Source organism: Roseobacter sp. GAI101 (assembly GCF_000156335.1).
Classification (GTDB): Bacteria; Pseudomonadota; Alphaproteobacteria; order Rhodobacterales; family Rhodobacteraceae; genus Sulfitobacter.
The window spans coordinates 133,151-176,597 of record NZ_DS999215.1 but is presented as its reverse complement, the minus strand read 5'-3'; the positions used below and the strand labels follow the sequence as shown (position 1 = coordinate 176,597).

The window sequence follows — 43,447 nt, the reverse complement described above, 5'->3', positions numbered from 1 at the left end:
ATCAGATCGGGTACACGTCCAAAGTGACGTCCGACGTATCCTATTCGACCAGAAACGCGCCGCAAAAAGCTGCTGAAGAGCACCTGGAGATCTTTACGGATGGCCAAGCCCGCGCAGAAGACTTTACCGATGCGGAAGTGACCGTCTATCCGACGCAAAAGGAAGACCTCGACGACCGTAAATTCACACGCTGATAGGCCCGGTCTGAAAACCTGCACCTGCCCCTCGCGGGCGGGTGCCAAATACCAAGTCTGATCACACCGCATAGCGGACATGACTTGCCCCGCGTCTGGCTGACCTTACCTCGGGTGGGTAACGAGCGAGGCGGACCATGACCAAAAATAAGAAAATCACCCTTTGGATCATCGCGGCGCTCCAGTTCAACGCGACATTGTTTTTCGTTGCGGGAGTAGCGATCACGCTGTTCGATCTGAGGCTTGGCGTCTTGACCCCCGAATTTTTCGAGAACCAGTTTATTCCGCAAGCGATCGGACTGGTGCTGGGTGTTGTCATGGGATGGGTTGCCATCCGCATGAGCATCAGACGCGCAGATCGAGCCGAAGAAAAGCTACGGCATATTTCGACTGATTTTTCTGACCTTTTGAACGAATATTTCGACAAGTGGCACCTTACCGTCGCCGAACGAGATGTCGCCGTGTTTATGATCAAGGGCATGCGGGCCAAGAGCATCGCCCGACTGCGCGGCACCTCTGACGGGACCATCAAGGCGCAGACAAATGCCATCTACCGCAAAGCGGGCGTCACTGGACATACGGAGCTTTTGAGCCTGTTCATTGATGATTTGATGGGTGAAACGACGGTGTCGAGCGACAAAATCGCTGCTTGAGACGACGGACAGGCCAAATTAAGGTGACCATTCCTGCCAATGTGATGATGCTGGGTGCAGCGTAGCAGGTGAAACTGGACCGCTAACCAAGGCTGCAGCAAAGGGTCTGTTCAAGTTGATGCCGCACGAAGAACAGCTCGTAGATGGCCTACTGTTCCACTAGAACTATCTCCCGACTATCAAAGGTCTGCAAGTTTTCGCCTGTTTGATCCAGAGCGCGGCAAGTTCCTGCCATGCCCGGATTTTGGTTGGAACGTATCTGAATTTTCGGGGTTTGATTTCCAGGATGCACAGAACGTGTCTTGCAGTAAATCTAAGGAGAACTCAGATGAAACTTACAACAAAAACACTGATCGCCGGTCTTATGGCCACAGGTATTTCCACAGCAGCCTTCGCAGGCACCGATGTAGGTGTTGGCGCTGCCGCTGGAGCAAGTGCTGCCGCGGATTCGGGCGTAAGCGCGACTGCTGGCGCTGATGTGACGGGCGCGGCATCAACGTCGAAGTCTATGGACAAAGCCAACAAAGTCGAAAAGAAAACCACTGAATTGGCCAAAGAAAACTACGGCCAACTGATTTCCGAGCTGCGCTCGAATTCGTCTACGAGCGCCGATGTTGAAGCAGAAATCACTGATTTCAACGCCAACAGCGAGCTGCAAACAGTGACGGTGACAGAGCTCAAAGGCAATACTTCCGAAAATGCAGCGGCACTTGATGGAGCGCTGGAAGCACAAGAAGAGTCTGTGGCTGATATGCGTGCAGCCATTGAAGCTAACGCCGACCTGAAGGCTCAAGTCGAAGCCGAAGGCTTTACCCCCGAGCAAGTTGTCGCTGTCCGCACAAACGGCATGGGCGGTCTTACCTTGGTTGTCGACGACCGCGGCTAAGTTAATATTCTAACCGGACACTAGGTTAAGTGTCCCAAAGGTTTGCAGGGCCGGTGTTCAATCACCGGCCCTGCTTTTTTGTTGTCCTTACACCAAGACCTCTTGAGCTTCCGGCTTTTCAACACCGAAGACACGTTCAAAGCGTTCGATTTCAGCTTTCGGCCCCATAGCGACCCAGCTCGTTCTTCACCCCAGCTAAGACTTTGCGACAGAACCTGAACGAATGTTCAAAAAGGGATCATTCATATGAGTTCTAATGAGTTCTAATTCTTGACTTTCCGGTGCCGCGCTTTGATTGAGGCACCGTGGAAACACCAAACGAGAGGTTGAAATGCATTTTCTTGCCAAGATTGCCACAGTGATCTGTGCAGTCAACAATGTCATTGGTCGAACATTTTCCTGGCTATCTCTCGGGATTGTCGCCGTATGCTTTACTGTGGTGGTCCAACGTTATGTCTTTGCTGTCAGCTATGTTTGGATGCAGGATCTTTATATCTGGCTGAACGGAGCGATGTTTACAGCTGTTGCCGGCTTTGCGTTGATGCGTGATGATCACGTTCGAGTGGATATATTTTATCGTCCGGCAAAAATGCGTACACGCGCAATCACAGATCTTTTGGGCGTTTTCCTGTTTTTACTGCCGTTTACTTGGGTGGTTTACACATATTCGATGCCATTCGTGTTGCGGTCTTGGACCTATACAGAGGCGTCGGCGAATGTGGGCGGTATGCCGGGTCTTTTCATTCTGAAGTCCTTTATCGTGGCCTTTGCATTTCTGATCGCGCTTCAGGGTTTGGCAATGATCATCCGGTCAATTCTGGTCATAACAGGCAATCAACAGCTGGTCCCGAAGCGGATCCAGTACGGTGAAGACATGGTCACCTCTGATCAACCCAAAGGGGCCGTCTGATGGATCCTGTATTGATAGGCGAAATCCTTGCCGCGTTGATGTTTTTTGGCGTCATTGGCTTCTTGCTTTTAGGGTTTCCGGTGGCCTTTTCGCTGGCTGGCGTTTCCTTGTTGTTTGGTGCGGTTGGTCTGGCGCTTGACGTCTTCGATCCTTCGAATTTTGGCTCTCTGCCCAACCGATATATCGGATTCATGACGAACGAGGTTTTGGTCGCGGTACCGCTGTTTATCTTCATGGGTGTGATGCTGGAACGCAGCCAGATCGCCGAGCAGCTTTTGCTAACGATGGGCAAACTGTTCGGTAACCTGCGCGGCGGCCTTGGTATTTCAGTTGTTCTGGTGGGTGCCATGCTGGCGGCGTCGACCGGGGTGGTCGGTGCGACGGTCGTCACCATGGGCTTGATCTCGCTGCCTGCGATGTTGCGGGCGGGGTACGACCCCAAACTCGCCACGGGTGTAATCTGCGCAAGTGGTACACTGGGCCAGATCATACCGCCTTCAACCGTTCTGATCTTCATGGGTGACATGCTGTCTGGCATCAACAGCCAAGTGCAGATGGCAAAAGGCAACTTTGCGCCGGTGCCTGTATCGGTGGGCGACCTGTTCGCCGGAGCTTTGCTGCCTGGTATATTGCTGGTCTCGCTTTACTTGTCCTGGGTTGTTTTTAAAGCAATCACCGACCCTGAATCCTGCCCCGCAACGCCTGTGCCCGCGGATGAAAAAAGCGAACTGCTGCGTGAAGTATTCGTCGCGCTGGTCCCACCGCTTTTGCTCGTTCTGGCTGTCCTCGGCTCGATACTTGGCGGCATCGCAACGCCGACAGAGGCGGCGTCGGTGGGGGCCGTTGGAGCAATGATCCTTGCGACACTGCGCTGGCGTCTGTCCTTCAAGATCCTGAATGAGACGGTTATCGCGACAGCCACGATCACCAGTATGGTTTTTGTCATTCTACTGGGGGCTTCTGTCTTTTCGGTCGTCTTTCGAATGATGGGCGGCGACAATTTGGTACATGAATTCCTAAGCAATCTGCCGGGCGGCACGATGGCGGCTGTCGTAGTTGTTATGCTGATCATGTTCTTCTTGGGATTTATCCTTGATACGTTCGAGATCATCTTCATCGTGATCCCGATCACCGCACCGGTGTTGTTGGCACTGGATGTTGATCCGGTCTGGCTTGGCGTTCTCGTCGGCGTCAACTTGCAAACGTCGTTCCTGACCCCACCATTCGGCTTTGCGCTGTTCTATTTGCGGGGCGTGGCCCCGGCCAGCTTGCCGACAAGTGCGATTTACAAGGGTATCCTGCCTTTTGTCGGCTTGCAGATCGTAGCACTTGCGATCCTTTTTGCCTTCCCCGGTATCGTGACGTGGTTGCCGCGGCTGATCGCTAACTAATTGTTTATGAGGAAAAGAAAAAAGGCCCGGTGTTTTAACCGGGCCTTTTGCGTTTCAAGGTGATCAAGATCAGTACTTGAGGTACTTTTCGCGTGCCACGGTAAACGGCGCGTCGATGCCTTCTGTCCGCGTCCGCACGAGGTTCAGCGCCTCGATAAAGCTCTCGGTCGTCTTCTTGACCAAAGGATCATCGCTCGCGCGAAGCTCTTCAATCACTTCCACGGATGCCTTGGCACCGGCTTCCATGATGTCTTCGGGGAAGTCGCGTACAATCACACCGTGATCGTTCACCAGTGTTCTCAACGCACGTGGATCATTGGCGTAGAAGTCGGCCGATACCTGATCATATTCGGCTTGGCAGACGTCGCGGATGATTGCCTGAAGATCATCGGGCAGTTCCTGATACTTCTTCTTGTCAACAACCAGTTCGGTTGCAAGGCCAGGCTCAACAAAGGATGGCATATAGTAGTTCTTGGCCACTTGGTGGAAGCCAAGCGCGAGGTCGTTGTAGGGGCCAACAAATTCGGCAGCGTCAAGCGTACCTGATTGCAGCGCTTGGAAAATCTCGCCCGCTGCCATGTTGGTGACTGTTGCGCCCAGTTTCTCCCAAACGCGACCGCCAAGGCCAGGTGTCCGGAACCGGATGCCTTTTACATCTTCAACGCTTTTCAGTTCATTGCGGAACCAACCACCGGCTTGTGTGCCTGTGTTGCCCGACAAAAAGCCTTGGACGCCGAACTGGTCATAGATTTCATCCCAGATTTCCTGACCGCCGAGGAACCGGACCCAAGCCGTCAGCTCGGGCGTGGTCATGCCGTAGGGTACACCCGTAAAAAAGGACAGCGCAGGCGACTTGTTTTGCCAGTAGTAGGCAGCGCCGTGGCTCATCTCGGCGCTGCCGTCAATCACAGCATCCAGAGACTGAAGCGGCGGCACAAGCTCGCCAGCGGAATAGACCTGAACCGTCAGGCGCCCGCCCGAAGCAGCCGTAACGCGGTCCGCCAGACGCTGCGCGCCAACACCCAGACCCGGGAAGTTTTTCGGCCACGTTGTGACCATACGCCAAGTGATATTACCTTGGGCAACAGCCGGAGCAGCTAGAGTGCTCGCCGCAGCGCCAACACCAACTACACCCGCATTTCGAATAAAAGAACGACGATCCATAATGTATCCTCCCGATATCGATTAGACTCGTTTAAGCGAACCGGCAGAAAACCCGACCACTTGTTTGAAGACATAATCTGGAGGCAAACCGAATGTCCATGCCATGGAAACACAAAGCATTTTCAAACCTAAAACTGTTCATCGGTGGCTGATGAAAAGGCCTCGCCTAAGTGGGCCCATGTTGCAAGGATCGACAAAGCCTTTGAACGCGCCCTACGCGAGAGGGACGTCAAACGGCGCGTTTGAACGGGCAACGCCGTCGGAGGCAGTGTCGCAAATTTCTGGCTGGGTTAAGAAGGTGGGGTTTAGGACAGGGTTAGGCTGCGAGCGCTGCGAACGGTATTGCTGATATGCTGCCGGACTTTGGCACGTCTAGCGTTTTGTCATGTTCAAATTGATCCGACAGCCACAAAGGTTCCTCGCGTCCCACGATCAAATCAACGCAATGTTCAGACCCCGCTGCTACCGCCTCTCCACCGTCCCATATCGCCACGCAAGGTCAGATGCCTTCGACCTGTGACACGGTTTTTGCGCTCGAAATGACGACTGAAAAAATCATCCCTGGGACCGTTACAGGTCAGTGCAACAAAGTCCGTACGCATAAATGATGCACATGAATAACGCGCATTTCTCTGGGGTTTACTTTCTCGTAAGTAGGTGGACTCATGACTTTCCAACCCCTCTGGAAACGGCTACCTTCTGGACGTTCAAACGGATCTGTTGTGTGATCTGAACACACGCGTTGTTGTGCCTTTGCTGCCGTCATCAATCGCACCAAACCCGGCAACGACGCTCAACCCAATTTTCGAATTCAATGATGAGCCAGTCGTTATGGTAACGCAGTTTATGGCGGCGATACCCACCGACATTCTTAAGACTTCCGTTGGAAAACTCGCTGAAGAGTTTGAGAAGGTCACAACCGCGATCGACTTGCGTATACAGGGATTTTAGACAGCTCACGTCAATCCAGCCATGATAATTTTTGACATAATTGCAATTATAAAGCTGCCTTTAAAGTATTGATATTTAATTAGAAGTCTTTCTTCTGCCCATCCCTCGGGCGACTGCACTGCGTGCCGAGGCTTCAGCCTGAATCATGGCTATCGACTTGGCAGGCACCTCTGCTGGCCTTGTCGCAAACTTTTGGGGTTCCGACCGGGTCTGCAAGACTGCAGGGGATTTCCGCGACCGGGGTGAGCGGATGTGACCACCGGTATATCAAACGGATCATCCGTCCCAAGCTCGGCTTCAAGGCTTTCCATTCTGCTGCCGCAACCATCGCCAGGATCGAGGACACCCACATGATCCGAAAGCGTCAATTCGACGCCAATGGCCTGTTCTCATTCCAATAACCCGCCGTGCACGCAGCATATAATGTTCAAGGAGGACCGTTCTTCAGCCCAGCTAAAGCGTTGCGACAGAGCCGATAAATCCTGCCACGTAGTCATGCAGGCCCCTGGCGTTATGTCGCGTTCAGATAGGTCTATGTTCCCTCCCGAACATACATAGCCTGTTTACCCTTTGGTGGGTGTCGTCAAAAGACGGCCCTGGCCCAGCAATCAAAGACAATTGGCGACGGGTGCGCGGGGACACTACGGGGTGGCTGCCCATCCCCGGCCCGTTGAAACCTGAAGGTTTATCCAGCTGTTTGTCAGATTTTGCGCGTCACCGGCGACAGACAGTCGAACGGTTGACCTAGACATTTCGGCATCCAACAGATTGAGAAGGTCTGTTGTCCCGGCCGAATAGGTCGCGCGCGAAAGCTCAAGTGCGCGGGCATAAGACGCAGACGTCGACCGGAAGGTGGCAAGCGCGCGTTGGTTGCGCCGATAGGCGCTTTGCGCGGATTGTGTGTCTTCGACAGCATTCAGGATTTGCGCGCGCCAGTCCAGCTCTGCTTGCTTTGCCTGGCTGATGGCTTGGGCGCGGCTGGCGCGCAGACGGCTTTGGGAGGCAACCGGCAGCGACAGGGAGGGGCCGAAACCCCATGATCCGTTGCCCGCGGCAGTCACGGTGCCGGTCAGTGAAACCGAAGGATATAGATCGGCCTCGGCGATGCCGACATTTGCGACAGCCGCCGCCAATTTGCGTTCAGAGGCGCGCACATCCGACCGGTTGCGGAACAGATCAGCAGGCACGCCTGCGGCGCTGCCGCCCTTGGGATAGGGTTGCGGGGCACCCTTGCGCAGATCAGCCATCAGCGGTCCGGCAGGTTCGGCCAGCAAGGTTGCAATGCCATAGACCGCGTTTTCAAATCCGGTCTCAAGCGCGGGAAGCGAGGCGCGGGCTTCTTCCAGCAGGGCCTGCGCCTGCACACGGTCCAGCTCTGACGCGGCACCTGCGTTTTCCTGTGCGCGCACGCGCAGCATCCGTGCGCTTGATTCCGTCATGTCGATATAGATCGGGTCCAAGCGCGTGACCGTGGCCAAGGCGTCGGTCTGGTTGGCCGTGACCACCGCCCCGACCGAAATCGCGGCAACCGATGAAATGCCATCAATCGGGCTGCAAATTTCGGTGCCTGTAAGGTCAAGGTCAGCAACCGTAACGGCGGAATTGGCAGAACTGAGCGTGGCCTTTGCCTGCAATAGCGCCGCTTCGGCTGGATCAAGATCGGCCTGGGTGACGCCTGATCCCACCAGCTCGCGGTAGCGATCAACGGTTTTTTGTGCGGAATCGACAGCACCTTGTGCGCCTGCGGTTTCGGCCCGTGCTGCTGCCGCTGCTGCTGCGTATCTGTCTTTGCGCAAGGTGAACATCAGATCGCCCGCAGACACCCGCGCGCCCGGTTCGTAGTCAACGCTTTCAACGATACCTTCCACTGTGGGCCGGATCTTCGCGTCCTGAAAGGCCACCGCGCGGGCGGGTAAGGTGACGGTGAAAGGCACGTTTTGGGTTTCGGCGGTGATCACGCCGACGTTCACCGGCCCAGACATCACGCCGGCATCCCCTGCGCAGATGCAGCCCCTATCCCAAAAATGAATGCGCCCCACAGGGCTGCAGTTCGAAGGGCGTTGGCGACCATCGTTGATTTGATCATCGTAAAAATTTCCTTGCCGAAATGACACGCCACCGGGGGACGACTCATGTAGTTTCGTTCCTGATACGCAGAACTTGCCTACGGTGCAAACATGACATAGGATGCACCACAATATCGGGAGAATCCTTCATGACCACCACCCTCAGGGAACGTCGCAAGCAGCAAACCAGTCGTGAAATAAGGCTCGCGGCAATAGAACTTTGCTTTGAGGAAGGCTTTGAAAATGTCACGACGGAAGCGATCAGTGCACGCAGCGGCGTCAGCCAGCGGACCTTTTTCAACTATTTTCCGAACAAAGAAGCCGCGATAATCGCGCGTCCGCCGCCTTTCCCCGACGACGTGGTGGCTGATTTTGTGAACGGGTCAGGGACATTCCTTGAGGATCTTGAGGCACTGGTGATCGCCCATCTTGGCCAGTTGGAAGAAGACAGAGAAATCATTCGGACATTGCGCAACCTGATTGAAATGCATCCGGTCCTTCGCGCAGCCCATGACGCGTCGATGCGCCTGTTGCTCGCCGAACTTTCCGGATTTTTCGCCCGGCGGTCACCCGATACCGACCCCGTTGTCATGGAAATGCTTGCCAGTGCTGTCGTGATGGCCATCGGCGGGATCATCCGATCGATTGACCAGGATGAAACCCCGTTTGCCGCCCGTGTTGACGAAGTCTTCGTTCGGCTTCGGACAATGGTCGATGTGGTCAGTCAGCCACCAGTCGCCATGGGTTAGGTCCGCAGATCGTCCAACGAATTTTGTGCCTTCGACATTCGAAAGCAGACATGAATAGTCTGGCATCTGCCGAGTTAGAGACAAATAATAATTTGTATCTTCAGAAATGTAACGGTGTAGAAAAATTGAAGTCCGGTGCCTGCCCGGTTCCACTCAGGCTTTGACAGCACTTGGCAGGCGTATCGCGCGTCAGCCAATCCCGCGCAGTGTTTCCAGGTTCTATTGAAACGTACCGACAAAAGCAGCCTATTAGTTGAGTGCAAGAAAAAGCAGCGTCACGAAACGTGTCTGGGATCATCCTTCAATCGGATATTGGCACTTGCGTCAGACACTGGTCTAAGATCATCCGTGTGAATTCTTAACTTGCCCTGAACCGGTAGCCGTTCGGAAGACCTTGATCGAGCAATAGAGACGATTATGAAACTACGCGCATTTGCCGACAAAGCTTCGGGGCTTCTTCTTTGCGCGATGACGGTGCTTGTGATCTGCAATGAATGGGGCGTGGCCAAGTGGAGTGAACCTCTCAAACCGGTTCTCGTTCTGAGCCTGGTTGCGATCCTGACATCTCAGGTGCGATTGTCGCGCAAGGCTTTCGTTCTGGTGGGGCTGATTTTAAGTGTTGCGCTGGCGGTCAACAACCGTGACTGGCTTGATATTGTCATAAAGGGTTTGAGTACGGCGGCATTCATCGGAGCGTTCTTTTCGGCGCTGTCGACGCTCAGAACTGTGGCCCAGACGTCTCCTGCTATTCAACGCGCAGGAACCTTTCTGGCCGAGCAAAAGCCGGGTCGTCGCTATGCCGCTCTGACGCTTGGCGGGCAAGCATTCGCCTTGTTGCTGAACTATGGTTCCATTCAACTTCTGGGTACGCTGGCGATGACCAATGCGAAAACGGAACCCGATGCCGAAATTCGCGGACACCGTATCAGGCGCATGTTACTGGCCATCCAACGCGGCTTTGTCTCGTCTTTACCGTGGTCGCCGCTTTCGTTTGCGATGGCAATTTCCATAAGCGTCATTCCGAATACCACATGGACGCAGGTCTTGGTCCCGGGGCTCATGACGGCATTCATTCTGGCTGGCATCGGCTGGGGTCTGGATACTGTATTCAAACCGCATTTGACGGTAACGCCGGTCCGAACAGAGCCGACCGGAACCTGGTCCACGATGTTACCGTTGCTCGCGCTTTTGACGGTTCTGGTGGTCGGTGTTGTCAGTTTGCACGAAGTTTCGGATGCGCGGATTGTTGGTTTGGTGGCCGTTTTGGTACCCGCTATCGCCTTGGCCTGGATGCTGATCCAGCACTGGTCTGATGCCCCGTTTGCCAGCACTGGTGCCCAAATCAAAAGCTATGTTCTCGTGGAACTGCCCGGATATCGTGGTGAGCTGATTTTGCTGATGATGGCGGGTTATATTGGCACTGTTGGTTCGCAGTTGTTGGGGCCCTTGATGCTCAAAGCAGGGTTGGATCTTTCAACGGTGCCCCCTTGGATCATCTTGGTTGCCTTTGTTTGGATTATCCCGCTGGCGGGTCAGATTGGCATGAACCCGATCCTTGCCGTTACGCTGATCGCACCTTTGATACCTGACGCGGCCAGTCTGGGTGTGCAACCCACGGCGCTTGTGGTTGCACTGACGGCCGGGTGGGCGCTGAGCGGCGCAAGTTCGCCTTTTACGGCAACCACGCTTCTTATTGGCTCATTCGCTGGGATCAGTGCGCTTCGTGTGGGACTGCTGTGGAACGGTGCATATACGTTGATCTGTGGTGTCGCGTTGTCGGTGTGGGTATTGATCTACGCGTTTGTGATCTAGGTTCTACGTCCTCTTATCCTTGCGCGTTTTGTTGTAAGTCAGCCAAGGTACGGAAAGAGTCAGAGCCCTCAAGAACAGTGGTTCAACCAAGGGCCTGATTGCCACGCCCCGCTCGGCGATCAAATTGGCAACGCCTGAAAATGTGTTCCAAGCTGCATAGCACATCAACGTGGACAGTCTGCGCGTCAGAGGGATCATTGGAACTCTTGCTCAACAAAAAGCGAATTATCGGGGCAATACGGCAGAGCTGCGCGCAGTTTCGCCGAAAAAAAGCCTGTGCAGCATAAAATCGCCCAAGTTTGCAGCCATACGGGATTTAGCTGGAGCGCTGGTCGGACATCTGCACTCTACCCATATGGATTGTCCGCTATCGGATGAATTGAAACAGGGAGGTTTATTGTGAAAGAACTGAATATCTTACGTGCCGTTGGTGTCACTCTGATGTTGTCGGGAACACTGGGGTTAGGTTTGAACGCAATTACTGCGGGTTCTGCTTTTGCCAAAGGTGAAGGCGGCGGAAACGGTGGTGGCAACGGTGGCGGAAACGGTGGTGGCAACGGTGGTGGCAATGGTGGTGGAAACGGCGGCGGCGAAGGATCTGGCCAAAGTGCCGGTCGTGGTTCCGATGGCGCTGGCTCAGGCCACAGCAGTGCGGCACGGTCTGGCGGCGGCGGCGCAGGCAAGGCCAACGCGAAATCCGAAACTGTGGCTGCAAAAGGCCGGTCGACCTCGGTCAATGGCGGTGCAGCAAAGAGCCGTTCCCAAACAGCGACCACCACGTCATCACGCCCCTATTCGCGCCCTGGCCCATCGAAATCCAGCCAAGGGTCGCTGGCATCCGCTCTCAAGGGGTTGAACGCCGCACATGCAAGCCTGAACGGCCTGCAAAACGCTGCTCCAAACAGCATGCCTGGAATGCTGAATACTTACCGGGAATCTTCGATCGCAGTATCGTTGAGTGAAGAAGCGCTGGCAGAAGCACTTTTGGGTGTCGATGCGGTGCTGGCGGCGGAGGCACAGGCGATCAGTGATCTTGCCGATGCCGAAACAACGTTGAGCGAGGCCGAGCAAGCACTGGCCGAAGTAGAGGCAACTGCCGGCGCAACAGAAGAGGACATCGCTGCGGCGGAGCAGGATGTCACCGATGCAACCAACGAGGTGGAAGCAGCAGAGGCAACCGTTGAAGGAACCGCTGCGGCCGTGACAGAAGCCCGCGCCGAGGTGGAAGCTGCTGAAGAAGAGGTGGCCGAGGCACAGGTCATCGCAGAAGATAGCTTTGATGCGCTGCCCGGTGCCACTGATCTGTCAGTCGAAGCAAAGGCTGAACTTGATGATCTTCTAGGATTGAAGTGATATTGGGTGAGACGAACTGAAGCCTCTGCGGCTCTGGTGACAAACGTCCAAAGTAACTTCAGATTGTTGCTCGCGAAGGGGCTTTCAGAACTGACCCCCTCGTCAAAAATTTTGAGATTGGGCGTAGCGATGGCTGCGCCCTTTTTCTTTGGGGTCGATGCCAGTGAACAAACAATAAGAAGTTCCTGCAGGTGGTTTGCGACGGTCCCAACCTTCAGGGCTATGGCCTTGCGCCTGTGGGCTTTGCCTGTTCTGTTGGCGTTGGCACAGGGGTCGGTGGTCTGGCAGGACCCGGGGCTTGCTGACGAACTGTTTGGGATGAACGAATATGAAAATGACACGTCTTGGGGCTGATGGCCCCGAAGTTTCGCAATTTGGCATAGGGGCGATGTCCTTTGCGGGGATCTATGGCGACGCGACCGTTGGCGAAAGCCATGCCGTTCTTGATGCCTGCAGGGCCGCGGGTGTCACGCATATCGACACGGCGAATGTGTATGGCGGGGGCAAGTCGGAAGAGATCATCGGAAGCTGGTTTGCCAACACTCGTGGCGCACGGGAACAGATGGTGCTGGCCACGAAGGCCGGGATCACAGGCAATCCGGACCGGCCATTCAACAATGACCCCAAGCACCTGCAAGAGTCGTTGGATGCCAGCCTGAAACGGTTGGGCGTTGATCACGTCGATCTGTTTTATGTTCATCGGTACGACCGGGCGCACAGCCCCGAAGATGTTGCAGGGACCCTCAAACGGCTGATCGACAGTGGCAAGACGCGCGCGGTCGGGTTGTCAGAAATCGCGCCAACCACATTGCGCCGGGCATCTTTGGAATGCCCGATTGCGGCGGTTCAGTCTGAATATTCCTTGGCCACGCGGGCCCCCGAACTGGGATTGCTCCAGACCTGCGCCGAATTGGGGACGACCCTTGTCGCGTTCTCGCCCGTGGGGCGGGCGTTCCTGACCGATGCGCCTTTCAGCTATGATCGGGGGCAGGGCATGGCGTTCACCAAGAACAATCCGCGCTTCATGGCACCGAACTATGCCGCAAATATCGCCCAGACCGACAAGCTGCGCGCGCTGGCGGCGGAGATGGGCGAGCCGACTGCGGCGCTGGCCGTTGCGTGGGTGATGGCACAGGGCAAGAACGTCTTGCCCATTCCCGGCACTAAGAACGAAGCGCATCTGGCTGAGCTGCTGCGCGGCACCCAGATCAAGCTGAGCGCGGAGGATATTGCCCGGATCGAAGAAATTCTGCCTGTCGGTTGGGCGCATGGCGATCGCTATAATGCGGTGCAGTGGCTGGGGCCTGAGCGATACTGCTGAACTGAAGTGCCGACCCTAGGGGGCGGCGGGTGCCAAGACTGGTCGGGCAGGGGGCGCAGGCGGTGCGTAACGCCCGCTGCCCGATTGGCCCAGCCTGGCGTGCAACCCGTTCGACAACAGCCACGCGCCCAGCAAACCCGCCGATGCCGCAGCGAACACACCGGCCAGCGGAAACATCAGCAGAACAACCCATGCGACCCCCGGCGTCGCGATCCCGGATACGTCGCGATAGCTGGCATAGACAGCCGACATCTCTGTCCGTTCAGAGGGTTTGACGGCGAGAAGGAACGGCAGGCCTGCCGATACGTCCAGCAGGATCAGAAAGAACGATGCCACCATCAGCCCCAGCACGGACACCCACGGCAGACCTGACACGACTGCGGCAAGGCCAAAGAGCAGACCAGACGCGATGAACCCCGTCCGGACGGCGTGCCGGATCGATCGTCGCTGCATCCATCTGAGCATGAGCGGCGTCACGAAAAGCGCCGCGTTGGACGTCGAAAGCGCGATGCCGCCGACTTGATCGCCAAGCCCGGATTCGATTGCAAAGATCGGTAGATATACGACGTAAACCCACCATCCGCAGGATCGGATCACGGCGAACAACCACCCCGCCACCAGCCGGGGCTGTGCCGCAAACCGAGGTAGAAACGCCAGCGGATTTGTCGGTGTGGCACGGCTTTTGGTGATCAGCCGGCCATTGCCAAGCCGCATCACTAGGAAAATCGCGATCATCACGGTCGTTGCCAATGCGGCCACAAGAAACGGGGCCGGGGGCCACCATTTGTACAGGACAACCCCAGCGACCGGCCCCGCTGTCCATCCCAGTGCACTGTAGAACATGCGTGACGTTTCGCAGCGCCCCAGTTCGATCTTGGCGATGTAATCAAGCACGTAAGCATTGAAGCAGACAAAGGTGGTCACCGTGGCGATCGTGGTCAGCAACAGGCCGGTGACGATTGTACCCGGGGTGCCCAGGGTCGCCAGCAAGGATCCGGTTACGAACATAGATGCGCCGCAGACATACACCCAGCGTCTGGAAATGTAGCGCGACACGAAGGGCACCATCAGCCCCGCCGCAAGCGATGCCAGACCGATGGCAAAATAGATTGCGGACACCACGGCGGCGTCTTTCAGGGCCAGATACATTGCCAGCGGAAACACAGAGATCAGCATACCGCGGGCCACGGCCTCTGCCCCGGCCAGCAGCGCAAAGCCTTGAACACTGGGCGCTGGTGCGTGGCGCAACCACTCTGGAATTCGGCGTTCGTGCATCTTGGTCTTTCGGGCTGTTACGGCAGTATCACCCAACGGCATCTGCCGTGCAGGACTGCCAGCGACGCGATGTCGCTTTTGACAGATCGTGGCCCGCTCTGCGTCCCGCCATGTCGCAAGGATGCGGATCGTCGCAAGGCGTCACGATTTTTTTAGGGGTCAAGGCATCCCCTTGAAACCGTCAATCGCAACATACACCTGCACGCAAGCAGGCCGATGGAGCGCGTATTCCCATGCACTTGCCGACCTGACGGCCACTTGGAAACAGATATGATTTACCTACAACTTGCCCTTGGTTTTGTTTTGCTTGTCGCAGGCGGAGAGGCGCTGGTGCGCGGTGCCGTGTCACTGGCGGCCCGCCTGAAGGTGTCGCCCTTGTTGATCGGACTGACACTGGTGGGCTTTGGAACGTCGACGCCCGAACTTGTGACCAGCCTTCAGGCGGCTTTCGATGGATACCCCGGTATCGCGGTGGGCAACGTCGTCGGGTCCAACACGGCCAACATCCTGTTGATCCTTGGTGTTGCCGCCATGATCACGCCGATGTCTCTGGCCCGAAAAGGGTTCTTGCGGGATGGCATTGCCCTTGCCGCTGCGACGGCCCTTTGTGCGGGTGTCGTGCTCTATGGCGCGCTTGACCGGTCGTTGGGCGCCATTTTCCTGGCGGGTTTGTTTGTCTATCTTGGTGTCGCGTATCTGAGCGATCGGGAGAATACTGCCCGAGCGGCGGAGATTGACGGCGTGTCGCATATCGATGCCTTGCCGGGATCGAACCGGATGGCATTCGCGCTGGCTGTCGGCGGTATCGGTATCACGATCCTGGGGGCGCGTCTGGCCGTCGATGCCGCTGTCGTGTTGGCTGGCCTTTGGGGGATCAGTGAAACGGTCGTGGGATTGACCATCGTTGCGGTCGGCACATCCTTGCCGGAACTTGTGACCTCCGTCATGGCGGCCCTGCGGCGCGAACAGGGTATCGCGTTCGGCAACGTCGTGGGATCGAACATTTATAACATTCTGGGAATCTTGGGCGTCACGGCCGTTGTCAAACCGATCGCCGTTCCACCGCAGATCGCGCAGTTTGGCATTTGGGTGATGGGTGCAGCGACTTTGGGTTTGATCGCTGTTGTGGGGGCCACGCAAAGAATAAGCCGGGGCGTCGGGCTTTTGTCACTTGGGGCCTATGCGGGCTATATCTACTGGCTTGTCTAGCGATGGATGCTAAGAAGGGGGGATACTCTGCCAAGGTTTCATCAACATGGCTGCTTCGATAGTGCCGAGTTGCATGTCGCTGTCCGCGATTTGGCTCACGTCAGTGTTCAGGCCGCTATTTCAACGGTCTCGTTGCGCCACAGCCTAAAGGCATCGTTGCAGGTGTTGCGATAAGACTTGGCGATGAGTTGAGAGCGGCGGGAGGCAATCAGGTTCACATCGTCTACAATTGACGCCTGCCTAATCCATTCCGGGATCATACTTTGCATAGTCCTGCGGGGCGGGTGCGACCGCTTGCAAATCAGACGCCAAGTTGAAGCTGCTCTATCCCAGTACATCAATGGGTTTGGCGCTAAACGTGCTGGCCGCCGTTCACTTCGATTTCGGTCCCCGAGACGTAGGAACTTTCATCAGAGCACAGAAAATAGATCGCATTGGCGACTTCCGCCGGCTGACCAAGGCGGCGCATTGGGACTTCGGCGACAATCTTGTCGGTGCCTTCGCTGAGAATATCGGTTTCCACCTCGCCGGGGGCCACGGCATTGACCCTGACGCCGAGCGGACCAAAATCATGGGCCATTTCGCGGGTAAGTGCCGCCAATGCCGCCTTTGAGGTAGCATAGGCAGCCCCGGCAAAAGGGTGCACCCGAGACCCTGCGATGGATGTCACATTGACCACAGACCCGCGCCCCAAAGACAATTCATGCTGTAGCCCGCGCGCCAAGACGACAGAGGCAAAGAAATTGACGTGAAACACCTCTCCCCAGACACGCAGGTCGGTATCAAGCGTGCTCAGCCGCTCACCGTTTTCAGCTTTGGGCGAGACACCGGCGTTGTTGACCAGGGCATGAAGCGGGCTGCCTCCAAGCAACGTCTTGACGCGACTTACCGCTTCCATCGTCATGTTGGGGTCACTCAAATCCACTTGCACATGGTCGCGCGCCCCGCCGGGCCACGGACATTCCGGCGAGAAAGCCTGCCTTGAGCAGCCAATCACCCGCCACCCTTTGTCGGCGAATTTCTTCGCCGTTGCATGACCGATCCCGCGGCTTGCCCCCGTGAGGAGAAGCGTTTTGCCGGCCTGCGCTGCATTATCCATCTGTTGATCCATGTTCCGGCCTTGTGCTGATGAGCAGTGTGTATGTCGCGGCTGGCGGCGCTAGTCTATTTCAGCCAGTGCACGCTCGTATTCCTGGCCCGGGATCGCGTCCAGTAGGCTGCGGGTATAGGGGGTGTCGGGGTCATGTAAGACCTTGCCCACTGGACCGGCCTCGACGATACGACCCTTTTGCATGACGATAATCCGATCGCAGATACGTGCGGCGACGCGAAGGTCATGCGTGATAAAAAGCATGGAAAGATGCAGGCGTGTCTTTAGTTCGGCCAGAAGGTCCAGCACTTGGGCTTGGATTGACACATCAAGCGCCGACACGGCTTCGTCGGCGATGATGATGGACGGGTCCAACGCCAATGCACGCGCGATCCCGATACGTTGGCGCTGACCTCCGGAAAACTCATGCGGGAACCGCTTCATCGCGGATGCATCCAGTCCGACCATTTCCAACAGTTCATGCGCCTTGGCCTGCGCATCGCTTTTGGAGGTACCGTAGGCCATCAGCCCTTCGGTCAATATGCGCGAGACACGCGCGCGGGGGTTCAGCGATGAAAACGGGTCTTGGAAGACCATCTGTAGTTTGCGGCGCTGGTTGTGCAGTTCTGACCCGAACATGCCGGCGATATCGACGCCATCCATCAAGACGCGCCCCCCGTCCGGGTCCAACAGCCGCACAATGCAACGCCCCACAGTGGATTTACCCGACCCGGATTCTCCAACAATGCCAATGGTTTCTCCTGCATAAAGCTCAAAACTTACGTCCTGAACGGCCTTTACCACCCGGCGTTTTCCAAACAACCGGCCTGATCCGGTTGAGAAGGTTTTTTGCAAGTCTTCCACAGTTAATATCGGGGTACGTTCTGCCTGTTGCACCTCATTGGGGCCGGTTAGCCGGGGGATCGCGTCAATTAGCGCGCGGGTATAGGGGTGCTGTGGTCTTAGCAAAACGTCCTGCGCGGTGCCGCTTTCGACTATTTCACCTTTTTTCATCACGATTACCCGATCAGCGATGTCAGCCACCACGCCGAAATCATGGGTGATGAAAATCACCGCCATGCCACGGGCCCGACGCAGATCTTCAATCAACTTGAGTATCTGCGCTTGTGTCGTGACATCCAGTGCCGTTGTTGGCTCATCCGCAATCAGGATGTCAGGCTCCAGCGCGAGCGCCATTGCGATCATCACGCGTTGGCGCTGACCGCCCGACAGCTGGAAAGGATAGGCCCGGATCGCGGCCTCTGGATCGGGGATGCCAACTTCGTTCAAAAGCTTCAGCGCGCGGGCACGCCGCTCTGCCCCCGTAAGCGCGCCATGGGCTTCGAATACCTCCGCGATCTGTGCTCCAACCCGCATGAGCGGGTTCAGGGCGCTCAAGGGTTCTTGGAAGATCATCGAAATGCGGCTGCCGCGGAACTTGAGCATCTCTTTCTCCGAGAGCCCCAGGATCGATTGGCCGTTGAAGGTTATGCTGCCGCTATCGGGTAAGACACCCTGCGGCAGCAGCCCCATCACGGCGTTGGCGGACATGGATTTGCCTGATCCACTTTCCCCCACAATGCAGAGGATTTCGCCCGGTGCGAGATCAAAGCTGATATTTTGGGCCGCATAAAGCCGGTCCGCACCAACAGGTAAGGCGATGGATAGATCGCGGATACTCAGCAGGGTCATTCGGATTTCCTCATCAAACGCGGATTGAGCGCATCGTTCAGGCCCTCGCCAATCAGGTTCAGCGCCAGGACGGTCAAAAGGATCGCCATGCCCGGCAGGAACGATAGCCACCAGGCTGTGCGTATCACTGTGCGGGCGGCACCGATCATATAACCCCAAGACATGATGTTGGGATCCCCCAAGCCAAGGAAGGAAAGCGAGCTTTCCAGCAAAATTGCCTGTGCCACCATGAGCGAGGCAAGCACGATAATCGGTGGCAAGGCATTGGGGAGGATGTGACGTGTGATGATCTGCAGATTTCCAAGGCCGGACAGGGTTGCAGCCTCAACAAATTCGCGCGTGCGCAAAGACAGAACCTCACCCCGAACCAGCCGCGCCACAGGGGGCCACGACACGATAGAGATCGCAATGATGACGAAGGTCAGGCTTGGCTGAAAGATCGCCAAGAGCACGATGGCGAGGGCAAAGCTGGGGATCGTCTGGAAGAACTCGGTGAAGCGCATCAGCGCATCATCCGTGCGCCCCGCGAAATACCCCGCCATCGCGCCGACCGGCACGCCGATTGCAAGGGCGACAATCGTGGAAACCAGGCCGACAAGCAGGCTGACATAGGCCCCATGCGCCAGTCCTGCAAGAACATTGCGCCCTAACGCATCGGTGCCGAGCATTAGACCATCTTGCGTAAAGGGTGGCAGGAAGGGGCGCTGCACCATTTTCCACGGGCTCTGTGGGAAAAGAATGGGGGCCAGAATGGCTGTTGCGATGACAAGGGTCAAAATGACCAAGCCGATCACGGCGCCGCGGTTGTAACTGAAACGCTTCCAAAAATTCCTCATGTTGTCAGCCTTATCCGCGGATCAACAATGACATAGACAACATCCGTGATCAGGTTGAACAGCAGCACCATCGCCGCTGAGATGTAAAATACGCCCAAGATCACGTTGTAATCCCGCTGGTTGATCGCTTCGAACATCAGCCGCCCGATGCCCGGCCAGGCAAATACAGTCTCGGTCAGGATCGCCCCGCCAAAAACTTGCCCTGCCTGAAGGCCGGCCAGGGTGATCACCGGCAGCAGCGCGTTGCGCAGGATATGCCGACGCTGGATAACGCCACGCGTCAGCCCTTTGGCGCGCGCGGTTTTTACAAAGTCGAGCCGGGAGACTTCGAGCATCGATGCGCGGGTCATACGCATATAGATCGCCATGAAGAATAGTCCGAGGGTCGTGGCCGGAAGCACAAGGTGCTTGGCGACGTCGAGCACATGAGTCATGCCTGTGTAGCCCGCGCCGATTGTCGAATAGCCGAAGCCCGGCAACCACTCTAGCCAAACGGAAAAGACCAAAGTCGCCATCAGCGCGACCCAAAACAGCGGTGTCGCGTAAAACAGGAGTGCGAAGGTCGAGATGATCGTATCACCCCAGCTGCCCTGACGGGCCGAGGCTGCCACTCCGGCGGTCACACCCAACACCAGGGATAAGACAAATGCCACTCCGGTCAGCAAAAGCGTCGCAGGCAGGCGGTCTCCGATCATTTCGGCCACGGACATTTGTTGACGGAAAGAATAGCCAAGGTCGAGTTGGACAGCACCCTTGATGTAGAGCCAAAGTTGCACATAAAGCGGCTGATCAAGCCCGAAGTGGGCACGCAAATCTGAAAGGAATTTCTCATCCGCGGCACCTGCTTCTCCAGCCATGACGGCTGCGGGATCGCCCGGTGCAGCATGGATCAGCAGAAAATTAAAGACGAGGATTGCCAGGAGGATGAACACCGCCTTGACCAGCCTGCCCAATATAAATTGTATCACGCTATCCGCCCTGTTCTTGTTTTAAGAGAGCCCGGGCCAATCTGGCAGCCCGGGCTTTTGGACATTTTTGCCCTTACTTCTTGTCGATCCACACGTCACGGAAGCCATCGTTCACACCAAAGGCCGTGTTGACGGGGTTCTTGATGTCGCAGCGATAGATCGTCGGGAAACCCAACTCCAGCAACCAGATGTTCGGCACGTCCGAAACAATCTGATCCTGGATCTTCTTGTAGGCTGCCTTGCGGTCTTCGGGGTTGGCCATCAGCGCCGCCTCATCGAACATCTTATCCGTTTCGGGGTTTTGATAGTTTGCGACGTTGTTCCAGGGCGAACCCGGTGCCGCGTTGTCGCCCTTGTAGCTGCGGGACACACCAAGTGCGGGGTCGCCGTACTGGTACAGATAGGTAAAGGCGAGATCGAAGTCGCGGTCAGATACCTTCTGGTTCCAGCCAGCCACGTCCGAAGGGACGATCTCGGTTGTCATGCCAATCTCGGTCAGGTTCTGTTTGACCGCTTCGGCCCAACGCTGCCATGTCTCTCCATAGGGCAAGCCAAGGATGCGGATGGTTTCACCGCTATAGCTGCTGTCTTCCAGCAATGCTTTTGCCTTTTCAGGGTCATAGGAGATATCGGGCGTGTCACCATCCCAGAAGCGGGTGGAGGAGGACAACGGACCGGTCGAGATTTTACCCAAACCGTTCCAAAGCGCGTCTTTTGCGAACTCGCGGTCGATACCATGCATAATGGCGCGGCGCACGTTCACATCGTCCAGCGGCTTGTTGTCGTTGTTAACCCACATCCAGGACAACGGTCCGAAGTATTCCCAACCCTTGTCGGTGATGCAGGTATTTTCCATCGCCTGAATGCGCGACACGTCGAAGTTTTCGACAGACCCGCCGGGCAGCACGTCAACCTTGCCCGTCTCATAGGCAACCGCACGCGAGGCGGCATCCGGGATCACGTGATAGTAAACCTCGTCTACGTAAGGCTTGCCTTCCATGTAATAATCTTCGTTCTTCACAAGGTGGATAAAGCTGCCTTTTTCCCACTTGTCGAACTTGAAGGGGCCAGTCCCGATGGGTGTATTGTTCGCCTCATTGGTGGCGAAATCGGTTCCTTCATAGATATGTTTCGGAATCATCGGTGCTGTCCCGGCCTCAAAAATGCCGATGAAGGGGCCGAAAGGCTGCTTCAGGTTGAAGACAACGGTAAACTCGTCAGGCGTCTCGATGCTTTCGACATGCTCCAAATAGGTCCGCATACGCGAGTGGGTTTCACGCAGGAATTTGTCCATCGAAAACGCGACATCTGCAGACGTGAAAGGGGTCCCGTCATGGAATACAACACCTTCACGCAGTTTGAAGGTGTAGGTCTTGCCGTCCTCGGAGATCTCCCAGGATTCAGCGAGTTGGCCCTCAGGTTTCAGGTCAAAGTCGTACCGCAAGAGGCTTTCATAGATATCCCCGCCGACCATCTGTGTGGGCCCGTTTTGGACGAGGCCCAGCATAAGGCTGGGCGGTTCAGGTTGGATAACGACGTTAAGGGTGCCGCCTGATTGCGGTTCTCCGTCCTGCGCGGCCAGTGGGCTGGCAAGCGCCAGCGCCAAAATGGCGGCAGTCAATTTCATAGGTCTAAGCATTCATGTTCCCCATTGTTTCCTGTCGGTTATTGTGTCGCAAAAGCGCTTTCGACTTGCCGTCGATTTCCGCCTTTGGCTGCTGCAAGGCAGCGCGCATTGCAGGTCACTTTGTAGCTCATTCTTTTTCAGCGAATGATTCAATGTATCTGATAATTCCCTCCTTTGAGTCATCTATATCGGCGCGCATTTCGGCGGCAGCGGCCACCGAATCGCGGTTTTCACAAGCGGCAATGATCGCTTGGTGGTGCTGGACGAGCGGAATTTTTTCGTGACCGTAATATCCCGCGATCAACGGGCCCATGCGCAGCCACAAGCCGCCAAGAATACCGAGCAGAGTGGGCATGTCGGCAATTTCGGCCAAGGCAAAGTGAAACTGCTGATTATACTGAACAGCTTGCGGCCAGCGTCCGGCGCTCGCGGCGGCCTCGTTCTTGTCGACAATCCGCTTCAACCTTTGAATATCTTTTGGCCCCGCCAACTCAGCCGCGCGCCCTGCGGCAAAGCCTTCCAGCTCACGGCGAATGCTCGCAATCTCCAGGTATTTCGCCGATGTAAGGACTGGCACCCGCACGTCGCGCACACTGCGCTGTACCAGCGCTTCGTCTCGCAAAAGGCGTTGCACGGCATCCCGGACGGGGGTCGAACTTGTGCCCAAAGCGGCGGCCAATCCCCTGATTGTCACTTTTTCATTCGGGCGCAGCTTGCCGCCAACCAAGTCCCGGCAAACCCGCTCGTAAATAGCGTCACCTAGCGAAACCTGACTGATCTGATCCATCGCATCCGCGTCCTTCTTGGTCACATTCGAGACTTCAACTTGATGCATGATGCATCATTTTTATTGAACCCGCAAATTAATACTGCAATGCTCGGTCACACCAGCATCAGACCAAAGGGAAAGCGATGAAAGTCTTTTTCGACGAACGCCAGTTGCGCCACGCTCCGGCTCTATACTTCCGTCGCGGGGCCGCGATGCCACATCAAGAACAGCCTCAGCGGGCAGAAATCCTGCGCGACATGTTGATCGGCGAGGGGTTCGAGATTTCGAAACCTCAAGATCACGGGCTGGAGCCGATCAAAGCCGTGCACAACCCCGATTACGTTGATTTCCTGCCAACCGCACATAGCCGTTTTGTCGCCAGCGCTGGACCGGAGGCACTGGCAATCCCGACGATGCATCCCGGTGTGCGACGCGGCAAAGAGCCAAAGGACATCCACGGCCAGTTGGGCTGGTGGATGACTGACACGTCAACGCCTTTGACCGAGGGCACATGGGAGGCCGTTTACTGGTCGGCCCAAACCGCGATTGAGGCCGCCGAGGCCATTCTGGCTGGCGAGCGTGCGGCTTATGCGCTGTGTCGTCCACCGGGGCACCACGCGATGCGCGACTGCGCCAACGGGTTTTGCTTTTTCAACAACGCCTCTATTGCGGCGCATCATCTGACGAAGAAATTCAAGAAAGTCGCCTTGATCGACGTGGACGTTCATACTGGGAACGGCTCGCTCGATATTCTGTACGAGCGCGGTGACATTTTCTTTTGCTCGCTGCATCCCGACCCTGCGACTTACCCCACATTCTATCTTGGACATGCAGATGAAACCGGGGAAGGTGAAGGCGAAGGCAAGTCGCTGAACATTCTGCTTGAGCAAGGGGCCAGTCAGGACGATGTGCTGGCCGCTTTGGACAAGGGCATCAAGGCGATCCGTGATTTTGGAGCAGAGGCGCTCGTGATCTCGCTGGGGTTCGACATGGCTGTCGACGATCCCCTTGCGGCGGTTGCCGTGTATCCCGAAGGCTTTGGCAAAATGGCGGACCGCCTTGCAGCCTTGAACATCCCAACCGCGCTTGTGCAGGAGGGCGGCTATCTTGGGCCGTCACTGGCAGACAATGCGAAATCCTTTCTCACGACATTCCGTGAGGCCACACAATGAGCACAGCGCCCAAGGACATGAACGGTGCCGAAAGCGTTGTACGCAGCCTGCATGCAGGCGGCGTCGACGTTTGCTTTGCCAATCCGGGTACCTCTGAAATGCAATTCGTGGATGCGCTGGACCGTACCAAGCTGATGCGTTGTGTGCTGGGTTTGTCCGAAGGCACGGTCAGCGGCGCAGCCGATGGATATGCCCGGATGGCTGGCAAGCCTGCGGTGACTCTGCTGCACCTCGCGCCCGGTTTTGCAAATGCTGCCGCGAACTTGCACAATGCACGCAAAGCACGGGTGCCGATGCTGAACCTCGTGGGGGATCACGCCCTGCGCCACCAAAAATATGACGCGCCTTTATCTGCAGATGTTTCTGGCGCATGCGCGCCTTTCAGCGATTGGGTGCGCTCTGGTCGCGATGCAGGCAGCTTTGCGGCCAATGCAATGACGGCGTTGGCCGTGGCCAAGGGGCAACCGGGGCGCATTGCCACGCTCGTTGCCCCGGCAGATATCGGTTGGGACGCAGGCGGCAAACTGGCCGAGGTTATCGCACCAAAGGGCCCGGTCCCCTTGGATGACCACGCATTAAACGCCGCAATCCGCACGCTGGAAAGCGGTGAGAAAACTGTGATCATCGCGGGCAACTCTGTTCTAGAGGATACCGAGGCCTTGGCCTTATTGCAGAGCATCGCTGAAAAAACGGGGGCGGATATTGTCGCGCCGACGTCGAACCGCCGGATGGAACGCGGGCGCGGCCGCATCGCAGTGAACAAGATACCCTATCCGATCAACGCGGCACTTGAATGTCTCGCGCCCTATACGCGCGCTATTCTCATTGAGACAGCACCGCCCGTGGCATTCTTCGCCTATCCGGGCAAGCCAAGCCTGCTGCTGCCAGTCGGGTGCAATATCGTCACACTCGCCGATGTCGATGGTGATGGCCCCAAAGCACTGGCCGCGCTGGCCGACCGCATCGGTGCAAAACCCGGCAAACCATTCGATAAACCGGCGCTTCCTGTTCCCCAGGCCGGTGCAATCACGTTGAAGAATATCGCTGCCGCTCTGGCCCACGTATTGCCGGACAACGCGATCATCGTGGACGAGGCCGTCTCTTCCGGCGGGGCCATTTCCGAGGCAGGCGATACCGCCGCGCCAAACAGCTGGCTGGCCCTGACAGGAGGTTCGATCGGCATTGGCATCCCTCTCTCAGCGGGCGCTGCGATCGCTTGTCCGGACCGTCCTGTCATTACACTGCAGGCGGATGGCTCTGCGATGTACACTATCCAAGCGCTTTGGACGCAGGCGCGCGAGAACGCGAATGTGACGACGATCATTCTTGCGAACCGGTCTTACGAAATCCTCAAAGGCGAATTGCACAATGTCGGCGCGCAGCCCGGACCTGACGCGCTGAGCATGCTCAATCTTGACCGCCCAAACCTTGATTTCGTGGCGCTGGCCAAGGGCATGGGCGTACCGGGCCAACGGGTCGAAGATGTCACCGACCTGATGCGTGCGATCGAAAATGCGGCGAAAGAACCCGGCCCCTACCTCATCGAAGCGGCGCTCTGACCCCCGGAAAGGAAATGACGTGGCATTAAATTCAGATCTCAAAGACCAGATCCTTCAGGCTGTCGACGACGGATTCCCTGACCAGATCTTCTTTACGCAAGAACTGGTGCAAATTCCGTCTTTGCGGGGGCATGAACACGCCATCCAGGACCTGTTGTTCCGGACGCTGCAAACGCGCGGCTATGCAATGGACCGGTTCAAGATGGACCGCGCCGCGATTGAGGCCCACCCCGGTGGCTCAAAGTACACCGAGGACCATTCGGACGCACCCATTGTCGTGGGCATACACCGCCCGCGAAAAGAAGTTGGCCGTTCGCTGATTTTGCAGTCCCATCTTGATGTGGTGCCAGAGGGGTTGCATGACATGTGGAACGATCCGCCCTTCTCTGGCAAGATCGACGGCGATTGGATGTACGGGCGCGGTGCAGGCGACATGAAGGCAGGCGCTGCGGCGAATATATTTGCGCTGGATGCGCTGCGCCGCATTGGGCTTCAACCTGCCGCGACGGTATATGTTCAATCTGTTGTCGAAGAGGAATCGACCGGCAACGGCGCGCTACAATCCTTTTTGCAGGGCTACACCGCCGATGCCGTTTTCATCCCGGAGCCTGAAGAAGAAATGCTGGTGCGCGCCAATACCGGCGTGATCTGGTTTCAGGTTCAGGTCCGTGGCGTGCCCGTCCATGTGCGCGAGATGGGGGAAGGTGCCAACGCAATCGACGCGGCAACCCGTGTCATCACAGCGCTGCGCGAGATGGAAGAAGACTGGAACGCCGCAAAGGGCAATCACCCGCATTTCGAAGACGAAGCGCACCCCATAAACCTCAACATTGGCAAGATTGAAGGCGGCGACTGGGCCTCCTCCGTGCCATCATGGTGCAATATCGATTGCCGCGTTTCGATCTATCCCGGACGTAGCGCAGAAGATGCCGCACGCGAGATTACCGAACGGGTCAAAGCCTTTGCCCAGACTGATGGTTTCTTGTCCAACAATCCGCCGCAGATCGTGTTTAATGGCTTTTACGCCGAGGGCTATGTGCTGGAACCGGGCAGCGAAGCGGAGGCGGTTTTGGAACGCTCCCATGAAACCGCCCTTGGCGAACCGCTACAATCATTCATGACGGCTGGATATCTCGATACTCGCGTTTACGCCTTGTACAATCAGATACCGGCGCTGTGCTACGGTCCGAAATCGCGTAACATTCACGGGATTAATGAATCCGTCAGCATCACCTCTGTCAAAAAGATAACGCAAGCCATGGCGCTGTTCATCGCTGAATGGTGCGGTACCGAGGAAATCGGACAATGAACAAAACCAAAGCAGTGACTTTGGGCGGTTTACCCCCGTTTCTTGTCGGGGTTCTGGCGGAATGTGCCCCAAATAAAACAGATCTTCTGGCCCATGATCCACCTGCTTTTGATCAAGCGATGGCAGCAGATGTCGCTTTGCGGCTTTACGGTGTGTCGGGAAAGATCACGCCGCTGTCGGCGGAAAAGGATGCTAATTTTCTCATCGTTCTTCCAACGGGTGAAGAAACCCTGTTGAAAATTAGCAATGCTGTCGAGGACCGCGCCGTCACGGACATGCAAACCGCCGCACTGATGCATTTGGCCTCCGCTGATCCGACCCTGCCTGTTCAGCGGGTCTGTGTCAGCCTCAATGGCAATGCGAGTGAGACTGTCACAGCCGCTGATGGACAGACCCATGTCGTGAGGTTGTTGACATACCTAGGCGGCACCATCCTGAGCGGTTCAACAGCCAGCCCCGGCCTGCATTATGCACTTGGCGATTTCCTGGCGCGCGTTACGCTAGGACTGCGGGGCTTTTTTCACCCCGCCGCGGGCCATGTCTTGCAATGGGACATTAAACAGGCCGGCAAATTGCGCCCCTTGGTAAGAGAGGTGCAAGACACAGATCTGCGCAGTCGACTGACCAAAATTCTTGTTTCATTTGACGCAAAGATAGCACCGCGCTTGCCACATCTGCGTGCGCAGGTGGTGCATAATGATTTCAACCCTCACAATGTCTTGGTGAATGCCCCCATGGCCACGCATCCAATCGGGCTGATCGACTTTGGCGATATGGTGCATACGCCGATTGTCTGTGACCTCGCGGTTGCCTGTTCCTATCAAATAGGCGAGGGACCAAACCCGTTGCGCGAGATGTGCAAGATGGTCGCCGGCTATGTCAGCAGGCTGCCGCTTGAGCGCGAAGAGGTTGATCTTTTACCAGCGCTCATTCGGCTGCGTCATGCCACCACTCTGGCCATCGGAGCGTCGCGAGCGCGGCGTTACCCTGACAACGCTACATATATTTTACGCAACACGGCAACCTCGCTGCGCGGCTTGGATGTGCTTGAGCAGCTTGGCGACGCAACCGCGATCAAAGCCTTGCACGCCGCTGCAGGAACGAGGTGAGCACCCATGACCATGATCAACGCATATGATAACGCCAATGCGGGCGACCTGGACCCTGACGACAAGGCGCTGATCGAACGCCGCGCCCAAGCGCTTGGTCCGGCCTATCGGCTTTTTTACGAGAAACCGTTGCATATCGTGCGGGGCGAAGGTGTTTGGCTGTGGGACAAGAGAGGCAAAAAATATCTCGATGCCTACAACAACGTGGCATCTGTCGGGCATTGCCATCCTCGGGTCGTGCAGGCCATCTCGGAACAGCTTGGCGTGTTGAACACCCATACCCGCTATCTGCATGAGGGTGTGGTCGCCTATGCCGAACGGCTCCTTGCGACGATGCCCGATGCCTTGGGGCATGTCATGTTCACCTGCACCGGGTCAGAGGCGAACGACATCGCCCTGAGGATCGCGCGCAGCTACACAAAGCGGCAGGGCGTTATCGTCACGCGGCTTGCGTATCACGGTCTGACCGAAGCGGTGGCAGAACTTTCGCCCTCTCTGGGCGCATTCACACCGCGCGGGAAGCGCATTCGGCTGATTGATGGCCCCGACACGCTTCGGATGTCACCCGAAGACCAAGGAGTTAAGCTTGCGGCCGATTTGGGCAAAGCGATTGCAGAAATGCGTGCAGACGGGATCGAACCGGCTGCGCTCATCGTCGACACTATCTTTTCAAGCGACGGGCTTTATCCCGACCCGGCAGGTTTCCTGCGCCAAGCCGTTGATCTTATCCACGCCGAAGGCGGTATCTTTATCGCTGACGAAGTGCAGCCCGGCTTTGCGCGTACGGGCGATGCCTTTTGGGGATTCCAAAGGCACGGGCTCGTGCCTGATATGGTCACCATGGGCAAGCCGATGGGCAACGGTTTTCCGCTGTCGGGCGTTGCGATGCGCCCTGAGCTTGTCAAAGACTTTGGGAACAACGCGCGTTATTTCAACACGTTCGGTGGCAACCCGGTTGCCGCCGCCGCGGGAATGGCGGTTCTGGACGTGATCGAGGATGAAGCACTGCAGGCCAACGCATTGAGCACCGGTGCCTTTCTTAAAGACGGTTTAAAAGACACTGCGTCACGCCACGCGGCCATCGGTGATGTGCGCGGCGCAGGGCTCTTTCTGGCAGTCGAATGCGTGAGCGAACGCCAAGAAAACATCCCGGACGCCGGGCGCGCAAGTTTCATTGTCAATCATTTGCGCGAAAACAGCGTTCTTATCAGCGCGACAGGTCCAGGTGCGAATATCCTCAAGATCCGACCACCACTCGTGTTGGACCTGAACGAGGCGCAGCTGTTTTTAGATGCCGTCGAAACCGCCTTTTCTGCGTCCGAGTTAGGATAGGCACGTCGCGCAATGAAATCGGCCTTCTTGGTTCTTTCAATTTTGGCCGTGAAACGTTCGGGGTTTGTCGAAGACCATCAACTTAAGTTGGGAGGGTGGTTCTGGCAGAGCGCGAAATGGTTCACCGCCAGCGGTGCGCGCGCGGTCAGTATGGTAATCCAGCATTGAGGTTCTTACGAAGCTCGAGCGGTCGCGATTGCAGATACGGTCGCTTGGTTGGCTGGCTTCCCAAAGGGGGCATCGGCCCACGATAAGCGGAGCCGCAGCGAAACACGGACGGGGCGATGGAAGATTTGATTTTGAACGCACCGCCTGAAATCCGTCACGGGCAGGGCAGGTGCCAACCAATTCAGCTTCCGTGCAACAAGCCCCTTCCGAATCTCCTTGGTTTTAGGAAGGGCTACCGCTTCAGCACATTAACCCCTTGCAATCGGATGGAGACTTGGCTCTGTTGGTTGATAATCCGGAGGTCAGTCGTGAACGAAAAAATCGCCGTCCAGGCGCGCGAAGTGCATAAGGTCTACGGTCAAGGGGAGGGCACGGTCACAGCGCTTGGCGGTGTCTCGCTGTTGATACGCAACGGGGAGTTCTTTACGCTGCTGGGGCCGTCTGGTTGTGGCAAGACGACGCTGCTCAAGCTGATAGCGGGCTTCGAAAGCCCGACCCGCGGCCAGATCCTGCTGGACGGTATGGACATCACCTATGACCCGCCGAACATCCGCCCCGTGAATACGGTGTTCCAGTCATATGCGCTTTTTCCCCACCTCAGCGTGGCTGAAAACATTGGCTTCGGCCTCAAGATGCTGGGCCGATCAAAGGCGGAAGTGTCAGATACCGTGCAGCGGATGCTGGCGCTGGTGCGGCTGGAACAAATGGCGGATCGCAAGCCGGGACAATTGTCCGGCGGGCAACAGCAGCGCGTGGCCCTGGCTCGGGCGCTGGCCCCGGGACCCAAGGTGCTGCTGCTGGATGAACCTCTCTCTGCGCTAGACCTCAAATTGCGCAAGGAAATGCAGATCGAACTCAAGCGCTTGCAGGTCGAAACCGGGATCACCTTCATATTTGTCACCCACGATCAGGAAGAGGCGCTGACCATGTCTGACCGGATCGGTGTGATGCAGGCGGGCGAACTGCTCCAAGTGGGCGATCCCCGCACCATCTATACGCGCCCTGCCAACCGTTTTGTTGCATCGTTCATCGGAGAGTCGAATTTCTTGTCCGGCACGCTGGACGGCGGGACGCTGGTTCTCGACGCGGGTCCGCGCATGCCGGTAGAGACGGGGCACACCCCCCAGGCCAATGGTCATGTGACGGCGGCGATCCGCCCCGAACAGATCCGCATTTCAGATAACACCGCCGATGGCATCCCAGCCACGGTACGCGATACGGTCTATTTCGGTACCGATACCCATTGCGTCGTGGCACTGGCGGACGGGACCGAGATCACGATCCGCTTGCAAAGCCCGGTCTCGGGCAACGTTGGACTGCACCCCGGTGCCGAGATCGCGTTAAAGTTCGAGCCCGGTGCGTTGATCGTGCTGCCGGAGGCCGTGTGATTGACCCCGTAGACCCAAAGGCGCGGACCGAGGTCCGGCGCGGGTGGCTGCTGTCGGCACCTGCGCTGGTATTGCTGGCAGTCGGGGCGTCCGGGCCACTGTTGATCATGTTGCTCTATTCGTTCCTCGAGGCGGGGCAGTATGGCAACGTGGAGTGGGTGCTGTCCTTCAAGGCGTGGTTCAATGTCATAATGACCCGCGATATCTTCGATGGCACGCTGGGGTTTGCGGATGCACATCTGACGATCTTCTGGCGGTCGTTCAAGTTGGCCCTGCTGACGACGGTGTTTGCCTTTATTGTTGGCTTTCCGACGGCGTGGTTTATCGCCACCCGTAATCCAGGCATGCGCACGGCGTTGCTGTTCCTGATCACCATTCCGTTCTGGACCAACCTTCTGATCAGGACATTCGCAATCAACCAGATCATTCGCAACGAAGGGTTCCTGAACACCTTCCTGCTTTGGACCGGGGCGATCAAGACGCCTATCGTCATGCTCTATACCGATTTCGCTGTTTTCATTGGCATGACCTATGTCTACCTGCCGCTGATGGTGCTGCCGCTATTTGCCGCCATTGACCGGTTTGACATGCGCCTGCTTCAGGCCGGCTACGATCTCTATGCCAGCCGCTGGCAGTTGCTGCGCCATGTCATCGTGCCGGTGGTCAAGCCCGGGATCATCTCGGGCTCCATCCTCGTGTTCATTCCTGCGCTCGGAGCCTATGTCACGCCGCGCATCCTGGGCGGCGGGCGCAACATGATGATCGGGAACTTTATCGAATTGCAGTTTGGGCAGGGGCGCAACTGGCCCCTCGGGGCAGCGCTGTCGGTCGTGCTGCTGGTGGTCGTCAGCGTGGCACTGATTGTCTACATCCGCTTCGCCACCGGCAGTCAGGACAAATCAAATGGCTGATCGTACCTTCTCGATATCGCGTCTACCGGGTTTTGCGGCGATTGCCGTGACCGTATTTGTCATGCTCTACCTGCCAATCGCGATGCTCGTGATATTTTCGTTCAACTCCGGTGACAGCGTTGCAGTCTGGGAGGGATTTTCGTTTCGCTGGTACCCCGAGGCCTGGCAGAACGAGAAGGTCAAGGAGGTCACCTTCCGCTCGCTCACGATCGCTACGGCAGCGTCGCTGATTGCCACCACAGTCGCCACGATGGCGGCGCTCGGCACGACGCGGCGGCAATCAAGCAAGGGACAAAGCTTTGTCTATCTGATGATCAATCAGCCGCTGATGGTGCCGGAAATCGTCACCGGCGTTGCACTGCTGGTGTTCTTTTCCTCGATCAAGGTCGCAACGGGCTATCAGGGACTGGGCTACCTGATCCTGGCCCACGCGGCCTTTTGCACGCCTTTCGCCTACCTCCCGATCCGTGCGCGTCTTGAGGGCATGGACTTGTCGCTGGAAACCGCGGCTTCCGACCTCTACGCGACGCCGTGGCAAACGTTTCGGTACGTAACGCTGCCGCTGGTAATGCCGGGTGCCATCGCGGGGCTGATGCTCGCCTTCGTCACATCACTCGACGATGTGGTCATCACATTGTTTGTAAAATCCGCAGGGCAGGATACGCTGCCCACATATATGCTCGCGCAGATCCGGCGATCGGTCAGTGCCGAGGTCAACGCGATCTCGACCCTGCTGTTGCTGTTGACCGTGGTCCTGCTAACCGCGTTCTTCCTGCTGACACGCAAACGAACCTGACAACGACAAGAAACCAACAAGGAGTAAAACCATGAAGAAATTACTGACAACCGTGGCCATTCTCTGGACCGGCGCGGCGCAGGCCGAGGGCGAATTGCAGCTGTTCAACTGGGGTGACTATACATCGCCCGAACTGCTGACCAAGTTCGAGGAAGAGACCGGTATCAAGGTCACGGTCACGGATTACGATTCCAACGATACCGCATTGGCCAAGGTCGAAGCGGGCGGCCACGGCTACGACCTTGTGGTGCCGTCGGCCAACTACATCCCGATCTGGCGCGAGAAGGGCCTGATCGCCGAGCTGGACATGTCCAAGCTGCCCAACCACGGCAATATCGCCAAACAGTGGGTCGATGTTCCCTTCGATCCTGGCCGCAAGTTCTCAGTTCCGTGGCAGATCGGCGCGACTGGCATCGCGGTCAATTCCGACGCCTATTCCGGCGACATCAACACCAGTGCGATCTTCCTCGACACGCCCGAAGAGTTGAAGGGCAAGGTCAACGTCACGCCCGAGATGAATGACATTATGTCGCTCGCGCTATGGTATGTTGGCGGCGAGCCGTGCTCGGAGAATCCGGAGGAGCTGAAGGCGGCGCGCGATGCGCTGATCGCAGCCAAGCCGAACTGGCAGTCGATGGACTACGGCATGACCGAAAAGCTGGCGGCCAATGATACCATGGCTTCGGTCTACTGGAACGGGGCGGTGTTCCGCGCCAACCTCAAGAACGACAAGGTGCAGTTCGGTTATCCCAAGGAAGGCTACCCGCTGTTCATGGACTCCGTCGCGCTGCTGTCGGATGCACAGAACGTGGACGAAGCGTACAAGTTCATCGATTTCATCATGGTGCCGGAAAACGCCGCGCTGATTTCGGGCTACGCACGCTATGCCAACGGCATCGAAGGTTCCGAGGAATTCATGGACGAAGTGATGAAGACGTCGCCCATGGTCAATATCCCGCCAGAATTGGCAGAGGCGGGTGAGTTCTTGCCAACCTGTTCGGCCAAGTCGCTGGAATACTACACCGCGATCTGGACGGAACTGCAAAAGTAACCCCGCGCGCGGGGGATTGGGGCCGGCCATTCGCGTGGCCGGCTTTTTCAATCTTGATATAACTAGCGGCCTGCCACCCCTTATCAGGGTTTTGTCACTTTAACCTGCGCAGATGCAGAGGGGTGATACGGGGCGGATTCAAGCTGCAACACTCTGATGCCATTCAACGAAAAATCTGGCGACACTGGACCAAAAGGACTAGACGGTTTTTCTGCGTTGATTGCGTTGTACCCAACCAGAGCTAGTGGTCGTTTTCTTGAGCTCTTTGTCTGGTGCGGTTTTGTGGTGCGTGCGATGGGTCGCGATTGCTGCGGCGCAGTGCGACAGACGCGCCGGCACAGATGCAAAGCCCCAAGGCACCGCCGAGGGTATAAAAACCGACGACACCTGCGACCCCATAGCCTGCAATGAACGCAACAAGGGCGCTGGCAAGGCCCGTCAAGAGACCGGCAATCAAACAGATGACGAGCATGTGTGGTTGTCCCTTTGGGCTTTGAGTGTTCAAGCAAGGTGAACAGGCAGCTTTATTTCAAGACAATATTAACGCAACCCATGCGCGAAATCAAACTTGTGATTGGACGGTGGCAAAGGGCCTGTTGCCTTAATTTTGCTAAAATTCGCCGGATTATGGCGACAGGTTTCCTGCTGCCCAAGACAGAATTAATAGTCAGAATTTCAGGGGGACGATCGTACATCAATAAAAAGCATGCGAGGCTGCCGAAAATCTAGCAAGCCACTGATATTGAACAGTAATAATATACTAAATACGCAGACGACACGGCCATTTTCCCTCTAAAATCCCTTCTGATTTACTCAAAGGCACTGCGTTCGGCGATCCCTGTACCGCCCACGCGCGGCACGTATTTGACCCGTTGCTGCCTTTAAGCTGCCACATCTCTCTGACGATGCTCATTTGTAAGGGTTTTCTTTGTTTGAGGGCCCTGGTTGAGTAAAGGAAACGACTATGACTGCCAATGTTCCCCTGCGCCCTCAGACCGATCTTGGCCGTCTTTTTCTGGCTGGTGGTCTGGGGGCGGCGATCCTTGTCGCCGTGCTTGGCGGGTGGGCCGCGACGACGCGGATCAGCGGTGCCGTTGCCGCACACGGCCAGATTGACGTCGCCGGAAAGCCGAAAACGGTACAAAGCCTGGACGGCGGGGTGATCGCGGATCTTGCGGTCGCGAACGGGGATGCGGTGCAGGCGGGGCAAATTCTGGCGCGGCTGGACCCGACGCTGCTGCAAATCAACCTTGATATGGCGCGCAGCCGTCTTGCTGCGGCGCTTGCCCTGCGTGCCCGGCTTGAGGCTGAAAGGGCAGGGGACGCGACACTGGCGTTTGAGTATGCCGATCTGTCAGGCACCATCCGCACGCTGAATCTTGACATGACCAAGGCCGAAGCAGGCCAGCGTGCAATCTTTGCCGCCCGTGCTGAAATGCGCCGTGGTGGACGCGCTCAAGCTGCTGGCAGCGTGGAGGATATCAAGACGCAGCAGCGCGGCGTCTCCGACCAGATCAACGCGATAGAACAGCAGTTAATCTACCTCGCGCTTGACCTTGAAAGCCTTAGGTCGCTGGAGGGCAAGGGGCTGGCCCGACGGCAGCAACTGTCCGACACCTAACGCGCCCACGCGGCCCTGCGGGGGGAACTTGCCGGGCGGCAGGCCGAACTGGCAGCACTTGGAAACCGGGCGCGCGAAATCACACGCGATTCGCTTCAGGAGGAACGGCGCTTTCAGGAACAGGTGGTAACCGATCTGCGTGATGTGACCCTCGAGATCGAAGAACTGGCGCTGTCTATTGTAACGCGACAGGCCCAGCTTGAGCGTACGGATATTCGCGCGCCGTCTGATGGGGTGGTCCACGAGTTGCAAGTGACGACCCTTGGTGGGGTCATCGCGCCGGGCGGCACCTTGCTGGACATCGTACCGCAGAACGCCGGGTATGAGTTCGAGGTGCGGGTGCCCCCCCAGTCCATCGACCGGGTGCGGCCAAACCAGCGCGCCCAAGTCGTATTCAGCGCGTTTGATCAGCAGACGACCCCGAAACTTGTCGGCCATGTGCGCGCGATTTCCCCCGAGGCGGTCGACGATCGCCAGTCGGGCCAGTCGTTCTACCGCGTCTCTCTTGAGGTGCCGCAAAAGGAACTGTCCCGTCTTCCCGAAACCGCGCATCTTTTGCCCGGTATGCCGGTTGAGGCATTCTTGGAAACCCAGGAACGCACGGTGCTAAGCTACTTGACGGAGCCCATCACCACACATCTGCGGCGTGGGTTTCGTGAATAGAGCAGGGTTCACCGGATTGAAGCGGTAAAATTAGGAAAAAATTTACCTAATTGGCATTTTAAGGGTTCATGAACATTCAGCCCCCTGTGCCCCTACGCATTTCCGTGGTGATCCCACATTTGAACCAGCCCGACCAGTTGCGCCGCTGTCTGGCCTCGCTGCGCGCCGGGCGCAGGCCTCCGGACGAGGTGATTGTCGTCGATAACGGGTCTGCACGGCTGCCGGAAAGCATCTGTGCCGCAAACGGATCAGCGATCTTGCTGCACCAGCCGCTTGCGGGTCCGGGGCTGGCGCGCAACCTTGGTGTTGCACGAGCGCGGGGCGATGTGCTGGCCTTTATCGACGCGGATTGCATCGCCGATCCCGATTGGCTGTGGGTGGCAGAACGCCAGATGCGGAATGACAAGGCGCAGATTATCGGCGGAAACGTTCGGATTGCCCCTGACAATCCCGCACGGCTGACCGCGCTTGAGGCATATGAAAGCGTTTTCGCCTACCGGATGGACCGTTACATCGCCCGCGAAGGTTTTACCGGAACCGGCAATATGGTGGTGCGCCGTGCTGTGTTTGACGCCGTTGGCGTATTCCGCGGGCTGCATGTGGCCGAGGATCGTGATTGGGGCCAACGGGCCAGTGGGCTTGGATATGTCATTAAATATGTGCCTGATCTGGTTGTATTTCATCCGGCGCGCAGGTCTTTTGCCGCGTTGCAGGCCAAATGGGATCGGCAACTGGCGCATGACCAGATCGCCCATCGCAGCAAATGGGGACGCGTGAAATGGGCGCTGAAAGCGGCAGCATTGATCCCGTCGCCCCTTGCCGAAGTGCCGCGCATTGCCAGCTCCGAACGGATCAACGGGCTGCGCAACCGCTTGCTGGCGTTTGGCGCGCTTTGCAGGATCCGGATGTACCGCGCGGTGCGTATGGCGCAGTTGCTGGCGGGGATGGACCCCGATCACCTTTTACAACGTTGGAATCCGTCGGATGCGCATTGATACCCCTGCATTGGAAATCCCCCTTGCGGTGCGTGAAGACTATCACGCGCTGGTCCGCACAGAGGTGCTGAAACTGGTGCCTGAAGGGGAAAATAACGTGCTCGATGTGGGGGGCGGTATCGGGGCAAGTTCAGCCTATCTGAAAAGCACCGGCAAAGCCGTGCGGGCGACGGTTGTAGATCTGGTCGGCACCGCGTGCCTGCCCCAGATTGACCGCGCCTTTGGCGGTGACCTTGAGGACCCATCCTTGCTGGAACAGGTTGCGCGCGATTGCGGGCCGTTCGATGTGATTTTGTGCCTTGATGTGCTTGAGCATCTTAGCGACCCTTGGACCGTGGTGGGCCGGCTGTCTGATATGCTGGTACCCGGAGGCGTGATCGTTGCCAGCATCCCCAATGTGCGTAACTACAGGCTGCTGGGGCCGCTCCTGTTCCAAGGGCGTTTTGAACTGGTGGAGCGGGGCATTCTTGACAGGACGCATCTGCGCTGGTTCGTGGGCGGAACGGCCAAGGCACTGATGTCACGTGGAAGTTTGCAAGTCGATGTGTTCCAAAAGTTCTTTGAGGGACCCAGGAAGACGTTGTTCAACACGCTCACGCTGGGTCTGTTCCACGACTTTCTGACGATCCAGTTCTATATCCGCTCGGTCAAGCAGGGATAGGGCGGTGACCCGCTCCATCGGGGTGATCCTGTCGGGCAATCTGGCAAGCGCCGCGCTGATGATGCTGCGCACCCTGCTGGTGTCGCGTCTGATCAGTCTCGAGGATTTCGGCATTGCCTCGACGTTTTTGCTGGCCTTGGCGATGATTGAGATGATATCGGCGCTTGGGTTTCAACAGCAGATGATCCAGACCGAAGATGGCAATGAGCCCACTTTTCAAGGCGCGCTTCAGGGGTTTTCGGTGCTGCGTGGCGCGGTCAATGCGCTGCTGCTGTTTGCGCTGGCGGGGCCGATGGCGTGGTTTTTTGACATCCCGCAGGCGTTGTGGGCGTTTCAACTGATTGCGCTGGTGCCCTTCGTGTCAGGTTTCACCCATTTCGACCTGCACCGCCTCAGCCGCCGCATGCAGTACGGACCCAGCGTCATGGTCGCCGTTCTGCCGCCAGTCGGATCGCTGATGGCGGTGGTCCCATTGTGTCATCTGTTCGGCGATTACCGCGTGCTGCTGTTTGCCATTCTGGTTCAAATGGGGCTGGGCGTGCTGGTGTCGCACCTGTTTGCGCGGCGGCGGTATCTGCTGCGTTTCGACGGGGCGGTGATCTTGCGCAGTCTGCGGTTTGGCTGGCCGATCATGATCAGCGGCGCGTTGATGTTTCTGGTGTTCAACGGGGAACGCGCCATCATCGGACGCACCTTGGGCCTTGAGGTGCTGGCGCTGTTTTCCATGGCGTTGTCGCTGACCCTGACGCCCGCTTTGGTGATTTCCCGCACAACGACCAGCTTTTTTCTGCCCCAGCTTTCGGCCTGGCGGGGCAGGGCCGGCTATGCGCCGCTCGCCACGGCGACCATGCAATGCCATATCTTATTGGGCTGTGTGATGGTTGTCGGGGTAGCGCTGACGGGAGGGCCATTCTTGCAATCGGTTTTGGGTGACAAATATGCCGCCGCTATTCCTTTGTTGACGTGGCTTGCGGCGCTTCAGGCATTTCGCGTCTTTGAAGGGGGGTGCGCGGTCGTCGCCCTTGCCGCTGCGCAGACCAGAAACGAGATGCTGGCGAATGTCGTGCGGGTGTCCTTGTTGCCGGTCGCGTGGCTGGTGGTGGCGCGCGGCGGCGATGTGATGACCGTGATCCGGATCGGCATGCTGGGCGAGGCAGCGGGCTTTATCATCGGGTTGATGCTTGTACTGACGCGTCAAGGCGTTGCGCTACGCCCCTTGCTGGCACCGCTTTGCGTGGCCGCTGTGCTGATCACCCTGGCATGTTTGACGGCGGGGCAGGGTACCGACTGGCAGGTCGGCGTAGCTCTGGTGGCACTGTTGGCAGCGGTGGGGTTCGCGATGCCGGATTTCCATATCTATCTGCGCAAAAGAACTGCCGTCGGGCATCTGGAGGAAGGATGAGCGCAAGGAAAATGCTGAACGCGCGCATCGTTCTGGGCGACGTCGCGCAGGGGCAGGACAACAACTTCAACCTGATCCGGTTTCTGGCGGCCATCGCGGTCCTGGTGTCCCATGCGTGGCCGATTACCGGCGGGGCCGGAACGATCGAGCCTTTGAAGGCTGGCATGGGCCATTCGCTTGGCAGTCTTGCGGTCTATATTTTCTTCGCGCTGTCGGGGTTTTTCATCGCCGGCAGTTACGAACGGTCGAAATCTGCACTGCGTTTCACCATGGCGCGCGCGGCACGGCTGTTTCCCGGCCTGGCAGTCTCCCTGATTTTTGTGGCATTCGTCATGGGACCGGTTGTCAGTGATCTGGGCGTGGCTGCCTATCTGATTTACCCTGAAACGGGCGCGTTCGTTCTGCGAAATCTTGGCTTGGTCAACCTGCAATACAGCCTGCCTGGCGTGTTCGACACATTTCCCTACCCAACCGTCGAAGGGTCCATCTGGACGCTGGTCTACGAAGTTCTCTGCTATGGCATGGTCTTTGCCGTGGGCGTCCTTGGCCTTTTGATACGCCGCCGCGCGATGTTTGCTGTCTTTGTGATCTATACGCTGGTCTGGTGCGCGCCACTTCTGGCAAAGGTCGAGCTTCATCCAAGCATCGCACATATGCGCAATCTGTCGCTTCCGTTCGTGGTGGGTGTCGCGTTCTGGGTCTGGCGCGACCGCGTCGTCTTGTCTTTGCCGATATGTGTGGGGATGATTGTCGCGGCGATTGTTGCGCATGAAACAGCGCTTGCCTATCCGACGTTGGTTTTGGCGCTAAGCTATGGCGCATTCTGGCTGGGACACGTGCCGCGTGGCATCGTGCGGCGGTTCAATCGGCTTGGGGATTATTCCTATGGCATCTATATTTACGCCTTCCCGCTGCAGGGGCTGGCGATCTGGTTGTGGGGGCCGATGGGGCCTGCGCTGAACATAGCGCAGGCCCTGCCGATGACGCTTATCTGCGCCGTTGCTTCATGGCACTGGGTCGAGAGGCCCGCACTTGTTCTCGCGCGGGCGGGATCGGGCAGGCGGCACCGGCTTAGCCGACAGTGGTGACCGCCCCGATATAGGATTGCCCCGCCGTGATCGCGTTGCCGAACAGATCGGTCGCATAGGCGGCCTGCCCCAACGGGACCTTGGGTACGGGAGAGCCGGGCAGGGGGGTGTAATTGCCGCCCCCGGTATCGGTCCCGCTATGGGACCGGTCATCTTGCCAAAGGGGATCAAACCCGGTGATTTCTCCTTCTGCGGGGATGTCCCCCAGCCAGGACAGCGCGCTGAATTCACTGGTGTTGTTGGCCCCCGCAAAGGTGGCATTATGCGACCAGCCCACCTTGAAACGGACTGACCAGTTGCCGGTATTCGCGGATTGGCTGGCAAAGACATCGCTTTTGACATTGAAGCGGTGAAAAAGATTAAAGCGCGCATGGGCGGTCTTTGCGACATTCACCGTATCGTCCAGATAAAGCATATTTGCGCGCTCTCCGATGACGGTATTGTGCTGCACCACGACATTCTGCGCGGGGTTGGTATCGCTGTCGGCGTTCAGGCGGATGGCTGCGTTCGTCGTCGCGCCCCAGCTTTCGACGATATTACCGACAAAGGCGATGCCGCGAGGACCGATCGGGGCACTGGCGCTGACGATCGGGTTTGACGTCGTCCCGTTGGAAAAGACGTTCCATCCCAGAAACACCCCCGCCATCGCCGGGCGGCTGCCCAAAGGATCACGCAGATTGAATTCGGGCAGGTCCGAACAGCCCGCCGCCTGATAAGTGATCGTGCCCGCGCAGCGTTCACAGCCAATGGCGGTGACCATGATGGCTTCGGTCGAAAAGAAGTTGCCCTGCTGCGGATCGCCCCCGGCCCCGATCGCACAATTAATCTGGATCATCCGGCCCACGCGATACACCCAGGCACCATAATAATTCGTCGCATTTGCGTCCCAAGTGCAGCCTTCAGTGACCAGTAGGCTGTCTGCCGAATTGGCACCACTGTCCAGAAACACGACGCTTGAGCCGGTTTTGCGCAAGGTGATATTGCGCAGCTTCAGCCATGCGGGAATGCCGTTGAACGTGCTGGTACCTGCATCGGTCAGCACAGTGGTGGATTGTCTCAGCGGGTCCGCAGCCTCGATGACCAAGGGGATGTCGACGGCACTGCCTTGCGTTTTGAAAGCACTGTGATTGTGCACGCCTTCAGTCAGCCGAACGATACCGCCGCCGCTGTCATCGCTGCGGCCATATGCGGCTGCATTGAACGCTCGTATCGCGGTGACGGCGGCGGCGATGGTGGCAAAGGGCGTTGTCGCAGCGGTCGGCGCGTCGGCTGAAACCGCGCCGGTCCCGTCGCTGCCCGTCGCAACATCGACATAGGCAAAGCCCGTGCCATATTCCCCGGTCCGGTCATTAAGCAGGCGCAGGGTTGTCAGGTTGGGTGACGGATAGCTGTCCGCGTCGACCGAGATGCTAAATGCCGCACCGACCCAAGGGTAGATCACAGCGTCCACCGTCAGGAGCGCCCCCTGGTCCAATGTTGAAAGGTCCATATCGGCGGCGAAATGCGGAACAGTCAGCCCCGAGGCTGCGTAGCTGATGCTGCTCATGGCTGACACGATCTGGGAAACTTCGTTCGTCCCATCGCTCAGGATGAACTTGACTGCGGCAACAGGACGACCACCGCGCGCATGGGCATGGGCAACTGCCAGACGCAGCGTATGGTTAGCGGATGTTGCGCGCTCGCGGTCGTGGTTCAGCCACATCGCGATCGGTTTGGGGTAAGGCACAGTGCTGGCGTTTGTCGTGCCCTCAATCGTGTCGCCGGCATAGACAAAGTCGGACAAGGCGATCTGATTGGCGGACAAGCTGGCTTGGTCCGGATAGGGCAGGCGGATGCGCGTGGTCAGCGCCAGCGTATCCGTGACGGTGATAGGGGTGCCGCCCGCGTCAAAGCCCTGGCGGGTTACGATCACGGGGTCGGATGTGGCCGGATCAAATGCGTTTGGCGCTGGATGGGTCGCCTGCCAGCCATCGTCTGCCACATAGGAGACCGGCGAAGTAGGCACGACCGGCGGCGTATTTTGCACCCCTTTCGCAATCTGCCCCAGTTCAATCCCTACGCCGATCATCATTTGCATTGCCCGACCCTTTTCGTTCCAAATCTCTTGTGGATCAGCATATAGCACTGCACTGCGCACGTTGCGTTCAGGCATGATTCACCGTGAGCCTGGTTAATTTTCACGAAATATTAAGGCTGCGCCGGTTTGGTGGCGGGGTGACATCAACCCTGAATTCTGACCCCTCTCAGTCATCCAAGGGCCGTATATCTTGAGCCTTGCCGAACCAAGCACCTTTGCCAAGATACACAGGCACAGTCCTGTGCTGCTCAAGCCGCGCCTGCCTTTGGCGCTGCCGGTGCTGGTCTATCTCGTGGCTGTCATTTTGCCCGTTGGGTTCCAGCTTGGGCCGCTTTATCTGACGGCGACGCGTCTGCTGCTGATCGCGATGATTGTGCCGCTTGGCGTTAACTTGATCCGTGGAAAATATGGCAGGCTGCTGGCGACCGATGTGTTCTTTGTGCTGCATTTCTGCTGGATCATCGCTGCCTTGGTAGTCAACAATCCGGCGCAGGTGATCCAGAACGCTGGTGCCACCGGGGTGGAATTTTTAGGTGGCTATTTGCTGGGTCGCGCGTATATCCGCGACAGGCAAAGCTTTGTCGCGTTGATCCAGACACTTACTGCCCTTGTGATCCTTTGCTTTCCCCTCGCTTTGGTCGAGGCGTGGACCGGCAAGGCCTTGCTTCTTGATCTATTCGAAAAATTGCCTGGGGTTGCGACCCCGATTGATCTGGCGATTGACCGGCGTCTGGGGCTGGAGCGGGTACAGATGTCGTTTGAGCATCCGATCCATTGGGGCTTGTTATGTTCGCTGGCCACAGCCCTTTGCTTTGTCGGGCTGAAAGACCGCTACGGTTTGCGCCTGCGGGCCGTCATCACGGCGTTGATTTGCCTTAGCGGACTACTGGCCCTGTCAAGCGGTGCAATTCTGGCGATTGCCCTGCAATTGGGGCTGATCAGCTGGGCCGCGCTCTTTCAGGCGAATACGAAACGATGGGTGATCCTCTTGGCGCTGTTTGCTGTCGGCTATGGTGTCGTCGACATGATTTCCAACCGCGCCCCGCTGCAAGTGTTCATGAGCTATGCGACATTTTCCGCCCATAGCGCATACTGGCGGTCGACCATTTTTGAATGGGGCATGGTCAATGTCTGGGCCAATCCGGTTTTCGGTCTGGGCCTGCGTGATTGGGTGCGACCGGTCTGGATGCATACGCCCAGCGTGGATAATTTCTGGCTGCTGATCACAA

Annotated in this window: 38 protein-coding genes and 2 pseudogenes (1 of these 40 only partly in view); 29 read left to right on the top strand and 11 right to left on the bottom strand. The window is 57.4% G+C overall.

What is annotated here, in order from left to right; all coding sequences use genetic code 11:
- The 5 genes from RGAI101_RS20105 to RGAI101_RS20085 form a co-directional block, all read left to right on the top strand.
- On the top strand, positions 1–194 hold a 194-nt coding region (locus RGAI101_RS20105; RefSeq protein ID WP_037230390.1), incomplete at its 5' end, for a hypothetical protein.
- 137 nt (positions 195–331) lie between these two features.
- Positions 332–847 (top strand): helix-turn-helix transcriptional regulator, encoded by a 516-nt coding sequence (locus RGAI101_RS20100; RefSeq protein ID WP_008229893.1) that lies wholly within the window; start codon positions 332–334, stop codon positions 845–847.
- Positions 848–1,175: 328 nt separating this feature from the next.
- Positions 1,176–1,733 (top strand): hypothetical protein, encoded by a 558-nt coding sequence (locus RGAI101_RS20095; protein WP_008230119.1) that lies wholly within the window; start codon positions 1,176–1,178, stop codon positions 1,731–1,733.
- 331 nt (positions 1,734–2,064) lie between these two features.
- Entirely contained in the window at positions 2,065–2,643 is a 579-nt protein-coding gene (locus RGAI101_RS20090; protein WP_008229871.1) for a TRAP transporter small permease subunit, read from the top strand.
- Entirely contained in the window at positions 2,643–4,034 is a 1,392-nt protein-coding gene (locus tag RGAI101_RS20085; protein WP_008230052.1) for a TRAP transporter large permease, read from the top strand. Before RGAI101_RS20090 ends, RGAI101_RS20085 begins: the two co-directional genes overlap by 1 nt.
- A 69-nt stretch (positions 4,035–4,103) precedes the next feature.
- Here the strand turns inward: RGAI101_RS20085 and RGAI101_RS20080 are convergent, their stop codons facing one another.
- The gene (locus tag RGAI101_RS20080; RefSeq protein ID WP_037230387.1) at positions 4,104–5,198 is read right to left on the bottom strand and encodes a TRAP transporter substrate-binding protein; all 1,095 of its coding nucleotides are present in this window, start codon (positions 5,196–5,198) and stop codon (positions 4,104–4,106) included.
- Between the two features lie 388 nt (positions 5,199–5,586).
- On the opposite strand from RGAI101_RS20080, the pseudogene RGAI101_RS22525 reads away from it, so the two are divergent.
- The 3 genes and pseudogenes from RGAI101_RS22525 to RGAI101_RS21735 all read left to right on the top strand — a co-directional run.
- Positions 5,587–5,718, top strand: a pseudogene (locus RGAI101_RS22525) (IS6 family transposase); the annotation flags it as partial.
- Positions 5,719–5,897: 179 nt separating this feature from the next.
- On the top strand, positions 5,898–6,149 hold the full coding sequence (locus RGAI101_RS20075; RefSeq protein WP_037230384.1) for a CcdB family protein: 252 nt from the start codon (positions 5,898–5,900) through the stop codon (positions 6,147–6,149).
- 254 nt (positions 6,150–6,403) lie between these two features.
- A pseudogene (locus tag RGAI101_RS21735) lies at positions 6,404–6,550 on the top strand (IS6 family transposase); the annotation flags it as partial.
- A 240-nt stretch (positions 6,551–6,790) separates the two neighbouring features.
- Here the strand turns inward: RGAI101_RS21735 and RGAI101_RS21385 are convergent.
- Positions 6,791–8,131 carry an efflux RND transporter periplasmic adaptor subunit gene (locus RGAI101_RS21385; protein ID WP_008230008.1) on the bottom strand — a complete coding sequence of 447 codons (1,341 nt, stop codon included), beginning with the start codon at positions 8,129–8,131 and terminating at the stop codon, positions 6,791–6,793.
- Positions 8,132–8,364: 233 nt separating this feature from the next.
- Here RGAI101_RS21385 and RGAI101_RS21380 point away from each other — a divergent pair, with 233 nt between their 5' ends.
- The 4 genes from RGAI101_RS21380 (at position 8,365) to RGAI101_RS20045 (ending at position 13,450) form a co-directional block, all read left to right on the top strand.
- Positions 8,365–8,964 carry a TetR/AcrR family transcriptional regulator gene (locus RGAI101_RS21380; RefSeq protein ID WP_008229998.1) on the top strand — a complete coding sequence of 200 codons (600 nt, stop codon included), beginning with the start codon at positions 8,365–8,367 and terminating at the stop codon, positions 8,962–8,964.
- A gap of 417 nt (positions 8,965–9,381) precedes the next feature.
- Positions 9,382–10,776, top strand: coding sequence for a hypothetical protein (locus RGAI101_RS20060; RefSeq protein WP_008229897.1), 1,395 nt, complete (start codon positions 9,382–9,384; stop codon positions 10,774–10,776).
- A gap of 399 nt (positions 10,777–11,175) precedes the next feature.
- Positions 11,176–12,129, top strand: a complete 954-nt coding sequence (locus tag RGAI101_RS22200) for a hypothetical protein (protein ID WP_198133749.1) — start codon at positions 11,176–11,178, stop codon at positions 12,127–12,129.
- Positions 12,130–12,457: 328 nt separating this feature from the next.
- Positions 12,458–13,450 carry an aldo/keto reductase gene (locus RGAI101_RS20045; protein WP_037230376.1) on the top strand — a complete coding sequence of 331 codons (993 nt, stop codon included), beginning with the start codon at positions 12,458–12,460 and terminating at the stop codon, positions 13,448–13,450.
- Positions 13,451–13,465: 15 nt separating this feature from the next.
- Here the strand turns inward: RGAI101_RS20045 and RGAI101_RS20040 are convergent, their stop codons facing one another.
- Entirely contained in the window at positions 13,466–14,725 is a 1,260-nt protein-coding gene (locus tag RGAI101_RS20040; RefSeq protein WP_037230374.1) for an MFS transporter, read from the bottom strand.
- 270 nt (positions 14,726–14,995) lie between these two features.
- On the opposite strand from RGAI101_RS20040, the gene RGAI101_RS20035 reads away from it, so the two are divergent.
- Complete coding sequence (locus RGAI101_RS20035) at positions 14,996–15,934, top strand: calcium/sodium antiporter (protein ID WP_008229869.1); 939 nt, start codon at positions 14,996–14,998, stop codon at positions 15,932–15,934.
- 352 nt (positions 15,935–16,286) lie between these two features.
- Here the strand turns inward: RGAI101_RS20035 and RGAI101_RS20030 are convergent, their stop codons facing one another.
- From RGAI101_RS20030 to RGAI101_RS20005, 6 genes are all read right to left on the bottom strand, one after another.
- Positions 16,287–17,045, bottom strand: coding sequence for an SDR family NAD(P)-dependent oxidoreductase (locus tag RGAI101_RS20030; RefSeq protein ID WP_008230121.1), 759 nt, complete (start codon positions 17,043–17,045; stop codon positions 16,287–16,289).
- A gap of 48 nt (positions 17,046–17,093) precedes the next feature.
- Positions 17,094–18,716 carry an ABC transporter ATP-binding protein gene (locus tag RGAI101_RS20025; protein ID WP_008230021.1) on the bottom strand — a complete coding sequence of 541 codons (1,623 nt, stop codon included), beginning with the start codon at positions 18,714–18,716 and terminating at the stop codon, positions 17,094–17,096.
- Complete coding sequence (locus tag RGAI101_RS20020) at positions 18,713–19,552, bottom strand: ABC transporter permease (protein WP_037230371.1); 840 nt, start codon at positions 19,550–19,552, stop codon at positions 18,713–18,715. Before RGAI101_RS20020 ends, RGAI101_RS20025 begins: the two co-directional genes overlap by 4 nt.
- Positions 19,549–20,520 (bottom strand): ABC transporter permease, encoded by a 972-nt coding sequence (locus tag RGAI101_RS20015; protein WP_037230369.1) that lies wholly within the window; start codon positions 20,518–20,520, stop codon positions 19,549–19,551. Before RGAI101_RS20015 ends, RGAI101_RS20020 begins: the two co-directional genes overlap by 4 nt.
- 73 nt (positions 20,521–20,593) lie before the next feature.
- Positions 20,594–22,147 (bottom strand): ABC transporter substrate-binding protein, encoded by a 1,554-nt coding sequence (locus RGAI101_RS20010; RefSeq protein WP_008229900.1) that lies wholly within the window; start codon positions 22,145–22,147, stop codon positions 20,594–20,596.
- A 127-nt stretch (positions 22,148–22,274) separates the two neighbouring features.
- Positions 22,275–22,934, bottom strand: coding sequence for a GntR family transcriptional regulator (locus RGAI101_RS20005; RefSeq protein WP_254655323.1), 660 nt, complete (start codon positions 22,932–22,934; stop codon positions 22,275–22,277).
- A gap of 125 nt (positions 22,935–23,059) precedes the next feature.
- Here RGAI101_RS20005 and RGAI101_RS20000 point away from each other — a divergent pair, with 125 nt between their 5' ends.
- The 9 genes from RGAI101_RS20000 to RGAI101_RS19960 all read left to right on the top strand — a co-directional run bounded on the left by RGAI101_RS20000 (position 23,060) and on the right by RGAI101_RS19960 (position 33,711).
- Entirely contained in the window at positions 23,060–24,088 is a 1,029-nt protein-coding gene (locus RGAI101_RS20000; RefSeq protein WP_008230022.1) for a histone deacetylase family protein, read from the top strand.
- The gene (locus RGAI101_RS19995; protein ID WP_008229979.1) at positions 24,085–25,647 is read left to right on the top strand and encodes an acetolactate synthase large subunit; all 1,563 of its coding nucleotides are present in this window, start codon (positions 24,085–24,087) and stop codon (positions 25,645–25,647) included. The genes RGAI101_RS20000 and RGAI101_RS19995 overlap by 4 nt, the downstream gene beginning before the upstream one ends.
- Before the next feature lie 19 nt (positions 25,648–25,666).
- Positions 25,667–26,956, top strand: coding sequence for an ArgE/DapE family deacylase (locus RGAI101_RS19990; RefSeq protein ID WP_008230077.1), 1,290 nt, complete (start codon positions 25,667–25,669; stop codon positions 26,954–26,956).
- The gene (locus RGAI101_RS19985; RefSeq protein WP_008230160.1) at positions 26,953–28,065 is read left to right on the top strand and encodes a phosphotransferase; all 1,113 of its coding nucleotides are present in this window, start codon (positions 26,953–26,955) and stop codon (positions 28,063–28,065) included. Before RGAI101_RS19990 ends, RGAI101_RS19985 begins: the two co-directional genes overlap by 4 nt.
- A 6-nt stretch (positions 28,066–28,071) precedes the next feature.
- Complete coding sequence (locus tag RGAI101_RS19980; RefSeq protein WP_008230151.1) at positions 28,072–29,397, top strand: aspartate aminotransferase family protein; 1,326 nt, start codon at positions 28,072–28,074, stop codon at positions 29,395–29,397.
- 476 nt (positions 29,398–29,873) lie between these two features.
- Entirely contained in the window at positions 29,874–30,953 is a 1,080-nt protein-coding gene (locus RGAI101_RS19975; RefSeq protein ID WP_008230147.1) for an ABC transporter ATP-binding protein, read from the top strand.
- Entirely contained in the window at positions 30,950–31,864 is a 915-nt protein-coding gene (locus tag RGAI101_RS19970; RefSeq protein WP_008229994.1) for an ABC transporter permease, read from the top strand. Before RGAI101_RS19975 ends, RGAI101_RS19970 begins: the two co-directional genes overlap by 4 nt.
- Entirely contained in the window at positions 31,857–32,660 is an 804-nt protein-coding gene (locus RGAI101_RS19965; protein ID WP_008229877.1) for an ABC transporter permease, read from the top strand. Before RGAI101_RS19970 ends, RGAI101_RS19965 begins: the two co-directional genes overlap by 8 nt.
- 31 nt (positions 32,661–32,691) lie before the next feature.
- Positions 32,692–33,711, top strand: coding sequence for an extracellular solute-binding protein (locus tag RGAI101_RS19960; protein WP_008230059.1), 1,020 nt, complete (start codon positions 32,692–32,694; stop codon positions 33,709–33,711).
- Between the two features lie 241 nt (positions 33,712–33,952).
- On the opposite strand, the gene RGAI101_RS19955 is transcribed toward RGAI101_RS19960, so the two are convergent.
- Positions 33,953–34,183, bottom strand: a complete 231-nt coding sequence (locus RGAI101_RS19955) for a hypothetical protein (protein WP_008230028.1) — start codon at positions 34,181–34,183, stop codon at positions 33,953–33,955.
- Between the two features lie 492 nt (positions 34,184–34,675).
- Between RGAI101_RS19955 and RGAI101_RS22520 the strand changes: the two genes are divergently transcribed.
- The 6 genes from RGAI101_RS22520 to RGAI101_RS19930 all read left to right on the top strand — a co-directional run bounded on the left by RGAI101_RS22520 (position 34,676) and on the right by RGAI101_RS19930 (position 40,141).
- A complete protein-coding gene (locus tag RGAI101_RS22520; protein ID WP_008230101.1) occupies positions 34,676–35,332 on the top strand; it encodes a biotin/lipoyl-binding protein in 657 nt (218 codons plus the stop codon).
- A gap of 15 nt (positions 35,333–35,347) precedes the next feature.
- Positions 35,348–35,995, top strand: a complete 648-nt coding sequence (locus RGAI101_RS22515) for an HlyD family efflux transporter periplasmic adaptor subunit (RefSeq protein WP_302621191.1) — start codon at positions 35,348–35,350, stop codon at positions 35,993–35,995.
- Between the two features lie 68 nt (positions 35,996–36,063).
- Entirely contained in the window at positions 36,064–36,990 is a 927-nt protein-coding gene (locus tag RGAI101_RS19945) for a glycosyltransferase family 2 protein (RefSeq protein ID WP_037230361.1), read from the top strand.
- A complete protein-coding gene (locus tag RGAI101_RS19940; protein WP_008229932.1) occupies positions 36,980–37,651 on the top strand; it encodes a class I SAM-dependent methyltransferase in 672 nt (223 codons plus the stop codon). The genes RGAI101_RS19945 and RGAI101_RS19940 overlap by 11 nt, the downstream gene beginning before the upstream one ends.
- A gap of 4 nt (positions 37,652–37,655) precedes the next feature.
- On the top strand, positions 37,656–39,053 hold the full coding sequence (locus tag RGAI101_RS19935; RefSeq protein WP_008229967.1) for an oligosaccharide flippase family protein: 1,398 nt from the start codon (positions 37,656–37,658) through the stop codon (positions 39,051–39,053).
- The gene (locus RGAI101_RS19930; protein ID WP_254655322.1) at positions 39,050–40,141 is read left to right on the top strand and encodes an acyltransferase family protein; all 1,092 of its coding nucleotides are present in this window, start codon (positions 39,050–39,052) and stop codon (positions 40,139–40,141) included. The genes RGAI101_RS19935 and RGAI101_RS19930 overlap by 4 nt, the downstream gene beginning before the upstream one ends.
- On the opposite strand, the gene RGAI101_RS19925 is transcribed toward RGAI101_RS19930, so the two are convergent.
- Positions 40,125–42,218: a hypothetical protein gene (locus RGAI101_RS19925; RefSeq protein WP_037230357.1), complete on the bottom strand. Its 2,094-nt coding sequence runs from the start codon at positions 42,216–42,218 to the stop codon at positions 40,125–40,127. The two genes, RGAI101_RS19930 and RGAI101_RS19925, sit on opposite strands and share 17 nt — an antisense overlap.
- A 190-nt stretch (positions 42,219–42,408) precedes the next feature.
- Here RGAI101_RS19925 and RGAI101_RS19920 point away from each other — a divergent pair, with 190 nt between their 5' ends.
- On the top strand, positions 42,409–43,447 hold the 5' portion of the coding sequence (locus RGAI101_RS19920; RefSeq protein WP_198133748.1) for an O-antigen ligase family protein. The gene runs 416 nt beyond the window's last position; the window shows 1,039 of its 1,455 coding nt (coding positions 1–1,039); the start codon lies at positions 42,409–42,411; its stop codon lies off the right edge, out of view.

What these genes read in the sequence shown, in the direction of transcription:
- RGAI101_RS20100 (WP_008229893.1), top strand. Translation starts at nt 332, where the DNA reads ATGACCAAAAATAAGAAAATCACCCTTTGGATCATCGCGGCGCTCCAG.
- RGAI101_RS20095 (WP_008230119.1), top strand. Translation starts at nt 1,176, where the DNA reads ATGAAACTTACAACAAAAACACTGATCGCCGGTCTTATGGCCACAGGT.
- RGAI101_RS20090 (WP_008229871.1), top strand. Translation starts at nt 2,065, where the DNA reads ATGCATTTTCTTGCCAAGATTGCCACAGTGATCTGTGCAGTCAACAAT.
- RGAI101_RS20085 (WP_008230052.1), top strand. Translation starts at nt 2,643, where the DNA reads ATGGATCCTGTATTGATAGGCGAAATCCTTGCCGCGTTGATGTTTTTT.
- RGAI101_RS20080 (WP_037230387.1), bottom strand. Translation starts at nt 5,198, where the DNA reads ATGGATCGTCGTTCTTTTATTCGAAATGCGGGTGTAGTTGGTGTTGGC.
- RGAI101_RS21385 (WP_008230008.1), bottom strand. Translation starts at nt 8,131, where the DNA reads ATGTCTGGGCCGGTGAACGTCGGCGTGATCACCGCCGAAACCCAAAAC.
- RGAI101_RS21380 (WP_008229998.1), top strand. Translation starts at nt 8,365, where the DNA reads ATGACCACCACCCTCAGGGAACGTCGCAAGCAGCAAACCAGTCGTGAA.
- RGAI101_RS20060 (WP_008229897.1), top strand. Translation starts at nt 9,382, where the DNA reads ATGAAACTACGCGCATTTGCCGACAAAGCTTCGGGGCTTCTTCTTTGC.
- RGAI101_RS20045 (WP_037230376.1), top strand. Translation starts at nt 12,458, where the DNA reads ATGAAAATGACACGTCTTGGGGCTGATGGCCCCGAAGTTTCGCAATTT.
- RGAI101_RS20040 (WP_037230374.1), bottom strand. Translation starts at nt 14,725, where the DNA reads ATGCACGAACGCCGAATTCCAGAGTGGTTGCGCCACGCACCAGCGCCC.
- RGAI101_RS20035 (WP_008229869.1), top strand. Translation starts at nt 14,996, where the DNA reads ATGATTTACCTACAACTTGCCCTTGGTTTTGTTTTGCTTGTCGCAGGC.
- RGAI101_RS20030 (WP_008230121.1), bottom strand. Translation starts at nt 17,045, where the DNA reads ATGGATCAACAGATGGATAATGCAGCGCAGGCCGGCAAAACGCTTCTC.
- RGAI101_RS20025 (WP_008230021.1), bottom strand. Translation starts at nt 18,716, where the DNA reads ATGACCCTGCTGAGTATCCGCGATCTATCCATCGCCTTACCTGTTGGT.
- RGAI101_RS20020 (WP_037230371.1), bottom strand. Translation starts at nt 19,552, where the DNA reads ATGAGGAATTTTTGGAAGCGTTTCAGTTACAACCGCGGCGCCGTGATC.
- RGAI101_RS20010 (WP_008229900.1), bottom strand. Translation starts at nt 22,147, where the DNA reads ATGAAATTGACTGCCGCCATTTTGGCGCTGGCGCTTGCCAGCCCACTG.
- RGAI101_RS20005 (WP_254655323.1), bottom strand. Translation starts at nt 22,934, where the DNA reads ATGGATCAGATCAGTCAGGTTTCGCTAGGTGACGCTATTTACGAGCGG.
- RGAI101_RS20000 (WP_008230022.1), top strand. Translation starts at nt 23,060, where the DNA reads ATGAAAGTCTTTTTCGACGAACGCCAGTTGCGCCACGCTCCGGCTCTA.
- RGAI101_RS19995 (WP_008229979.1), top strand. Translation starts at nt 24,085, where the DNA reads ATGAGCACAGCGCCCAAGGACATGAACGGTGCCGAAAGCGTTGTACGC.
- RGAI101_RS19985 (WP_008230160.1), top strand. Translation starts at nt 26,953, where the DNA reads ATGAACAAAACCAAAGCAGTGACTTTGGGCGGTTTACCCCCGTTTCTT.
- RGAI101_RS19980 (WP_008230151.1), top strand. Translation starts at nt 28,072, where the DNA reads ATGACCATGATCAACGCATATGATAACGCCAATGCGGGCGACCTGGAC.
- RGAI101_RS19965 (WP_008229877.1), top strand. Translation starts at nt 31,857, where the DNA reads ATGGCTGATCGTACCTTCTCGATATCGCGTCTACCGGGTTTTGCGGCG.
- RGAI101_RS19960 (WP_008230059.1), top strand. Translation starts at nt 32,692, where the DNA reads ATGAAGAAATTACTGACAACCGTGGCCATTCTCTGGACCGGCGCGGCG.
- RGAI101_RS19955 (WP_008230028.1), bottom strand. Translation starts at nt 34,183, where the DNA reads ATGCTCGTCATCTGTTTGATTGCCGGTCTCTTGACGGGCCTTGCCAGC.
- RGAI101_RS22520 (WP_008230101.1), top strand. Translation starts at nt 34,676, where the DNA reads ATGACTGCCAATGTTCCCCTGCGCCCTCAGACCGATCTTGGCCGTCTT.
- RGAI101_RS19945 (WP_037230361.1), top strand. Translation starts at nt 36,064, where the DNA reads ATGAACATTCAGCCCCCTGTGCCCCTACGCATTTCCGTGGTGATCCCA.
- RGAI101_RS19940 (WP_008229932.1), top strand. Translation starts at nt 36,980, where the DNA reads ATGCGCATTGATACCCCTGCATTGGAAATCCCCCTTGCGGTGCGTGAA.
- RGAI101_RS19930 (WP_254655322.1), top strand. Translation starts at nt 39,050, where the DNA reads ATGAGCGCAAGGAAAATGCTGAACGCGCGCATCGTTCTGGGCGACGTC.
- RGAI101_RS19925 (WP_037230357.1), bottom strand. Translation starts at nt 42,218, where the DNA reads ATGCAAATGATGATCGGCGTAGGGATTGAACTGGGGCAGATTGCGAAA.